At 61.2% G+C, this 56,329-nt stretch carries 51 protein-coding genes and 3 pseudogenes (1 of these 54 cut by a window edge); 27 read left to right on the top strand and 27 right to left on the bottom strand.

Translation table 11 applies throughout. The features are described from left to right. Nucleotides 1-621: the 5' portion of a nucleoside-specific channel-forming protein Tsx gene (locus tag FBY02_RS03870; RefSeq protein ID WP_144923624.1), read on the bottom strand. The gene continues 327 nt to the left of window position 1, outside the view; the window shows 621 of its 948 coding nt (coding positions 1-621); the start codon lies at nucleotides 619-621; its stop codon lies beyond the left edge, outside the window. A gap of 192 nt (nucleotides 622-813) precedes the next feature. On the opposite strand from FBY02_RS03870, the gene selD reads away from it, so the two are divergent. Next, nucleotides 814-1,848, top strand: coding sequence for a selenide, water dikinase SelD (gene selD, locus FBY02_RS03865; RefSeq protein WP_047703702.1), 1,035 nt, complete (start codon nucleotides 814-816; stop codon nucleotides 1,846-1,848). Continuing rightward, the gene (gene mnmH, locus FBY02_RS03860; RefSeq protein ID WP_144923621.1) at nucleotides 1,848-2,951 is read left to right on the top strand and encodes a tRNA 2-selenouridine(34) synthase MnmH; all 1,104 of its coding nucleotides are present in this window, start codon (nucleotides 1,848-1,850) and stop codon (nucleotides 2,949-2,951) included. The genes selD and mnmH overlap by 1 nt, the downstream gene beginning before the upstream one ends. Nucleotides 2,952-3,028: 77 nt before the next feature. Here mnmH and FBY02_RS03855 read toward each other — a convergent pair whose 3' ends face one another. Beyond that, nucleotides 3,029-4,081 (bottom strand): permease, encoded by a 1,053-nt coding sequence (locus FBY02_RS03855; protein ID WP_144923618.1) that lies wholly within the window; start codon nucleotides 4,079-4,081, stop codon nucleotides 3,029-3,031. A 101-nt stretch (nucleotides 4,082-4,182) separates the two neighbouring features. Beyond that, a complete protein-coding gene (locus FBY02_RS03850) occupies nucleotides 4,183-4,857 on the bottom strand; it encodes a histidine phosphatase family protein (RefSeq protein WP_144923615.1) in 675 nt (224 codons plus the stop codon). 393 nt (nucleotides 4,858-5,250) lie between these two features. Between FBY02_RS03850 and FBY02_RS03845 the strand changes: the two genes are divergently transcribed. From FBY02_RS03845 to FBY02_RS03835, 3 genes are all read left to right on the top strand, one after another. After that, entirely contained in the window at nucleotides 5,251-5,949 is a 699-nt protein-coding gene (locus FBY02_RS03845; RefSeq protein ID WP_144923612.1) for a glutathione binding-like protein, read from the top strand. A gap of 173 nt (nucleotides 5,950-6,122) precedes the next feature. Next, nucleotides 6,123-7,097 (top strand): porphobilinogen synthase, encoded by a 975-nt coding sequence (gene hemB, locus FBY02_RS03840; protein WP_144923609.1) that lies wholly within the window; start codon nucleotides 6,123-6,125, stop codon nucleotides 7,095-7,097. A gap of 175 nt (nucleotides 7,098-7,272) precedes the next feature. Beyond that, a complete protein-coding gene (locus tag FBY02_RS03835; RefSeq protein WP_144923606.1) occupies nucleotides 7,273-8,367 on the top strand; it encodes a DUF1615 domain-containing protein in 1,095 nt (364 codons plus the stop codon). Between the two features lie 75 nt (nucleotides 8,368-8,442). Here FBY02_RS03835 and FBY02_RS03830 read toward each other — a convergent pair. After that, nucleotides 8,443-8,715, bottom strand: a pseudogene (locus FBY02_RS03830) (phage infection protein); the annotation flags it as partial. A gap of 193 nt (nucleotides 8,716-8,908) precedes the next feature. On the opposite strand from FBY02_RS03830, the gene FBY02_RS03820 reads away from it, so the two are divergent. Further along, the gene (locus tag FBY02_RS03820) at nucleotides 8,909-9,538 is read left to right on the top strand and encodes a glutathione S-transferase family protein (protein WP_144923597.1); all 630 of its coding nucleotides are present in this window, start codon (nucleotides 8,909-8,911) and stop codon (nucleotides 9,536-9,538) included. 14 nt (nucleotides 9,539-9,552) lie between these two features. Here the strand turns inward: FBY02_RS03820 and FBY02_RS03815 are convergent, their stop codons facing one another. The 5 genes from FBY02_RS03815 to FBY02_RS03795 form a co-directional block, all read right to left on the bottom strand. After that, a complete protein-coding gene (locus FBY02_RS03815; RefSeq protein WP_144923594.1) occupies nucleotides 9,553-10,089 on the bottom strand; it encodes a membrane integrity-associated transporter subunit PqiC in 537 nt (178 codons plus the stop codon). Between the two features lie 17 nt (nucleotides 10,090-10,106). Then, on the bottom strand, nucleotides 10,107-11,756 hold the full coding sequence (locus FBY02_RS03810; protein WP_144923591.1) for an intermembrane transport protein PqiB: 1,650 nt from the start codon (nucleotides 11,754-11,756) through the stop codon (nucleotides 10,107-10,109). Next, nucleotides 11,737-12,381: a paraquat-inducible protein A gene (locus FBY02_RS03805; RefSeq protein ID WP_178115351.1), complete on the bottom strand. Its 645-nt coding sequence runs from the start codon at nucleotides 12,379-12,381 to the stop codon at nucleotides 11,737-11,739. Before FBY02_RS03805 ends, FBY02_RS03810 begins: the two co-directional genes overlap by 20 nt. Nucleotides 12,382-12,392: 11 nt before the next feature. Then, on the bottom strand, nucleotides 12,393-12,989 hold the full coding sequence (locus FBY02_RS03800; protein ID WP_144923585.1) for a paraquat-inducible protein A: 597 nt from the start codon (nucleotides 12,987-12,989) through the stop codon (nucleotides 12,393-12,395). Between the two features lie 70 nt (nucleotides 12,990-13,059). Further along, nucleotides 13,060-13,500, bottom strand: a complete 441-nt coding sequence (locus FBY02_RS03795; protein ID WP_041020645.1) for a CBS domain-containing protein — start codon at nucleotides 13,498-13,500, stop codon at nucleotides 13,060-13,062. Nucleotides 13,501-13,720: 220 nt separating this feature from the next. On the opposite strand from FBY02_RS03795, the gene FBY02_RS03790 reads away from it, so the two are divergent. Further along, nucleotides 13,721-16,084, top strand: coding sequence for a DNA polymerase II (locus FBY02_RS03790; protein ID WP_178111860.1), 2,364 nt, complete (start codon nucleotides 13,721-13,723; stop codon nucleotides 16,082-16,084). Nucleotides 16,085-16,129: 45 nt separating this feature from the next. Here the strand turns inward: FBY02_RS03790 and FBY02_RS03785 are convergent, their stop codons facing one another. Together FBY02_RS03785 and FBY02_RS03780 are read right to left on the bottom strand one after the other, a co-directional pair. Beyond that, the gene (locus FBY02_RS03785) at nucleotides 16,130-16,951 is read right to left on the bottom strand and encodes an aldo/keto reductase (RefSeq protein WP_144923579.1); all 822 of its coding nucleotides are present in this window, start codon (nucleotides 16,949-16,951) and stop codon (nucleotides 16,130-16,132) included. A 151-nt stretch (nucleotides 16,952-17,102) separates the two neighbouring features. Next, on the bottom strand, nucleotides 17,103-18,254 hold the full coding sequence (locus FBY02_RS03780) for an aldose epimerase family protein (RefSeq protein WP_144923576.1): 1,152 nt from the start codon (nucleotides 18,252-18,254) through the stop codon (nucleotides 17,103-17,105). 322 nt (nucleotides 18,255-18,576) lie between these two features. Between FBY02_RS03780 and FBY02_RS03775 the strand changes: the two genes are divergently transcribed. The 3 genes from FBY02_RS03775 (at nucleotide 18,577) to FBY02_RS03765 (ending at nucleotide 21,028) form a co-directional block, all read left to right on the top strand. Then, nucleotides 18,577-19,302, top strand: coding sequence for a hypothetical protein (locus FBY02_RS03775; protein WP_256662474.1), 726 nt, complete (start codon nucleotides 18,577-18,579; stop codon nucleotides 19,300-19,302). Between the two features lie 109 nt (nucleotides 19,303-19,411). After that, on the top strand, nucleotides 19,412-20,197 hold the full coding sequence (locus FBY02_RS03770; protein WP_144923570.1) for a sulfite exporter TauE/SafE family protein: 786 nt from the start codon (nucleotides 19,412-19,414) through the stop codon (nucleotides 20,195-20,197). A 285-nt stretch (nucleotides 20,198-20,482) separates the two neighbouring features. Then, nucleotides 20,483-21,028 (top strand): DUF4174 domain-containing protein, encoded by a 546-nt coding sequence (locus FBY02_RS03765; RefSeq protein ID WP_144923567.1) that lies wholly within the window; start codon nucleotides 20,483-20,485, stop codon nucleotides 21,026-21,028. Between the two features lie 60 nt (nucleotides 21,029-21,088). On the opposite strand, the gene ampC is transcribed toward FBY02_RS03765, so the two are convergent. Beyond that, on the bottom strand, nucleotides 21,089-22,237 hold the full coding sequence (ampC, locus tag FBY02_RS03760) for a class C beta-lactamase (RefSeq protein ID WP_144923564.1): 1,149 nt from the start codon (nucleotides 22,235-22,237) through the stop codon (nucleotides 21,089-21,091). A gap of 285 nt (nucleotides 22,238-22,522) precedes the next feature. On the opposite strand from ampC, the gene FBY02_RS03755 reads away from it, so the two are divergent. Both FBY02_RS03755 and FBY02_RS03750 read left to right on the top strand, forming a co-directional pair. Further along, nucleotides 22,523-23,416, top strand: a complete 894-nt coding sequence (locus FBY02_RS03755) for a Dyp-type peroxidase (RefSeq protein ID WP_144923561.1) — start codon at nucleotides 22,523-22,525, stop codon at nucleotides 23,414-23,416. A 52-nt stretch (nucleotides 23,417-23,468) separates the two neighbouring features. Next, nucleotides 23,469-24,215: an SDR family oxidoreductase gene (locus FBY02_RS03750; RefSeq protein ID WP_144923558.1), complete on the top strand. Its 747-nt coding sequence runs from the start codon at nucleotides 23,469-23,471 to the stop codon at nucleotides 24,213-24,215. A 129-nt stretch (nucleotides 24,216-24,344) separates the two neighbouring features. Here the strand turns inward: FBY02_RS03750 and FBY02_RS03745 are convergent, their stop codons facing one another. The 4 genes from FBY02_RS03745 to FBY02_RS03730 form a co-directional block, all read right to left on the bottom strand. Next, entirely contained in the window at nucleotides 24,345-24,767 is a 423-nt protein-coding gene (locus tag FBY02_RS03745) for a hypothetical protein (RefSeq protein WP_144923555.1), read from the bottom strand. A gap of 93 nt (nucleotides 24,768-24,860) precedes the next feature. After that, a complete protein-coding gene (mapR, locus tag FBY02_RS03740) occupies nucleotides 24,861-26,297 on the bottom strand; it encodes a GntR family transcriptional regulator MpaR (RefSeq protein ID WP_144923552.1) in 1,437 nt (478 codons plus the stop codon). A gap of 154 nt (nucleotides 26,298-26,451) precedes the next feature. Next, the gene (gene ccoG, locus FBY02_RS03735; RefSeq protein WP_144923548.1) at nucleotides 26,452-27,864 is read right to left on the bottom strand and encodes a cytochrome c oxidase accessory protein CcoG; all 1,413 of its coding nucleotides are present in this window, start codon (nucleotides 27,862-27,864) and stop codon (nucleotides 26,452-26,454) included. 230 nt (nucleotides 27,865-28,094) lie between these two features. Continuing rightward, on the bottom strand, nucleotides 28,095-28,331 hold the full coding sequence (locus FBY02_RS03730; RefSeq protein ID WP_144923545.1) for a DUF3203 family protein: 237 nt from the start codon (nucleotides 28,329-28,331) through the stop codon (nucleotides 28,095-28,097). A gap of 133 nt (nucleotides 28,332-28,464) precedes the next feature. Here FBY02_RS03730 and FBY02_RS03725 point away from each other — a divergent pair, with 133 nt between their 5' ends. Next, a complete protein-coding gene (locus FBY02_RS03725) occupies nucleotides 28,465-28,965 on the top strand; it encodes an MgtC/SapB family protein (protein ID WP_144923542.1) in 501 nt (166 codons plus the stop codon). A gap of 133 nt (nucleotides 28,966-29,098) precedes the next feature. Here the strand turns inward: FBY02_RS03725 and FBY02_RS28040 are convergent, their stop codons facing one another. After that, on the bottom strand, nucleotides 29,099-29,263 hold the full coding sequence (locus FBY02_RS28040) for a hypothetical protein (RefSeq protein WP_175361304.1): 165 nt from the start codon (nucleotides 29,261-29,263) through the stop codon (nucleotides 29,099-29,101). Nucleotides 29,264-29,481: 218 nt separating this feature from the next. On the opposite strand from FBY02_RS28040, the gene FBY02_RS03720 reads away from it, so the two are divergent. The 3 genes from FBY02_RS03720 to glgB all read left to right on the top strand — a co-directional run bounded on the left by FBY02_RS03720 (nucleotide 29,482) and on the right by glgB (nucleotide 37,161). Next, a complete protein-coding gene (locus FBY02_RS03720; protein ID WP_144923540.1) occupies nucleotides 29,482-31,479 on the top strand; it encodes an alpha-1,4-glucan--maltose-1-phosphate maltosyltransferase in 1,998 nt (665 codons plus the stop codon). Nucleotides 31,480-31,582: 103 nt separating this feature from the next. Continuing rightward, entirely contained in the window at nucleotides 31,583-34,915 is a 3,333-nt protein-coding gene (gene treS, locus FBY02_RS03715) for a maltose alpha-D-glucosyltransferase (protein ID WP_144923536.1), read from the top strand. 11 nt (nucleotides 34,916-34,926) lie between these two features. Then, on the top strand, nucleotides 34,927-37,161 hold the full coding sequence (glgB, locus tag FBY02_RS03710; RefSeq protein ID WP_144923533.1) for a 1,4-alpha-glucan branching protein GlgB: 2,235 nt from the start codon (nucleotides 34,927-34,929) through the stop codon (nucleotides 37,159-37,161). Nucleotides 37,162-37,332: 171 nt separating this feature from the next. Here the strand turns inward: glgB and gudD are convergent, their stop codons facing one another. Both gudD and FBY02_RS03700 read right to left on the bottom strand, forming a co-directional pair. Further along, entirely contained in the window at nucleotides 37,333-38,676 is a 1,344-nt protein-coding gene (gene gudD / locus FBY02_RS03705; protein WP_144923530.1) for a glucarate dehydratase, read from the bottom strand. 28 nt (nucleotides 38,677-38,704) lie between these two features. Continuing rightward, nucleotides 38,705-40,051: an MFS transporter gene (locus FBY02_RS03700; protein WP_144923527.1), complete on the bottom strand. Its 1,347-nt coding sequence runs from the start codon at nucleotides 40,049-40,051 to the stop codon at nucleotides 38,705-38,707. A gap of 338 nt (nucleotides 40,052-40,389) precedes the next feature. On the opposite strand from FBY02_RS03700, the gene FBY02_RS03695 reads away from it, so the two are divergent. Beyond that, nucleotides 40,390-41,100 (top strand): FadR/GntR family transcriptional regulator, encoded by a 711-nt coding sequence (locus tag FBY02_RS03695; protein ID WP_144923524.1) that lies wholly within the window; start codon nucleotides 40,390-40,392, stop codon nucleotides 41,098-41,100. Between the two features lie 240 nt (nucleotides 41,101-41,340). Here FBY02_RS03695 and FBY02_RS03690 read toward each other — a convergent pair whose 3' ends face one another. Genes FBY02_RS03690 through FBY02_RS03680 form a run of 3 tightly spaced genes read right to left on the bottom strand, consistent with a single transcriptional unit; the run spans nucleotide 41,341 to nucleotide 43,934 of the window. Continuing rightward, complete coding sequence (locus FBY02_RS03690; protein ID WP_144923521.1) at nucleotides 41,341-42,522, bottom strand: acetyl-CoA C-acetyltransferase; 1,182 nt, start codon at nucleotides 42,520-42,522, stop codon at nucleotides 41,341-41,343. An 11-nt stretch (nucleotides 42,523-42,533) separates the two neighbouring features. Beyond that, nucleotides 42,534-43,199, bottom strand: coding sequence for a CoA transferase subunit B (locus FBY02_RS03685; RefSeq protein WP_144923519.1), 666 nt, complete (start codon nucleotides 43,197-43,199; stop codon nucleotides 42,534-42,536). Between the two features lie 36 nt (nucleotides 43,200-43,235). Then, nucleotides 43,236-43,934, bottom strand: coding sequence for a CoA transferase subunit A (locus FBY02_RS03680; protein ID WP_047703666.1), 699 nt, complete (start codon nucleotides 43,932-43,934; stop codon nucleotides 43,236-43,238). 168 nt (nucleotides 43,935-44,102) lie between these two features. Between FBY02_RS03680 and FBY02_RS03675 the strand changes: the two genes are divergently transcribed. The 8 genes from FBY02_RS03675 to FBY02_RS03640 all read left to right on the top strand — a co-directional run bounded on the left by FBY02_RS03675 (nucleotide 44,103) and on the right by FBY02_RS03640 (nucleotide 50,481). After that, on the top strand, nucleotides 44,103-45,005 hold the full coding sequence (locus tag FBY02_RS03675) for a LysR family transcriptional regulator (RefSeq protein ID WP_144923516.1): 903 nt from the start codon (nucleotides 44,103-44,105) through the stop codon (nucleotides 45,003-45,005). 255 nt (nucleotides 45,006-45,260) lie between these two features. Next, nucleotides 45,261-45,770 (top strand): ferritin-like domain-containing protein, encoded by a 510-nt coding sequence (locus FBY02_RS03670; RefSeq protein ID WP_041023644.1) that lies wholly within the window; start codon nucleotides 45,261-45,263, stop codon nucleotides 45,768-45,770. Between the two features lie 57 nt (nucleotides 45,771-45,827). Continuing rightward, a complete protein-coding gene (locus tag FBY02_RS03665; protein WP_144923513.1) occupies nucleotides 45,828-46,097 on the top strand; it encodes a hypothetical protein in 270 nt (89 codons plus the stop codon). A gap of 10 nt (nucleotides 46,098-46,107) precedes the next feature. Next, the gene (locus FBY02_RS03660) at nucleotides 46,108-46,362 is read left to right on the top strand and encodes a metallothionein (protein WP_256662467.1); all 255 of its coding nucleotides are present in this window, start codon (nucleotides 46,108-46,110) and stop codon (nucleotides 46,360-46,362) included. 430 nt (nucleotides 46,363-46,792) lie between these two features. Beyond that, the gene (locus FBY02_RS03655; protein WP_144924323.1) at nucleotides 46,793-47,170 is read left to right on the top strand and encodes a general stress protein; all 378 of its coding nucleotides are present in this window, start codon (nucleotides 46,793-46,795) and stop codon (nucleotides 47,168-47,170) included. 240 nt (nucleotides 47,171-47,410) lie between these two features. Continuing rightward, nucleotides 47,411-48,292 (top strand): manganese catalase family protein, encoded by an 882-nt coding sequence (locus FBY02_RS03650; RefSeq protein WP_047703662.1) that lies wholly within the window; start codon nucleotides 47,411-47,413, stop codon nucleotides 48,290-48,292. Nucleotides 48,293-48,373: 81 nt separating this feature from the next. Next, on the top strand, nucleotides 48,374-49,303 hold the full coding sequence (locus tag FBY02_RS03645) for a ZIP family metal transporter (RefSeq protein ID WP_047703661.1): 930 nt from the start codon (nucleotides 48,374-48,376) through the stop codon (nucleotides 49,301-49,303). 158 nt (nucleotides 49,304-49,461) lie between these two features. After that, nucleotides 49,462-50,481 carry a hypothetical protein gene (locus FBY02_RS03640; RefSeq protein ID WP_144923510.1) on the top strand — a complete coding sequence of 340 codons (1,020 nt, stop codon included), beginning with the start codon at nucleotides 49,462-49,464 and terminating at the stop codon, nucleotides 50,479-50,481. A 9-nt stretch (nucleotides 50,482-50,490) separates the two neighbouring features. On the opposite strand, the gene FBY02_RS03635 is transcribed toward FBY02_RS03640, so the two are convergent. After that, nucleotides 50,491-50,685, bottom strand: a complete 195-nt coding sequence (locus FBY02_RS03635) for a hypothetical protein (protein ID WP_144923507.1) — start codon at nucleotides 50,683-50,685, stop codon at nucleotides 50,491-50,493. A 191-nt stretch (nucleotides 50,686-50,876) separates the two neighbouring features. Between FBY02_RS03635 and glsB the strand changes: the two genes are divergently transcribed. After that, a complete protein-coding gene (gene glsB / locus FBY02_RS03630) occupies nucleotides 50,877-51,785 on the top strand; it encodes a glutaminase B (RefSeq protein ID WP_144923504.1) in 909 nt (302 codons plus the stop codon). Between the two features lie 54 nt (nucleotides 51,786-51,839). On the opposite strand, the gene FBY02_RS03625 is transcribed toward glsB, so the two are convergent. Both FBY02_RS03625 and FBY02_RS03620 read right to left on the bottom strand, forming a co-directional pair. Continuing rightward, entirely contained in the window at nucleotides 51,840-52,169 is a 330-nt protein-coding gene (locus FBY02_RS03625) for a hypothetical protein (RefSeq protein ID WP_144923501.1), read from the bottom strand. Nucleotides 52,170-52,722: 553 nt separating this feature from the next. Further along, nucleotides 52,723-54,669 (bottom strand): DNA topoisomerase III, encoded by a 1,947-nt coding sequence (locus FBY02_RS03620; protein ID WP_144923498.1) that lies wholly within the window; start codon nucleotides 54,667-54,669, stop codon nucleotides 52,723-52,725. Nucleotides 54,670-54,908: 239 nt separating this feature from the next. On the opposite strand from FBY02_RS03620, the gene FBY02_RS03615 reads away from it, so the two are divergent. Beyond that, nucleotides 54,909-55,316 (top strand): response regulator, encoded by a 408-nt coding sequence (locus tag FBY02_RS03615; protein ID WP_144923496.1) that lies wholly within the window; start codon nucleotides 54,909-54,911, stop codon nucleotides 55,314-55,316. A gap of 137 nt (nucleotides 55,317-55,453) precedes the next feature. On the opposite strand, the pseudogene FBY02_RS03610 reads toward FBY02_RS03615, so the two are convergent. Then, nucleotides 55,454-56,113 (bottom strand): annotated as a pseudogene (locus tag FBY02_RS03610) (MFS transporter); the annotation flags it as partial. After that, nucleotides 56,004-56,329, bottom strand: a pseudogene (locus FBY02_RS28650) (hypothetical protein); the annotation flags it as partial. The pseudogenes FBY02_RS03610 and FBY02_RS28650, both read right to left, overlap by 110 nt.

Below are 56,329 nucleotides of genomic sequence, written 5' to 3'. Positions count from 1 at the left end.
ATATTCATTGCTGGCGCCGTAGTTTTCCCATTGATACCGGCCGTAGAAGTTGGCCGACAGGTTGACCCGGGAATGAGTGTCGATGTCGGTGCCCAGTCCGCTGTATAAAGTGTTGCCACGATTGGCGCTGTTGCTGCCGTGGTCATAGATCCAGTCGAACGCCACATACCATTCCTTGAATGGCCCGATGGCCAGGCTGCGACCCACCAGGGAGTCGATGGAGATGCGCGGTTCGTGTTCCATGAACAGCGGCGAGCCGTGGTCCCATGCCCCTTTGTCGTGGCTGTTGCCGATGTCGAAAATCTTCGGAATGTCGACGTAGCCGTACAGTTCGAACGGCCCCTTGCGACCGAAATACTCATACTCCAGGTACACATCGTCGACCGGTTGCGGGCCGAAGCTGATGTCCTTGCTGCCGATGATGGTCAGGTTCTGGTTGTACCAGTCTGACAAGTAGGCGCCTTTTTCTGGCGGGGTGGCTTCGGGACTCAAGGCTTCGCCCTGGGCAGAGTCGTTCGGTGCTGCTTGGGCGGATGGGCTGGGTAGTCCGGTAACGGCGCTCAGGAGCAGGGAGGCTGCGAATACACCGGGCACGGCGCAACGCCGGGAAATGAAATGCATGGAAAGTCCTTGTTCGTGCGGGCCGAAGCCCGTGATCCTGGATGAAAGAAAACAACCCGATCAGAAGGCCCTGATGGGGCTCGCAAACGTTTGCACATCCCGTACCAGTTTCTCCTGGCCATGGCGGCATCAGCACTGAAGCGTCGACGTTGCTGCTAGAATCGCTCACCTTGACTGATGAGAGGTATGCCCATGAGCGAGCCCATTCGCCTGACCCAGTACAGCCACGGCGCCGGTTGCGGCTGCAAGATATCGCCGCAGGTGCTGGAAGTGATCCTGGCCGGCAGCGGTGCGCAGAACCTTGATCCCAAACTGTGGGTTGGCAACGCCTCCCGGGACGATGCCGCGGTGTATGCCATCGACGAGGAGCGCGGGGTGGTATCGACCACTGACTTCTTCATGCCGATTGTCGATGATCCCTTCGATTTCGGCCGCATCGCCGCCACCAATGCCATCAGCGACATCTACGCCATGGGCGGTGATCCGTTGATGGCCATTGCGATTCTCGGTTGGCCCGTCAATGTGCTGGCCCCGGAAATCGCACGGGAAGTGATTCGCGGCGGTCGTTCGGTGTGCGACGAGGCGGGTATCCCATTGGCTGGCGGGCATTCGATCGATGCGCCGGAGCCGATTTTCGGCCTGGCCGTCACCGGCCTGGTGCAAAAGCGCCACATGAAGCGCAACGACACCGCCACTGCCGGTTGCCGCCTGTACCTGACCAAGCCCCTGGGCATTGGCATCCTCACCACGGCGGAAAAGAAAGGCAAATTGCGCGCCGCCGACGTTGGCCTGGCCCGCGACTGGATGTGCACCCTCAACAAACCCGGCAGCCGCTTCGGCAAGCTCGATGGCGTGACGGCCATGACCGACGTCACCGGTTTCGGTCTGCTCGGGCATCTGGTGGAAATGGCAGACGGCAGCCAGTTGACCGCACGCATCCGCTACGACGCGGTGCCGCGCCTGCCGGGCGTCGAGTATTACCTCGACCTGGGCTGCGTGCCGGGCGGAACACTGCGCAACTATGACAGCTACGCCAGTAAGGTCGGTCGCGTCCAGGAACTGCACAAGCGCGTGCTATGCGACCCGCAGACCAGCGGCGGCCTGTTGATCGCCGTGACGGCGCAGGGCGAAGGCGAGTTTCTTGAAGTGGCCGCTGAATTGGGCCTCGCGCTGGAGCCGATTGGCGAATTGGTCGAGCGACAGACCAGCGCGGTCGAGGTGTCTTGATGAGCAATGACATTACCGATTACCGCGATATTTTCCTCAACGATCGGCCGATGATGGACACCCGCGCGCCCGTCGAATTTCTCAAGGGTGCGTTTCCCGGCGTGGTCAATCTGCCGCTGATGACCGACATCGAGCGGCAGCGGGTCGGCACGTGCTACAAGCAGCAAGGCCAGCAAGCGGCCATCGTCCTGGGGCATCAGTTGGTGTCCGGCGACACCAAGGCGCAACGCATCCAGGCCTGGGCCGACTTCGCCCGGGCCCATCCTGACGGTGTTCTGTATTGCTTTCGAGGCGGGCTGCGCTCGCAGATCGTCCAGCAGTGGCTCAAGGACGAAGCCGGCATCGAATACCCCAGGGTGGGCGGCGGCTACAAGGCGATGCGCACGTTCCTGCTCGATACCGTGGAGCAGGCGGTCGCCCAGTGCGATTTCGTCTTGCTGGGTGGCATGACCGGTACCGGCAAGACCGAAGTCCTGAACCAGCTGGGCAACGGCCTGGACCTTGAAGGTTACGCCAACCACCGGGGTTCGAGCTTCGGCAAGCGTGCCACGGGACAACCTTCCAACATCGATTTCGAGAACCGCCTGGCCGTGGATGTGCTGAAAAAGCGCGCCGCCGGTATCGGGCAATTCGTGGTGGAAGATGAAAGCCGCATGGTCGGCAGTTGTGCCTTGCCATTGCCGCTGTACCAGCGCATGCAACAGGTCCCGATGGTCTGGCTTGAAGACAGCCTGGAGCGGCGGGTCGAGCGGATTCTGCGGGATTACGTCATCAACCTGAGCGCCGAGTTTATCGCTGTACATGGCGAGGAGGGGTTCTCGCTGTTCTCCGAGCGGTTGCTGGCGAGTCTGGACAATATCCACAAGCGCCTGGGAGGCGACCGCCATCGGCGCCTGATGGCAATCATGGAAGCCGCCTTGGCCGAGCAGGCCGATAGCGGCGCCGTGGATTTGCATCGTGGCTGGATCGAAGGGTTGCTGCGCGAGTATTACGACCCGATGTACGTGTTCCAGCGGGAAAAGAAGGGAGGGCGGATCGAGTTCGCGGGAGAGCAGGCGGCTGTGCTCGAATATCTGCGTGAGCGCGCCCCCCGGACAGGTTGACCTCGGGGCCTCGTGGGAACGGGCTGCCGCTATCGCGAGCCTGCTCGCGATAGCGGTGGATCAGTAAATCTTGAAGCCTAAAGCAACACCGCCCCGATCAACCCGCAGACGATGCCGACCAACATGGTCAGCAGCGCCACGGTCACCAGCACCCGGGCATCGAAATCCTTGCGCAGCATCAACAGCGACGGCAGGCTGATGCTCGGCAGTGTCATCAGCAACGCCACGGCCGGTCCGGTGCCCATGCCCAGGGTCATCATCGTTTGGACGATGGGGATTTCCGCAGCGGTGGGAATCACGAACAACGTGCCGACAATGGCCAGCGGTACCAGCCACACCAGGCTGTTGGCCATGGCGCCATCGACATGGGGAAACAGCCAGACCCGTGCGGCGCCCAGGACCAGCACGGCCAACACATAGACGGGGATGGTGCTCCAGAACAACTGCCACAAGGTCCGTCCCCAACGCGCCAGGAAAGGCTGTGTATCGACCTCGCTGGCCTCGGTCACCGCCTCTACGGCCGCCTCGGGCAGAACTTCGGGCCGGGCGATGCACTGGGCGACCATCGACACGCCGAAGACCAGCACGATACCTGCTACCAACCGCAAGGCGGTGAAGCCCCAGCCCAGCACGAAGCCCATGAAGACCAGGGTCGCGGGGTTGAGTACCGGGTTGCCGATCCAGAAGGCCAGCGCCGCGCCTACCGAGACATTCTGCCGGCGCATACCGGCCGCCACCGGCGCCGCGCAGCACGAGCACATCATGCCGGGCAGGGCGAACAGCCCGCCGCGCAAGGTCGAGGCAAAACCGGCCTGGCCGAACAGGCGCAACAGCCAGTCACGGGGAATCAGTACCTGCAACAGGGAGCCCAGGATCACCGCCAGCACCGCCGCTTTCCAGATCGCCAGGAAATACACCTTGGCGTAGGCCAGCGCGGCCATCAGCGGCGCGGTCTGTGCGTCGTTGAGGATCGAGCCGCCGATGCTGTGGTTGTCGGCGGCGACGAACGCCTTGAGGTAATAGGGCGACCATTTGACGTAGTAGAGACCGACACAGGCCACCAGCAGGAACAGGGCGGGTTTCCACCAGAACGACCAGCCCCGAATGGGAGCGGCAGAAGATAAAGACATGGAGAAGGTCCGGGCAACAGGGATGTAGGCGCATCATACCCTGTGGCGAGGAAGGTTGCTGTGGCGAGGGCGCTTGCTCCCGCTCCACCCCTGCCCGCCGCTTACGTCGGACAGGTTTGCTGGCCGTTATCCAGGCCCTGCTTGTAGCTCTGGCTGGAGAGACTGGCCTTGCCGTTGTGCCAGGTCAGGGTCAGGACATACAACGAATCGAAATCCCCGGATTCCCAGTCTTCGGTAATGGTCTGCTCCTTGCCCACGGCCTCGCCGGCCACTTTGTTGATCAGTTCCGGCAGATAGCCGTGGGACCAGGCCGTGTAGATGGTGGCGTTGTGGTACTTGTCGTGCAGCAATTCGTCGGCCAGGGCGCTGGTGTCGTTGGCCGAGTATTCGATATTGACCGGCAACCCGAGCTTGATCGCACTGGGGCTGATGGTCATCAGTGGGCGAATATAACTATAGGAATTATCCCGCTCGCCTTCTTCCACGTTGCGGGTCGGGTTGGCTGCGAATACGTAGTCGGCCTTGCCGAACTTTTGCGGCAGCAGGGTGGCCAGGTCGATGGCGCGGTTGAGGCCCTGGCAATTGAGTTGCCCCAGGCCGCCGGCGGGCTTTTCGGCGTGGCGCAGGAACACCAGGGTCTGGATGCCATCGACCGGCTGGGCGCGACTGACGCTGGATTCCAGTGACAGCACCAGGCCGCAGACCACGAGCGATGTCGGCAATACCAGCCATGAACGGCGTTTGAGGTATCTGGTGAACTGCAGGGGATTGATCATCGGATTATGTTCTTCGGCTGTCTCGAGTCAGGCATCGAGTCAGGCTGACAAACCCTGGCACCACGAAGCCCTGGCTTCGGATGTTTTCCTTGTCATTACGCCGCTTCGATTCCTCGGGGCATTGCTCTGAGTCTCCCGAAGCCCTTTTGGTTCGATCCTGCCGCGGCTCTCTTCCGTGAGATGGGGGAAGATTAACGACAGGATGTTGCGAAATTAATAAAGGCCGGCGTGATTGGTATGACGTATGGAGGTTTAGCGAATGACCTTATTTCCAACCCTGGCGTGTTTCTCCGGCCCGTCTGGCAAACGTGAGCATCAGCAGGGGCATTTCCTGATGCCATCCATCCGGTCCTGAATTATGCTCCAGCATTTCCTCCTGCCATGGAGCTCCCCATGCCCGATCTGACCCAATTCCCGATCACCCGGAAATGGCCCGCCCAATACCCCGAGTGGCTCCAGCTCTACTCCCTGCCCACCCCCAACGGCGTGAAAGTCTCGATCATGCTGGAGGAGATCGGCCTGCCCTATGAACCTCACAAGGTGGATTTCGGCAGCAACGATCAGCTTTCCCCTGAATTCCTTTCCCTCAACCCGAATAACAAGATCCCGGCGATCCTCGATCCCCATGGACCGGGCGACCAGCCGTTGGCGTTGTTCGAGTCCGGGGCGATTCTGATTTACCTGGCGGACAAGAGCGGCCAACTGCTGGCCCAGGAATCGGCGGCGCGCTACGAGACGATTCAGTGGCTGATGTTCCAGATGGGGAGTATCGGGCCGATGTTCGGGCAGTTGGGTTTCTTCAATAAGTTCGCCGGCAAGGACTATGAGGATAAGCGACCTCGTGACCGTTATGTCGAGGAGAGCAAGCGTTTGCTCAAGGTACTCGATGGTCGCCTGGAAGGACGCGACTGGATCATGGGCGAGCGCTACACCATTGCCGACATCGCCACGTTCCCCTGGGTGCGCAACCTGATCGGGTTCTATGAGGCCGGCGATCTGGTGGGCATCCAGAACTTCCCCAACGTCACGCGGGTGCTGGAACGCTTCCTGGCGCGGCCGGCAGTGGTTCGCGGCTTGAAGATTCCCGAATGAGCGGAGCGATGCGCCGTTCAAGGGCAATGACTTGCATCAACGGTTCGCTGAGCGTGTAAGCGGATTATTGCCCTGCCGGTAACACACTGTTTTCCAGGCGCCGTTTGTACCCGGGTCGGCCAAGGCATAAGCTTTGGCCCCCTGTGATTGACACGCATTTGCCCAGGAGTCCCATGTCCAGCCAGTTCCCCGAAGCACGTCCACGCCGCTTGCGTCGTAATGCCAACCTGCGCAGTCTTTTCCAGGAAACCGAGTTCACGCTGAACGACCTGGTCCTGCCGATTTTCGTCGAGGAAGAAGTCGATGACTTCGTGCCGATCAAGAGCATGCCTGGCGTGGTGCGCATTCCTGAGTCGAAACTGGCCGGCGAGATCGAGCGATATGCCCGTGCGGGCATCAAGTCGGTGATGACCTTTGGCGTGTCCCATCATCTGGATAGCGACGGCAGCGACACCTGGAACGAGCGTGGGCTGGTGTCACGCATGGCCGCGATCTGCAAGGACGCGGTACCGGAAATGATCGTGATGTCCGACACGTGTTTCTGTGAATACACCGATCACGGTCATTGCGGCGTGCTTCATGGGCATGAAGTGGACAACGATCGGACCCTGTTCAACCTGGGCCGGCAAGCCGTGGCAGCGGCCCGCGCCGGTGCCGATGTCATTGCTCCGTCCGCGGCGATGGATGGGCAGGTCCAGGCAATTCGCAAGGCTCTGGATGAAGCCGGCTTCAGCCAGACGGCAATCATGGCCTATTCCACCAAATTCGCCTCGGCGCTCTACGGCCCGTTCCGTGAGGCTGGCGGCAGCGCGTTGAAGGGCGACCGCAAGAGCTATCAGATGAATCCGATGAACCGTCGCGAAGCATTGCGCGAATCCCTACTCGATGAACAGGAAGGCGCCGATGCGCTGATGGTCAAGCCGGCCGGCGCCTACCTCGATATCATCCGTGATATCCGCCAGGCGTCGAACCTTCCGTTGTCGGCGTATCAGGTCAGTGGCGAATACGCGATGATCAAATTCGCCGCCCAGGCCGGCGCCATCGACGAAGCCCGAGTGGTGCGTGAAAGCCTTGGCGCGATCAAGCGGGCAGGGGCGGATCTGATCTTTACCTACTTTGCGATGGACCTGGCATCGAGCGGCATCTGATCCACACCATTCCCTTGTGGGAGCGAGCTGTCCGCAAGATTCGCGTTCGCCATCGCTCCCACATGGGTTTTGCGGTGTTATCGAGCCGGTTTTATCCATGTGTCGAACGACGGAGCATAGCCTGTCGCCGTTTTTGATCGTATGGTGCTCTGGAGTACAAACCTGACGGAGCCCTATGCCTTTCAATCGATGGTTGTTCATTCTCCCGGCGCTGTTGATTCTGGCCGGTTGCGGCAGTCGTCAGGTCCAGGAGCCTGAACGCCAGCCCGCCGAGGTCAAGGCGCAGATCGTGCGGTTGTTGCCGGCCAAGACCGCGGATCGCGAAGGCTGGGCCACGGACATCTATGTCGCGTTTGCCGCGCAGCAGATCCCGCCTACGACGCAGAATATCTGTTCGGTACTGGCTGTCGCTGAGCAGGAGTCGACGTTCCAGGCCGACCCCTCGGTGCCGGGACTGGGCAAGATTGCCCGGCAGGAAATCGACCGCCGTGCGGCGAAGCTGCACATTCCAGGGCTGTTGGTCAGCGGTGCGCTCCAGGTGCGTTCATCCAATGGCAAGAGCTACAGCGACCGGCTCGCCGCGGTGCGTAGCGAGAAGGAGCTAAGCGGCATTTTCGATGACTTCATTGGCATGGTCCCACTGGGCAAAACACTGTTCGACGGTTTCAACCCGGTGCACACCGGCGGGCCGATGCAGGTCAGTATTGCCTTCGCCCAGGCCAATGCGCGAAATTATCCTTATCCGGTGGACGGGTCGATTCGCCAGGAAGTGTTCAGTCGACGCGGTGGGATGTACTTCGGCATTGCGCATTTATTGGGATATCCAGTCAGCTACACCGAGCCGTTGTATCGCTTCGCCGATTTCAATGCCGGTTGGTACGCCAGCCGCAACGCGGCCTTCCAGCATGCAGTGAGTCGCGCCTCAGGTATTTCCCTGGCACTCGACGGTGACCTGATCCTGCATGACTCCATCATGCCCGGCAGCACCGAGCTGGCGGTGCGCACCCTTGGGAAATCGTTGGGAATGCGTAACCCGACCATTCGCGATCAGTTGGAGCAGGGTGACAGCCTGGCATTCGAGGACAGCAAACTCTACAAGGGCGTCTTCGAACTGGCTGAAAAGGCCGAGGGTAAGCCGTTACCCCGTGCGGTGTTGCCGGGGATCGTCCTCAAGAGCCCGAAAATCACCCGCAAGCTGACCACCGCATGGTTTGCCAAGCGGGTAGACGAGCGCTATCAGCGATGCATGGCGCGGTCGGCGGGACGGTAGCGAACGGTGACCATGAAAAAAGCCCGGTGGATAAGACCGGGCTTTTGTCGGGCAGAGCAGGGCGGCAGGTCATGCGCGGTTCTGGGCCAGATGATCCGAACCACCTTCAGCGACACGGTTTTCGCTCAAGCGATCGGAACCACCTTCAGCGACGCGGTTTTCGCTCAAGCGATCGGAACCACCTTCAGCGACACGGTTTTCGTTCAAGCGATCGGAACCACCTTCAGCGACACGGTTTTCAATCAGTCGATCGGAACCACCTTCGGCAACGACCGGGTGGGAAGAAGCGGCGAATGCGTTGGCTGCCAGAACCGAGAAAGCGAGGCTGAGGATGATTTGGCGTTTCATGATGGTGTGCTCCGGGGATGCAGTGGGTTTGTGTGGGGCCATTGTTGCGTCGGGCAGTGATCATGAGAACTTCATTGACGTGATGGTGACCATCGATGGCGGTGATAGCTGGTCGATGTACAGGTCGTCCACGGCGTGGAACATTGGGCGTGCGCAGGGTTCTATCGACTGAACCTTCCCAGGAGGCAGGCTTATGTATCAGTTATTCGGCTACAGGCAATCCGGTTCTTCGGCCGTGGAGATTGCTCTGTGCCTATGTGGTGTGCCCTATCGCCGGGTCGATGCCTATTCGACTGAAAACAATGACGCGGCCACAGCACTCGAGGCGTTGAATCCGCAGAAACAGGTCCCGACCTTGCAGTTGCCGGACGGTTCGGTGCTGACCGAAGCCGCAGCCATTCTGATCCACCTCGGGCTGGCCTATCCGGAATCGAAGTTGCTGCCTGAAGACCCGCTCCAGCGTGCACAAGCCATACGGGGTCTGGTTTACATCGTCGCCAATTGCTACACGCCCATCGGTATCATCGATTTTCCGGAGCGTTGGCTGGTCGAGGCGGATGAGGCGACCCGGCAGCAATTGGTATCGGGCACGAAGCAACGCTTGTATCGCAACTGGGCGCTGTTTGCCGATCAGTTTCCGGCGCAACCGTTTTTCAGCGGCGCCGAGCCGGGAGCGCTGGATATTCTCGCTGCGGTGATTACCAAGTGGGCCGGAACGCGAGAGGCGATGCTCAGTGCACGACCGGAATTTCACGCGGTGCTGGAGCGTATCGACCAGCATCCGCGTGTGGCCCCGGTGTTGTCACTGCATTGGCCTTCGTAGGCATGCCCGAAAGGTCATGGGCATGTCTTTCGAGTGGCCGCCTGGGCGACGAGGTCGACGAACTGCCGGACGTTGTTCTGATGGGCCAGCACCAGCTCGTCGAGGGTGCTTCCGGCAGGCGTCTGCAGGTGGTTGCGGCAGGTGAAAGCGTAGGCGTCGTCGCTGAGGTTGCGCAGGCGCCATTGCATGTCCATGCGAGCGTACTGGCCGGGGATCGAATCGAAGCGTTGTACGTCTACCCGCAGTAGCACCTTCGGTGCGCCAGGGTTGCTCAGTTGTTCCTCCAGGCTGCTGCGCAGCTCATCCGCCAGACTGGCACCCCACCATTCAGTCTCCAGGATCGCCAGCCCGCTGGTGCCCTGACGAATGACCACCTGGGGGCGATCTACCTGAGGTGGGACGTTGACCTGCTCGACCCGGATATCGACGCTGGAGGGCGGTTTGCCTGTCGGCTGGACCGGGCTCAGGGTGTGGTAATGAATCGGATCGCTGCGACAGGCGCCGAGCAGCAGCGCCACGGCGAGCAGGGCGGGTTTCAGCATCGGCGGCATGGCAGGCGCTCCTGTAGTCATTCTTTCACCGGGAACGTGAGGGGGGCGTCCTTGGGACGACCGCGCAGCAGCGATTCGGGATGACGGCTCAAGTAGTCGGACAGTTCACGCAGCGAGCGCGACATGCGCCCGAGATCGTCGAGGGTCTGGCTCAACTGTTCGCGCTGTGGCGAGTCTTCGGCCAGCGTGTCGTTGGCCGATTGCAGGGTCTTGCTGACGTCTTGCAAGGTGTTCTGCACGCCTGGCAGGGTCTTGCCGTTGAATTGCTTCAAGCCTTTGCGCAATTCCACGAGGTTGCCATCCAGGTTGCTGGCGATGCTTTCCAGCGGCAGCTTGTTGATCCGCTCGACCACCGACTGCAGTTGCTCCTGCAATTGCTGGAGGCTGCCGGGGATGGTCGGGATACGGACGGGGCGGGCGTTGGGATCGAAAGCGACCTTTTCAGCCTTGGGATAGAAATCCAGGGAAATGTACAGCTGCCCGGTCAGCAGACTGCCGCTGCGGGCCTGTGCGCGCAAGCCTCGCTCGACGAAACTGCCGATCAGGCGGGCCGAGGCGGCTTCATCTTCCGGGTCGTGATTAAGCGCCTTGAGCAGTTTCTCGTGGGCTTTGCCCAGGCGCTGGGGATAGATCACCACGCCGACATTGACTGGAAAGCTGCGTTGCTTTTCGTCGAAATCCAGGTTGATGGCGACGACCCTGCCCACTTCCACACCGAGGAATTCCACCGGGGCATTGACCTTCAAGCCGCGCAGCGCCTGATCGAAACGGAGCGCCAGGTATTGCGCCTTGCCACTGGGTGGTGCCAGGGCGCTTTGCTGGTCGGCGAACAGTTCGTAGTGCTTGTCTTCGGCCGCCGGCGTGTCGTTTGGGCTGTATTCCGGTGCCCTGAACGCGATGCCGCCGACCAGCAATGCCGAGAGCGATTCGGTCCTGACCGCGAAACCATTGGCGCCGACATTCAGGTCCACGCCGCTGACGTTCCAGAATCGGGTGTTTTCGGTGACATAGGCATCGTTCGGTGCGTTGATGAACACTTCGATATTGACGCCCTTGCCGTCGGCGTCCAGCCCGTAGGACACCACCTGGCCCACCGGAATCTTGCGCAGGTACACCGGCGAGCCGATGTCCAGCGAGCCGAGGTCCTGAGAGTGCAGGGTAAAGCGCTTGCCCGGTTCGCCGTAGGTGATCGGCGGCGGTGCCTCAAGGCCGGTGAACGACTTGGCGCGTACTTTCGAATGCCCCGCATCGGCCCCGATGAAGTCCCCGGACAGCAGTGTGTCGATCCCGGAAATGCCGCCGGCGCCGATGCGCGGCCGGACCACCCAGAACACCGAGTCCTCATGGGTGAACGTATCGGCATTCTTGGCCAGCTTGACCGTGGCGGTGACGTTCTTCTGGTCGTCGCTCAGCTGTACGTCCGTGACCTGGCCGATCACCACGTTGCGATATTTCACCGCGGTCTTGTTGGCGGTCAGGCCTTCGCCAGTCTTGAAGGTAATGGTGATGGTCGGACCTTCCTGCAACCAGTTGTGAATCACCAGGGACAGGCCCACCAGCACCGCAATGATCGGCACGATCCACACCAGCGACACCGACCAGCGGCGGCTGGTGACGTGGGCGCGACCCGGTGCGGGTTGCTGTCTGTCAGTGGCTTGCGATTTCATCCATGGCCTCCTCCGAGGGTGGGGTGTCCCAGATCAGCCGTGGGTCGAAACTCATAGCCGACAGCATGGTGAGCAGCACGACGAGTCCGAAGAACAGGATCCCCGGCCGCGGTTCGATATCGCTCAGTGCCTGGAACTTCACCAGCGCTGCCACCAGGGCCACTACCAGCACATCGAGCATCGACCAGTAGCCGATGACCTCTACCAGCCGGTACAGCTTGGCCCGCTGGAGCTGGGCCCAATTGCTGCGGCGTTGCACGGTGACCAGCAGCAGCGTCAGTACCACGAACTTGGTGCCGGGCACGGCGATGCTGGCGATGAAGATGATCAGGGCGATGTCCCAGGCGCCGCTGCGCCAGAACTCGATCACGCCGCTGATGATCGTACTGTCGGCGCCATCCCCGAGCATCCGGGTATTCATCACCGGCAGCAGGTTGGCCGGGACATAGAACACCAGCGCGGCCAGCATGTAGGCCCAGGTGCGGGTGAGGGCATCGGGTTTGCGCCGGTGCAGGGCGGCGTCGCAGCGCGGGCAGGTCTGGGGCTCGTCGGTCATGTCGCAGGCCAGGCCGCAGCCGTGGCACAGGCACAGGTCCAGATCACTGGCCTGGGGCGGGGTATCCAGCGGTTCACCGTTCACAGGCTGCTCCACAGGTCGCGCACATCGCGCCCGGCAATCCGGATCATCAGCAGGCTCAAGGCCGCCAGGGCGAACAGACCGATGCCCGGCAATACGTCGAGCATTCCGGCAAGTTTGATGACCGCCACCAAAGCACCGAGCAGGCAGACCTCCAGCATGCTCCATGGTCGAAGGGTTTCCAGGCTGCGCATGCACAGGTTGAACCCCGGCGCACGGCGGTTGACGTAGGCATGACCGAGCACCCAGAGCAGGAGCGTCAATTGCAGGACCGGTGCGACGATGATCGCCACCGCTGCCACCAGGGCGATGAAGGTGATGGGCCCCTGACTCAGGGCTACGATGGAGTCCCACAGGGTGGCGCTGTTGCTCAGGCCCTGGAAATGGATACTCATCACCGGGTAGACGTTGGCGAAGGCCCACAACACCGCCGCCGTCACGCTCAAGGCCAGGCGTTTTTCGATGGTCAGGCCGTTATAGCGCTGAATCACCGCGCCACATCGCACGCACGAGGCTTTTTGATGCGGGACGAGCTCCACCGGCTCGTACACCGCATCGCAATGTTCGCAAATGATCAGTCGCTCGGTGTCGGCCATCAGGGTGCTCGGGCAGGGACAACCCCTTCAATATAGAAGTGGGTTGGGAATGAGCAACCTGGCGAGCCGATCATTCGCCGCGAATGTACTGCTCCAGTTGTTGGATCAGGTTCGCCTGTTCGGCAATGGCTTCCTTGACCAGGTCACCGATGGACAGCAGGCCGACGAGTTTACCGTCATCCACCACCGGCAAATGCCGCAGGTGCTTTTCGGTCATGATGCTCAGGCAGGTCTCGACGGTCTGGTGCGGATCGATGGTGATCACGGGGGATACCATGATGTCGCTGACCTTCGTGCCCACCGAGGAGCGGCCGTGCAAGACCATCTTGCGCGCATAGTCGCGCTCGCTGATGATCCCCAGTACTTCATCGTTCTTCACCACCAACAAGGCGCCGACGTTTTTCTCGGCCATGCGCATCAGGGCCTGCAACACCATGTCGTCCGGTGAGATGGTGTGCACATGCTGGTTCTTCTCGTCCTTCATCCGGAGCAACTGCGCGACGGTTTTCATTGGGAGGGGCCTCGGGGGTGTTTTTGCAGGTGTTGTTAAAGAATCGTAGACCCAGCGGCGCAGGGCAAGCGGTAAAACGGCGGCCAGTCGTCCAAAAACGCCATCGGCAGTGAATTTATCATTGTGGCGAAGGGATAAATCCCCTCGCCACACAGGTTCACTGCTTGCCTGAGAGATGGCGGTAGAATCACCCCCTTACCCAAGATTCGAGGTCACCGCGGTGGATTTACAGCAGGGCTTCGTCCTGACCCGGCATTGGCGCGACACCCCGGCGGGCACCGAAGTCGAGTTCTGGCTGGCGACAGACGCCGGGCCCCGGCGTGTGCGGCTGGCGGTGCAGCCGTCGGTGGCGTTCGTGCCGCAGCTCCAGCGTGGCCAGGTCGAAGCCCTGCTGCAAGGGGAGAAGGACATCGAACTGCGCCCCCTTGACCTGCTGGATTTCGAGCATCGACCGGTACTGGGCCTGTATTGCCGCCAGCACGCCCAACTGATGCGCCTGGACACGACCCTGCGGCGCGCCGGCGTGGAGGTGTTCGAGGCCGATATCCGGCCGCCGGAGCGCTACCTGATGGAGCGATTCATCACCGCGCCGGTCTGGTTCAGCGGTACGCCGGGCGCCAACGGTCTGTTGCTGGACGCCCAGATGAAACCGGCGCCTGATTACCGCCCGGCGTTGCGCCTGGTGTCCCTGGATATCGAGACCACGGCCCAGGGTGAACTGTATTCCATTGCCTTGGAGGGTTGCGGCGAGCGTCAGGTGTACATGCTTGGCCCGCCTAACGGCGACGACAGCGATGTGGATTTTCAGCTTGAATACTGTGATTCCCGCACGGTGCTGCTGAAGAAACTCAACGACTGGTTCGCCCGGTTCGACCCCGACGCGATCATCGGCTGGAACCTGGTGCAGTTCGATCTGCGCGTGCTGCACGAGCATGCCCGGCGGCTGGCCGTGCCGTTGCGCCTGGGGCGAGGTGGGGAGGAGATGCAGTGGCGCGAACATGGTGCGCGCAACAACCACTTTTTTGCTTCGGCGGCCGGTCGATTGATCATCGACGGCATCGAGTCCCTGCGCTCGGCCACCTGGAGCTTCCCTTCGTTCAGCCTGGAAAATGTCGCCCAGACGCTGTTGGGGGAGGGCAAGGCCATCGGCACCCCTTACCAGCGCATGGATGAGATCAACCGCATGTTCGCCGAGGACAAGCCGGCCCTGGCTCGCTACAACCTCAAAGACTGCGAGTTGGTGACGCGGATCTTCGCCAAGACCGAGCTGCTCAAGTTCCTGCTGGAACGGGCCAGTGTGACCGGCCTGCCGGCGGACCGCAGCGGCGGTTCGGTGGCGGCCTTCACGCACCTGTACATGCCGCTGATGCACCGCCAGGGGTTCGTCGCACCGAATCTTGGCCAGCGCCCGCCCCAGGCCAGCCCGGGCGGTTTCGTCATGGACTCCCAGCCCGGACTCTACGAATCGGTCCTGGTGCTGGACTACAAGAGCCTGTATCCGTCGATCATTCGCACGTTCCTCATCGACCCGGTGGGCTTGATCGAAGGCCTGCGCCACCCCGACGACCGCGAGTCGGTGCCGGGCTTTCGTGGCGCACGGTTCTCGCGTACCCGGCATTGCCTGCCGTCCATCGTCGCGCGCGTGGCCGGAGGCCGGGAGACCGCCAAGCGCGAACACAACGCGCCGCTGTCCCAGGCCTTGAAGATCATCATGAACGCCTTCTACGGTGTCCTCGGCTCCAGCGGCTGCCGTTTCTTCGACCCACGGTTGGCGTCATCCATTACCTTGCGCGGCCACCAGATCATGCAGCAGACCCGGCAGTTGATCGAAGCCCGGGGGCATGTGGTGATCTACGGTGACACCGACTCCACCTTCGTCTGGCTGCGCCGGGCCCACGGCCAGGACGAGGCCGCCAGCATCGGTCGTGAGCTGGTGGCGTACGTCAACCAGTGGTGGCGCGAATACGTGCATGAGACGTTCGGGTTGCAGAGTGCGTTGGAGCTGCAGTTCGAAACCCACTTCAAGCGTTTCCTGATGCCGACGATCCGTGGCGCCGAGGAGGGCAGCAAGAAACGCTACGCCGGGCTGGTCACCCGTGCCGACGGCAGCGACGAAATCGTCTACAAGGGGCTGGAGGCTGTACGCACCGACTGGTCGCCGCTGGCCCGGCAATTCCAGCAGGAACTGTACGAGCGGATCTTCCATCGCAAGCCTTACCAGGATTACGTGCGCGATTACGTTCACCAGACTCTCGCCGGAGCGTTCGATGAGCGATTGGTCTACCGCAAGCGCCTGCGTCGACCGCTGGATGACTACGAACGCAATGTCCCGCCCCACGTGCGAGCGGCGCGGATTGCCGACGAGTTCAACCACCGCCAGGGCCGCCCGCGGCAATACCAGAACGGTGGCTGGATCAGCTACGTCATCACCGTCGCCGGCCCCGAGCCCTTGGAAACCCGCAGCGCCGCCATCGACTATGACCACTACGTGAGCAAACAGCTGCAACCGGTGGCGGATGCGATCCTGCCGTTCGTGGGGGATGATTTCCTGACCTTGGTGGGCGGGCAGATGGGGTTGTTCTGAGGATGGCCCCGCCAGGCATGATTCCTCGACCCGGCGGGTAGTTCGTCACACCATTGCCAAGCGCTGCTTGCCCTGGGGTTGCGGAAAGATCAGATCCAGGGTGGCCAGATCCTGGGGCGCCAATTGCAGGTTCGCTGCTTCGGCGTTCAAGCGCACATGTTCCGGTTGCACGGCCTTGGGAATGGCGATGACATTGTCCTGGCGCAACAACCAGGCCAGTGCAATCTGTGCCGGCGTCGCACCGTGGCGCTCGGCGATCTCCCGCAGGGTGTGGTCCTTGAGCAGATGCCCACCCTGGCCGACCGGGCAGTAGGCCATGATTGGCATGGAGCGCTGCCGACACCAAGGCAGCAGGTCGAATTCGATACCCCGCTCCTGCAGGTTGTACAGCACCTGGTTGGTAGCGCAGGTCGGTGAAGCCAGTTCTTCAAGATCCTCCACATCAAAGTTCGATACACCCCAGCGGCCAATCTTGCCTTCTTCGCGCAGGCGTTCGAAGGCTTCGACGGTTTCTTCAAGCGGGTATTGGCCGCGCCAGTGCAGCAGGTACAAGTCGATGTAGTCGGTGTCGAGTCGCCGCAGACTGCGTTCGCAGGCCAGTGGAATGCCTTTGCGGCTGGCGTTATGGGGGTAGACCTTGCTGACCAGGAACACCTGGTCCCGCAGGCCGGTGATCGCCTCGCCCACGACGGTTTCGGCACCGCCTTCAGCGTACATTTCCGCCGTGTCGATCAGGGTCATGCCCAGTTCGATGCCCTGGCGCAGGGCGGCAACTTCTTTCTTGTGGTCGGACGGTTCCTCACCCATGTGCCAGGTGCCCTGGCCGATCAGGGGGACGGATACGCCGGCCAACTCCAGAGTCCTCATGCCTGTCTCCTATGTGCTTGAACGTCAGACGTGTGGCAGCAGGATAGACCAAGTGTTCAGCTCGATCGACGAGAAGCCTGCGCCGTTCCCTGTGGGAGCGAGCAGGCTCGCTCCCACACTCCTGGCGGCTAATGTGGGAGCGATCAGAGGGTTATTTCGCAGAGAACTTCAGCACCATGGTCTGGGTGTAGGTCTGGCCCGGATCAAGCCGCGTGGATGGGAATTTCGGCTGGTTTGGAGAGTCGGGGAAATGCTGGGTCTCCAGGGTAAATGCACCCCAGTGCGGATAGACCTTGCCCTGTTTGCCCTTGACGGTGCCATCGAGGAAGTTGCTGGTGTAGAGCTGCACACCGGGCTCGGTGGTGTAGAGCTGCAAGCGGCGCCCCGACTGCGGGTCGTAGACATCGGCGGCCGGTTTGCTCACGTCACCCTGAGTATCCAGTACCCAGTTGAAATCGAAGCCACCCTGTTTCGGTTCGGCGAACTTGAGTTGTGGGTGGTCAGCCTTGATGTGGGTACCGAAGGCGGTGGGCTTGGTGAAGTCCATGGGCGTGCCGGCCACGGGCGCCAGTTCGCCGGTGGGGATGAGTTTGGCGGTCACAGGGGTGTAGTGGGAGGCGTACAGGGTGGCGACCTGTTTCAGGATGTCGCCGTTACCGGCACCGGCGAGGTTGAAATAGCTGTGGTTGGTCAGGTTCAGCACCGTGGGTTTGTCGGTGGTGGCCTTGTAGTCGATGCGCAGCTCGTTCTGTTCGGTGAGACTGTAGGTGACATCGGTCGTCAGGGCACCTGGGAAGCCCATCTCGCCATCCGCCGACAGGTAGGTCAGAGTCACGCCCACCGAGTCCTTGCCGTTATGCGGCACGGCTTTCCAGACGCGTTTGTCGAACCCTTGCGGTCCACCGTGCAGGGAGTTGCCATGGTCATTCTGGGGGACCTGATAGCGCTTGCCGTCCAGTTCGAATGCGCCGTCGGCCAGACGGTTGCCGAAGCGGCCGATGGTCGCGCCGAAATACACGTTGCCGTTCTTCTGGTAGCCCTGGACATCATCGAAACCGAGCACCACGTCAGCAGCCTTGCCGTGTTTGTCCGGCACGATCAACGACTGGAGGATCCCGCCGTAAGTAATGACGGTGGCCTCCATGCCATGGCTGTTGCGCAGTACATATTTTTCCACCGCGGTGCCATCGTCGGTCTTGCCGAACGCGGCGCGTTCGTTGGTCAGGCCGGCGGCCTGGGAGGCAGAAGTGGCGATCATCAGAGACACTCCGAGGGCCGTGAGCAGATGTCTGGATTCAAGCATGGTAGACCTTCCTTCTTGTGGTTTTGTTGTTGTTTTGAACGCGGGTCGAGTCGGTTACTTGGTCGGACAGCGGTGAGGGTTTTTCTGTTCAGTAGTCTATCTATTTAAGGGTTGATAAGGGATTTATAGCCAAAAATCGAAATTTATCAATTAAAAAGTAATACTAATTAAGCGAGGCGAGTCTTGCCCAAACGTCAGGCCCGGCAGGCAGGACTGCACTTTTAGGTTTTTTGCCGCTCTATCCATGGCCAGGAAGCGGCGACTCCCCACCGCTTCCCCATGCCCAGATCGAGATTCAATGGCCGGTGTTTCCTACTGTCTGATGATGTTGCGACGTCGCTGTCCCGTGCTGCTGGGTGGGGCGTTGATATTGCTCAGTGGTGGTTGCAGCCACCAGCAGGGCCAGGACATGGTCACTCAGTTCAGTAACGCCCGGCCCCAGGAGTTCTTGCAGACCAGCGTCGACCGCATGGCCACGTTGTCGATGCACGACAATCTGCAAAGCCTCTACCTGTTGATGAACAAGCTTTACCTGCGCAATCCCCAAGAGTTGCGCAAATCCGGTTTCCTCGACGCCCGCACCGCGGAAAAACAAGTGCGCATGGCCATCGAGCAGCAGCAACCCTTGCCGACCTTGGGCGGCAAGAAGGACCTGGCGGCCCTGAGCTACGCCATGAGCCCTGAGTTCCTCGGCGATCGGGTCGGGGCCTTCATCTATGCCATCGGCAGCATGCTGGTGACGGCCCATGGCAACCGGCTCGAGTTCTACATGACCGACACCATCGACCCGCGCTTTGTCAGCAACGCGGCACGCAATATCGAAAAAGCCACCTGGATACTGAGCCAGCGACAGGACAAGGACGGCAATCTACTGCTGTTTTCCAACGAGATCTCGGAGGAGGGCAGCAACCTGAGTTTCGCCGTGGAGTTCGGCAAAATCGTCGCGCGACTGGACTTGCTCACGCAGATGCTGGATGAGCGTTACCGGCGGATCGGGCTGAACTACGCCCAGAGCCTGCTGTTCCTCAACTTCTTGCCGGTTCAGTAGGTTTTTAGGAAAAGGCATAAAGATAGATCACAACGTTATAGGGCGGTTATAAGAAAAATCGCTATGCTCGCGGCGAGATTTTCCACGCGGTTATGCTGAGACGGGTTTGATGGATTTCGGTAATGTCGGTTTAGTCGTAGCGGGCCTGGTGGTCGGCTTCATCGTCGGAATGACCGGTGTCGGCGGCGGTTCGCTGATGACTCCCATTCTGTTGTGGTTCGGTATCAACCCTGCGACTGCCGTGGGTACGGATTTGCTGTACGCGGCCATTACCAAATCCGGCGGCGTGCTGGTGCATGCCAGAAATCGCAATATCGATTGGGCGATCACCGGTTGGCTGACCTTGGGCAGTGTGCCGGCGGTCGGGCTGACGCTGTGGTTTCTCAGTACCCTGCACAGTTCGCCGGACGCCATGAACGCTGTCATCAAGCAGGCCCTGGGCTTCGTGCTGTTCGCGACTGCCCTGGCGATCCTGTTCAAGAAGCGCCTGCTGCAATTCGCCCATGATCGTGCGGGCGGTCACTACAACCCCTCCGGTGCGCGGCTCAATGTGCTCACGGTCATCACCGGCCTGGTGCTGGGTACGATGGTCGCGTTGACCTCCATTGGTGCCGGCGCCCTGGGTACCGTCGCGTTGTTCATTCTCTACCCGTTCCTGGTCACCAAGCGCCTGGTGGGCACCGAAATCGCCCACGCCGTGCCACTGACCCTGGTGGCCGGTCTGGGCCATGCGAGCATGGGCAACATGGACTGGCACATCCTCGGTTATTTGCTGGTTGGCTCCTTACCGGGTATCTACCTGGGCAGTCATCTGTCGGGACGCATCTCTGACGAACTGCTGCGCCCGTGCCTGGCGGTGATGCTGGCGATGATCGGGTTCAAGTTGGCGTTCTGATAAGTCTGCAAGGTTTCGATGATCAATGTGGGAGCGGGCTTGCTCGCGAAAGCGGTGTATCAGTGGATATTTTATTGACTGACACGCCGCCTTCGCGAGCAAGCCCGCTCCCACCAGAGTTCGTGTCAGGCCCTTGCATCGCAATTGCCCTCCCGCACCACGGTTGCGCAATGACCCCGCTGACCTAAGCTTCATGGCAGGCCGGCGCAATATTGGGCGACTCTCTCGCGGAACAATTGCCGCCCTGTGCAATCAGTACAGCGTAAATATCAAAAGGAGAGGCGCATGCTCATTCGGTCGTTGACCTTGGCAACCTTGCTGGCCATCGCCGGCCCTCTGTTCGCCGCTGATGGTGACTCACCCCTGGTGGCGGAGGTGGGCAGGTCCCGGTCCCTGATTGTCATCGCGCCCAGCACCGTGGACCCTGCGTGGGTCAGCCTGAAAAAAGCCCTGGACGAACCAGCGGGCAAGAAGGGTTTTTCCGAGCGCAACATGGTGCTCTATACCGTGCTCAATACCATTGGGCAGCGCGACGGTAAGGATCTGGACCCCCAAAGCACCATGGCGTTGATCCGATCACTCAAGCTGGGGGCCGGAGCCCAGACCAAGATCATCCTGGTGGGCAAGGATGGAGAAAAGAAGCTTGAACATTCCGGGGCGATCGAACTGAAGGAGCTGTTCGACACCGTCGACAAGTTGCCCGCAGCAGAAAAAGAAGCAACGCCTCCAGCACCACCTCCAGCCCCCGAAGCTGCACCGGCCAAGGACACGAAGGGCGCGAAACCCGGCAAGACAACCAAGCCTACGGCTGTAAAGCCGTTGGATGATTGACTCTCAAGGAGATGATGGCAGCTGTTGGAGCAAAGCTTGCTCCGGCAGTTACCTCTTGCCTTATCGCTCCTCCAACGCCGTCAGGATCCGGTGCGCCGCCTTCACCCGTTCCTCGTTGGGATAGTTCCTGTTCGCCAACAGTACGATGCCCATGTTCTTGCCAGGCACGAAAGCCGCATAGGCGCCGAAACCGCCAGTTGATCCGGTCTTGTTGATCCATGCGTTGTCCGGGGCAGGGCGGGGCGGGTCGAGAGGTTCGACCTTGTTCGGCTGCATGGCCATTTCCACCGAATTACCCGCCAACAGCTGGCTGACCGTCACCGGATAAGGGTAGAACTCCCAGCCCAACCCCTGGGTCATGCCGCCGACCTGGTAGAACCCGGTGTGGGTGGTGGCGATGGCTTGTTGCAGGTCAGGGGCCAGTGTTTCCGGTCGCAGGTTGGCTTCAAGGAAACGGATCAGGTCCGAGGTGCTGGTCTTCACGCCATAGGCCTCGGAGTCCATTGCCCCGGGACCGACCCGGACTGGCTTGCCGTCTTTCGCGTAGCCTTGGGCGTATCGGCTCGACTCTGACGCCGGCACCCGCAGATAGCTGTGCTTGAGGCCCAGGCCCGGCATCAACGTCTGTTCCATTGCATCATCGAAAGGGCGATCCAGGCTGCGAGCGGCCAGATAGCCGAACAGGCCGATGCTCGGGTTCGAATAGAGCCGTTGGGTACCGGCCGGGTAAAGCGGTTTCCAGGTCTTGTAGTAGCCGAACATCCGGTCCGGGTGGTCCGCGCTGTCGGGAAACTGCAACGGCAATCCACCGGCGGTGTAGGTGGCGAGGTTGAGCAGACTGAAGTTCTCCAGGACGCTACCCTGTAACTCGGGGGCGTAGCGGCCGGCCGGGTCCGACAGGGACAGTTTGTCCTGGGCCTGGGCATAGGCGCCGAGGGTCGCGGTAAAGGTCTTGCTGACCGAGCCTATTTCGAACAGGGTCTGTTCGGTGACCGGCTGTTTCGTTTCCCTGGAGGCCACGCCGTAGTTGAAATAGTGAGGTTGGCCGTCCAGCGTGATCGCCACGGCCATGCCGGCTATGTCCTGCCGTTTCATCAAGGGTTCGATCACTGCATTGACGGTGTCTTCGAGGCGATCCTGGGCAAAGCCCGGCATCATTCCACAGCCCAGCAGAAAGGTGCCCGCGAGTATCGATCGGGTCATGCGCATGTTGACCGGTCTCCATGAATGGCGAGAGTTCAAGCCGCTCTGCATCCGGCAGCCTTGAGCGGCTCAATGCACCGTTGGGGTGCAAGCTTTGGAGCGCACTCTAGGAAGTTTTCGGCGGTCAGGCAACCCGAGGTCTTTCGCTTCGGGACAGGTTCCGAGCCATCCGACGGAGGCGAAAGAGAAATCCTACAAAAAGCCTGGGTTGCATAGGCAGGTTCCCCGTTGGCAAATCACCACAAATCCACGGCCGCCGGGTAGACTTGCGCTCTTTCTAGAGGAGTTCACATGAGTTACTACCAGCCCGGCATTCTCGCCACCCCTGTTCCGCCTCAGGCTCGTCATTTGTTTTTCGCCCTGGAATCGGTCGAGGCGTTGCCGGCTGCGATCGACAGGTTGGTGCTGCAACTGGACGGTCGTGGCGTGATCGGTTTCGGCGAGTCGCTGGTCCAGGCGCTGGGCGCGCAGATCGAAGGCCTGCGGGCATTTCCTGCGCTGGCGGGTGTGGGCGTGGACAATCCTTCGACCCAGCACGCGCTGTGGTGTTGGCTGCACGGCGAAGACCGTGGCGAACTGCTGCACCGCAGCCGCGCCATCGAGGCGGCGCTGGCACCGGCGTTGCGCCTGGTGCAAATGAACGAAACCTTCCGTCACATGACCGGCCATGACCTGACAGGTTACGAAGACGGCACCGAGAACCCCCACGATGAAGCCGCCATCGCCGCAGCCCTGGCCCAAGGCACCGACGGTCTGCGCGGTGGCAGTTTCGCGGCGATCCAGCAGTGGCAACACGACCTGGACGGTTTCGCCGCCCTGCAACCCCACGAGCGTGACAACATCATGGGCCGGCGGCTGAGCGACAACGAAGAGCTCGACGATGCGCCGGAGTCGGCCCACGTCAAACGCACCGCCCAGGAAAGCTTCGCGCCGCAAGCCTTCCTCGTGCGCCGCTCCATGCCGTGGATCGAAGGCGATCGCGCCGGCCTGATGTTCCTCGCGTTCGGTTTCTCCCTGGACGCTTTCGAGGCGCAACTGCGACGCATGAGTGGCCTTGAAGATGGCATTACCGATGGCTTGTACCGCATGAGCCGGCCGATCACCGGCGGCTACTACTGGTGCCCACCGTTGCTGGACGGGCGCCTGGACCTGCGGATCCTGGCCGGGGGTTGTGCAAAAGCGTGACGTGAACGCTATTCTTGGCCCCTGGCGTCTACCGTGAAACAGGGGAAGCAGCGTGGATAAAGTCATCGTGATCACTGGTGGTGGCCGTGGTATCGGCGCGGCCACGGCGTTATTGGCTGCCGAGCTGGGGTATCGGATCTGCATCAACTACCATTCCGATGAAAACGCCGCGCAGGACGTGCTGGCGCAGATCCGCGCCAAGGGCGCACAGGCCATTGCCGTGCGCGCTGATGTGAGCATCGAGGATGAGGTGATCGGCCTGTTCGACCGGGTGGACGCGGAGCTGGGGCGCGTTACGGCGCTGGTGAACAATGCCGGTACCGTCGCTCACAAGTCCCGGCTCGATGAGATGTCCGAGTTCCGCATCCTCAAAGTCATGAAGACCAACGTGCTGGGGCCGATTCTCTGCGCCAAGCACGCCGTGCTGCGCATGTCTCCCCGGCATGGCGGGCAGGGCGGCAGTATCGTCAACGTGTCATCGGTGGCCGCCCGCCTGGGCTCGCCGAACGAATACGTCGACTATGCCGCTTCCAAGGGCGCGCTGGACACCTTCACCATCGGCCTGTCCAAGGAAGTGGCTGGTGAGGGCATCCGCGTCAATGCGGTTCGCCCGGGTTACATCTACACCGATTTCCATGCCCTCAGCGGCGATCCCGAGCGGGTCAGCAAGCTGGAATCGGCAATCCCTATGGCCCGGGGCGGTCGTCCGGATGAAGTGGCCGAAGCGATTATCTGGCTGCTGTCGGACAAGGCTTCGTATGCGACCGGGACGTTCGTGGACCTGGGGGGCGGGCGCTGAGTTTCGCCGGTACTGGCCCCATCGCGAGCAGGCTCGCTCCCACATTTGAATACAGTCCGCCTATGGGAGCGGGTTTGCCTTTGATGCTATCGGTGTGCAGAACGCCTGCATTGAAATGGCCGGATGGGGTTATTCCTGGATGACGTAAATGTTATCGAACCCTACGCCGTATGGAGGCTTTTCAACTTCTTGGAATGCTGTAATACGAACGGTAGGTAATCCGGACGATTGAGGTGGAGGAGGGGGAAATGTCACTTTGCAGGAATGCCATTGGTCATCGCCTGCAGGGACGTCCAGTAGCTGAACATTATCATTGACTCTGCAAGCCAACTCTTTCAGCGTCACCCCATCGGGGACTTTAATGTCGAACTTTACGATGACTGGAAGATTGTCCGCGAATGGCAATTTGAATATCTTGGCCAAGCTGTAATCAGTCACATACTCGTCACCGGTGATGTAATGATTGCCACGTGGCTCCCTCACTATTTCTCCTTCACTTTGGGTAAATCTCCAGCCGTCTGGACCGTTCTCGAAATCGTGAAAATATTTCATGATCTTCTCCTTAGGATAGATTGTTGCCAACGCGGGGTGCTCATTTCGGTTGGCGATCTCTACGCTAAGTCGTTCTCCACAGGCCTGCTACTGTCAGAGCTGACAGGTATCTTGGTTGGTCATCAGTGAGCGAATAATCCTCCCCAACGTCTCCATGGCCTTTTCCGACGCCTCGGTCCAAGGGCTGCCGTAGTTCAAGCGAATGCAGTTCCTGAACCGCCGGGTCGCTGAAAAGATCGGACCCGGGGCGATGCTGATGCCTTGGGCCAGGGCCATCTGGAACAGTTTCAGCGAGTCCATCTGTTCTGGCAGCTCCAGCCACAGGAAATACCCGCCGGCCGGGTGGCTGACGCGGGTCTGGGCCGGGAAATGACGAGCGATGGCGGCAAGCATGGCGCTTTGCTGTTCTTCCAGGGCGTAGCGCAGTTTGCGCAGGTGACGGTCGTAGCCGCCGTGTTGCAGATAGTCGGCGATGGCGGCCTGGGCTGGCATCGAGGCACACAATGAGGTCATGAGTTTAAGGCGCTCGATTTTCTGCGCGTAGCGGCCGGCGGCAACCCAGCCGATGCGGTAACCCGGTGCCAGGCTCTTGGCGAATGATCCGCAGTGCATCACCCACCCTTCGGTGTCGAACGCCTTGGCCGGTTTCGGAGCTTGTTGGCCGTAATAGAGTTCGGCGTAGACGTCATCCTCGATCAATGGCACCTGATGGCGGCGCAACAACGCCACCAGTGCCTGTTTCCGTTCCTCGGGCATGGTTGCGCCGATGGGGTTCTGGAAACTGGTCATGCACCAGCATGCCTTGATCGGATGGCGTTCCAGGGTTTGTTCCAGTACATCCAGGTCAATGCCGTCGCGCGGATGCACGGGGATTTCCACGGCCTTGAGCTTGAGCCGTTCCAGCACCTGCAGGCTGGCATAGAAGGCCGGTGCCTCGATGGCCACCAGGTCGCCGGGCTCGGTCACGGCCTGCAAGCACAGGTTCAAGGCTTCCAGGGCGCCGTTGGTGACCAGCAGTTCCTCCATAGGCAGCATCAGCCCGCCGACCATGTAGCGCAGGGCGATCTGGCGGCGCAACTGCGGATTGCCCGGCGACATGTCGGTGACCACCACCCGTGGGTCCATATCCCGCGTGGCGCTGGACAGTGAGCGGGATAGCCGTTGCAGCGGGAACAGCGTCGGGCTGGGGAATGCCGAGCCGAAGGGTACGGTGCCTGGATCCTTGATGGAATTGAGCACCGAGAACACCAGTTCGCTGACGTCGACTTCGGTGGATTCGTGCACCTGGCTACTGATGACCGGCTCGGAAAAGGGCTTTGGCGCATGGTTGTTGACGAAGTAGCCGGAACGCGGCCGGGCCCGGATCAAACCGCGGCGTTCCAGCAGGTAATACGCCTGGAAAACCGTGGACGGGCTGACGCCGTAGGTCTGGCTGGCATAGCGCACCGACGGCACGCGCTGTCCCGGCCCCAGCATGCCGGAGCGGATCAGCTCTGCGATGTCGTCGGCGAATTTCTCGTAGCGTTTCATGTACGGTCCAGTCATCCACGGTTCAGGTTGCGCATCAACTGTGGGAGCGAGCCTGCTCGCGATAGCGGAGTGTCAGGCACATCAAGGTTGACTGTGCTGACCTCATCGCGAGCAGGCTCGCTCCCACAGGAAAACAGCTCTGCATCTTAAGGCTTCAGCGATTCATCGGCGCGACAAAACGGCTTTTGGCCTCGCTATGAATGTTGGGCTCGTCACTGTCGGCTACCTTGAATGTCAGTGCCTGTGAGCCGCTGCGGGAGCGTTCGCTGAGCATCGCCACCGACACCGGTACGTCGACTATTTCTCCCGGGGCCAGGCTCAGTCGGGTCTTGCCTTGCAGGACGAAGTCGTTGCCGTCCACCAGGGAGAGCTGATAGTCCTGGCGTTGCTGGGTCTTGTTGATGATCTTCAGGCTGTAGATATTCTCGATCAGTCCCTGGCTGTTTTCGCGGAACAGGCCGCGGTCCTTGCTCACGTCCAGGGAAACCATCGGCCGCTCCACCAATGCCACCACCAGTGCGCCGATCATCACCAGCAGCACGGCGGTATAACCGATCAGCCGCGGTCGTAGCAGGTGGGTCTTGCCGCCCTGCAACTGACGCTCGGAGGTGTATTTGACCAGCCCGCGGGCGTAACCCATCTTGTCCATGATCGAATCGCAGGCGTCGATGCAGGCCGCGCAGCCGATGCATTCCATTTGCAGGCCGTCGCGGATATCGATGCCGGTCGGGCAGACCTGCACGCACATCTGGCAGTCGATGCAATCCCCCAGGCCGAGATTGGCCGGGTTCGCGTCGCGCTTGCGTGGGCCGCGGATTTCGCCACGGGCCGCGTCGTAGGAAATGGTCAGGGTGTCTTTGTCGAACATCACGCTCTGGAACCGTGCGTAGGGGCACATGTGCATGCACACCGCTTCACGTAGCCAGCCGGCATTGAGGTAGGTGGCGCCGGTGAAGAACAGCACCCAGAACAGGCTTACGCCGGCCATCTGCAGGGTCAGCAGCTCTTCGGCCAGTGGGCGGATCGGCGTGAAGTAGCCGACGAAGGTCAGGCCGGTGAGCAGGCTGATGGCCAGCCACAACGTGTGCTTGGCCGAGCGGCGCAGGAGCTTGTCCAGGCTCCAGGGCGCGCTTTGCAGCTTGATCCGTTGGTTGCGATCGCCTTCGGTGATCTTCTCGCACCACATGAAGATCCAGGTCCAGGAACTCTGTGGGCATGTGTAGCCGCACCACACCCGGCCGGCGAACACGGTGATCGCAAACAGGCCGAAGGCGGCGATGATCAGCAGCGCCGACAGCAGGATGAAATCCTGGGGCCAGAAGGTGGCGCCGAAAATGTGGAATTTGCTTTCGGCGAGGTCCCAGAGCACCGCCTGGCGGCCGCCCCAGTCCAGCCACACCGTGCCGAAGAACAGCAGGAACAGCAGGCCCGCGCCGCTCATGCGCAAGGTGCGGAACAGGCCGCTGAAGCTGCGGGTGTGGATCAGGTTGTCAGTGGTCCTGGCCCTGATCTTCGCGGGCGCGGGTTCAAAGGTCTGTATCAACTGGACGGGGATTCTATCGCTCATGGTCGGTCGCTCATCAGCCTTATCTGGCCCGCGCACTATGACCATCGCGCTGTTTGCATAACAGACTCAGGTGTTTCGATAAAAACCGGATCAGATGGGCTGGAGGCCAGGGCCTGCGACAGGTTGAAGCACCCAGGGATAGACAAACACCCCCATGTAGCAAGGGAGCTTGTGTGGCGAGGGAGCTTGCTCCCTCGCCACAGATTGCCCACTTGCCGACAAGGTGGTGCTCAGATCGCCGAGCCGCTGTCGCTGGCCTTGAGATGTCTGCGTCCATCGGTTGCGCCGGCCTGGATCAAGGCGTCGGCTTCGGCCTCGGTGAAGTGGACGAGGTCGCCGTTGAGCTTCACGGCCGACATGGCTTTATCCGCGTCGGTGATAATCGTCAACTCGCTGGCGGGGCGCTGTTGCGGACCGTTTCTGGTGTCGAAATAGCAGATCCGGTGGTCATCGATACGCAGGGTCATGGTGTGCTCCTTCTTGATGTCCTGAGCGTTAGGCTCCCCATGACCACCAGGGTTCGTCGCGCCGGATCAGCGGTCGGAGCACCTCTGGCATCCGTTGCGGTCCATCGTTTATCGACGGCATGAGGAGGATTGTATGGAAGCGTGGTGGCATCAGGTCTGGATCACTCTGCAATCGGAATTCGCCGACATCGGCGATACCCAGCAAATGACGCGGGTCACGGTGCGCCTGCTAATGGCCGCGCTGCTCGGCGGCATCCTGGGGTTCGAGCGTGAGCACAAGGGCAAGGCGGCGGGGGTGCGCACGCATATGCTCGTGGCGCTGGGCGCGGCGTTGTTCGTGCTGGTGCCGCAGATGTCCGGTTCCCAGGCCGACGCCATGAGCCGAGTGGTGCAGGGCGTGATCGCCGGCATCGGTTTCCTGGGGGCGGGCACGATCCTGAAGAACAATCATGGGGACGAAAGCCACGTAAAAGGCCTGACCACTGCCGCCGGCCTGTGGATGACGGCGGCCATCGGCGTCGCGGCCGGGTTGGGCCGGGAAGCGACGGCGGTGTTGAGCACGTTGTTGGCGTTGGCGGTTTTCAGTGTGATGCCGGTGATCGTCCGGGCGCTGGATAAGGATGACAAACCGTGATCTAACACACCGGTGCAATACCTGTGGGAGCGGGCTTGCTCGCGAAGACGGTGTGTCAGTCACTTATAAGCTGGATGATCCAACGCCTTCGCGAGCAAGCCCGCTCCCACAGGTTCTCCACTACGCTTGTTTTTCACACCCGCTCCGGCGGCGCCTCGTTCGGTGGATCGCCCACGGGCTGCTGCGGGGCGAGGGGAGGATCTTTCTCCGGTACAGGTTCCGGGTCAGGTCCTGGAGGCGGCAGGGTGGGGTCATCGATATTGGGATCGGGGGTTTCGGCCGGGATGGGAATATTCATCGGGACGGGTCTCCGTGACGCACATGGCTTGAGTCGTGCTTACTGCTGTTGACCACCCTGGGCCGGGTTTGATCCCGCTCGCCACCGGGCAAATCCCGCTGAACTTTTCCCTGCCGGTCCGGTTCGGAGTTTAAGTGAGTTCTTTCAGGGACCCGTTTTCCAAGACCAGTGGGCCTTACCGCCATAACGTCCATGGGGCGTAAAAGGAGCGATGCTCGATGATTGCCGAACACCCGACCGACTTGGCGTACAACCCGAATCTACCGCTGTCCCACGCCTTGTTGCTGCCACGTATTGCCATTGAAAACACCATGCCGGTGATCGATGGCGGCCAGTTCGCCGCCAAGGCCGTGGCGGGACAAGATGTCACGGTGACCAGCAAGGTCTTCACCGATGGTCATGACAAGCTGGCCGTGCGAATCCGCTGGCGGGCACTGGACGATGAGGTGTGGAACAGCGAGGTGATGACCGACCTGGGCAATAATGGCTGGCGGGGCCAGTTCAATGTGCCGGCCCAGGGGCGCTATGTATTTTGCATCGAGGCCTGGTTCGACCAGTACGCCAGCTTCTGCTACGAACTGGAAAAGAAATACGCTGCCGGCGTGCCCATCAGCCTGGAGTTGCAGGAAGGCCGCAATCATGTGCTACAAGCCTCCGAGCGCAGCGATGGCGAGTTGAGCGAACAACTGGCCGCCTTGCACCACGAGCTTTCGGGGTTGTTGCCGGCTGAACAGGTCGCTTTGTTCCTGGCGCCGCACAGTGCCGACTTGATGTCCCTGGCCGATCACCGGCCATACCTGAGCATCAGTCCCGAATATCCACTGGATGTCGAGCGCGAACGGGCCGAGTTCGCCAGCTGGTATGAACTGTTTCCGCGCTCGATTACCGATGATCCCACCCGTCACGGCACGTTCAACGACGTCCATTCGCGCCTGGCGATGATCCAGGACATGGGCTTCGACGTCCTGTATTTTCCGCCGATTCATCCCATCGGCCGCAGCTTCCGAAAAGGCCCGAACAATTCCCTCACCGCCGGTCCCGACGATCCGGGCAGCCCGTATGCCATTGGCAGCGAAGACGGAGGGCATGAGGCGATCCATCCGCAACTGGGCACCCGGGAAGACTTCCGTCGCCTGGTGGCGGCTGCCGAGGCCCATGGCCTGGAGATCGCCCTCGATTTCGCCATCCAGTGTTCCCAGGACCACCCCTGGCTGAAGCAGCATCCGGGCTGGTTCAGTTGGCGGCCGGACGGCACGATCAAATACGCGGAAAACCCGCCGAAGAAGTACCAGGACATCGTCAATGTCGATTTCTACGCGGCGGAGGCGATTCCCAGTCTATGGACGGAGCTGCGGGACATTGTGCTGGGCTGGGTCAACGAGGGCGTGAAGATGTTCCGCGTCGACAACCCTCATACCAAGCCGCTGCCGTTCTGGCAGTGGTTGATCGCCGATGTGCGGGCCCAACATCCCGAGGTGATCTTCCTCGCCGAAGCCTTCACCACACCGGCGATGATGGCCCGGTTGGGCAAGGTCGGCTATTCCCAGAGCTACACCTATTTCACCTGGCGCAACACCAAGGCCGAGCTGGCGACCTACTTCAGCGAACTCAATCAGTCACCGTGGCGCGAGTGTTATCGACCGAATTTCTTCGTCAATACCCCTGACATCAACCCGGCCTTCCTCCATGAGTCGGGACGCGCCGGTTTTCTCATTCGCGCAGCGCTGGCGACCATGGGCTCGGGCCTGTGGGGGATGTATTCGGGCTTCGAACTCTGCGAGTCGGCACCGGTGCCGGGCAAGGAGGAATACCTCGATTCGGAGAAATACGAAATCCGGCCGAGGGACTTCACCGCACCAGGCAACATCATTGCCGAAATCGCCCAGCTCAACCGCATCCGCCGCCAGAACCCGGCGCTGCAGACGCACCTGGGGCTGAAAATCTACAACGCCTGGAACGACAACATTCTGTTTTTCGGCAAGCGCACACCTGACGGCAGTAACTTCGTCCTGGTCGCGGTCAGCCTCGATCCGCACAACCCCCAGGAAGCCAATTTCGAGTTGCCGTTATGGGAAATGGGCTTGCCCGACGATGCCCAGACCCAGGGCGAGGACTTGATGAACGGCCACCGCTGGACCTGGTATGGCAAGTATCAGTTCATGCGCATCGACCCGGGGTACCAGCCGTTCGGGATCTGGCGGATCAGCGCGTCTTGAAGACTGGGGGGAAGGGATTTCTGTGGCGAGGGGATAAATCCCCTCGCCACAAATAGATCTCATCAGTCTCCAGAGGCTTTATTGAATTCATCAGGAGTTGCAAATGGCGAAGAAACCGCGGTCAGCCACCTTCATCAAGGACCCGCTCTGGTACAAGGATGCGGTGATCTATCAGGTACACGTCAAATCCTATTTCGACTCCAACAACGACGGTATCGGCGACTTTCCCGGCCTGATCGCCAAGCTCGACTACATTGCCGACCTGGGCGTCAACACTATCTGGCTGCTGCCGTTCTATCCGTCGCCCCGGCGCGACGACGGTTATGACATCGCCGAATACCGGGGCGTCAGTCCCGACTACGGCACCATGGCCGACGCGCGGCGCTTCATCGCCGAAGCCCACAAGCGCAACCTGCGGGTCATCACCGAACTGGTCATCAACCACACCTCCGACCAGCACCCGTGGTTCCAGCGGGCACGCAAGGCCAAGCGCGGTTCGAGTGCGCGGGATTTCTACGTCTGGTCCGACGACGACCACAAGTACGACGGCACCCGGATCATTTTCCTCGACACCGAAAAGTCCAACTGGACCTGGGACCCGGTGGCCGGCCAGTACTTCTGGCACCGGTTCTATTCCCACCAGCCCGACCTCAACTTCGACAACCCGCAAGTCATCAAGGCCGTGCTGTCGGTGATGCGCTACTGGCTGGACATGGGCATCGACGGCCTGCGCCTGGACGCGATTCCTTACCTCATCGAGCGCGATGGCACCAATAACGAAAACTTGCCTGAGACCCACGATGTCCTCAAGCTGATCCGTGTCGAGATCGACGCCAACTACCCCGACCGAATGCTGCTGGCCGAAGCCAACCAATGGCCGGAAGACACTCAACTGTATTTCGGCGATGTCGATGCCCAAGGTCTGAACGGTGACGAATGCCACATGGCGTTCCACTTCCCGCTGATGCCGCGCATGTACATGGCGCTGGCCCAGGAAGACCGCTTTCCCATCACCGACATCCTGCGTCAGACGCCCGAGATCCCGGCCAACTGCCAATGGGCGATTTTCCTGCGCAACCATGATGAGCTGACCCTGGAGATGGTCACCGACAAGGAGCGCGACTACCTGTGGAATTACTACGCGGCCGACCGTCGGGCGCGCATCAACTTAGGGATTCGTCGACGCCTGGCGCCGCTGGTGGAGCGTGACCGTCGTCGGGTGGAACTGCTCAACAGTCTGCTGCTGTCGATGCCCGGTACGCCGACGTTGTACTACGGTGACGAAATCGGCATGGGCGACAACATTTACCTGGGGGACCGCGATGGGGTGCGCACGCCGATGCAGTGGTCCATCGACCGCAACGGCGGTTTTTCCCGGGCCGACCCGGCCAGCCTGGTGCTGCCACCGATCATGGACCCGCAGTACGGCTACCAGTCGGTCAACGTCGAGACCCAGGCTGGCGACCCCCATTCGCTGCTCAACTGGACGCGGCGGATGCTGGCGGTGCGCAAGCAGTCCAAGGCCTTCGGCCGCGGTACCCTGAAAATGCTGTCGCCGAGCAACCGGCGGATCCTGGCCTATACCCGTGAATACACCGGGCCGGATGGCAAGCATGAAATCATTCTCTGTGTGGCCAACGTGTCCCGCAGTGCCCAGGCCGCCGAGCTGGACCTGTCGACTTACGCGGGCATGGTGCCGGTGGAGATGCTGGGGGGCAATGCCTTCCCGCCCATCGGCCAATTGAATTTCCTCCTGACCCTGGCGCCTTATGGCTTCTATTGGTTCGCCCTGGCGGCGGAAAACCAGATGCCGAGCTGGCACGTGGAGCCGGCCCAGAGCCTGCCGGACTTCACCACCCTGGTCTTGAAAAAACGCCTGGAAGAATTGCTCGAAGCGCCATCGCGCACCACCCTGGAGCAAACCATCCTGCCGAGCTGGCTGCAGAACCGGCGCTGGTTCGCTGGCAAGGACAGCGCCATCGAGAAGGTCGATATCGTTTATGGCGTGCGCTTCGGCGATCCGCAGCATCCGGTGCTGCTCAGCGAAATCGACGTCACCAGTGGTGGCCAGACGCTGCGTTATCAACTGCCCTTCGGTCTGCTGGCCGAGGATCAGGTCGGCGCGGCGCTACCGCAACAACTGGCGCTGTCCCGGGTCCGCCGGGTGCGCCAGGTGGGGTTGATCACCGATGCGTTCAGCCTGGAAAGCTTCATCCGGGCCGTGCTGAACAGTATGCAGGCGGCCACCGTGCTGCCGTACGCCGATGGCGAGTTGCGGTTCGAACCCACCGAGGGGCTGGCGGCGTTGAACCTGGGTGCCGAGCCGGAGGTGCGTTACCTGTCCGCTGAGCAGTCCAACAGTTCGGTGGTGGTGGGCGGCAGCCTGGTGCTCAAGCTGATCCGCAAGGTCGCTTCCGGCGTGCACCCGGAACTGGAAATGAGCGCCTACCTGACTGCCGCGGGCTTCAGCAATATCTCGCCGCTGCTGGGTTCGGTGATCCGCCGCGATGCCGAGGGCGAGGATGCGCTGCTGATGATCGCCCAAGGCTACCTGAGCAACCAGGGCGACGCCTGGGAATGGACTCAGAACAACCTTGAGCGAGCTTTGCGTGATGAGCTGGCCGATGCAGTGTCCGAGCAGGAACAGCACTACAACGCCTTGGGCGAACTGAAGGATTTCGCCGGCATGCTCGGTCAGCGCCTGGGCGAAATGCATCAGGTGCTGGCCCAGGCCACCGACGACCCGGACTTCACGCCGCAGAAAACCACCGCCAAGGACGCCCAGGCCATCGGCCGGGACGTGGCTGCCCAGGTGGAAAATGCTTTGCGTCTGCTTAAGCAACACCAGAGCCAATTGAACCCGGCGGACCAAGCCATGGTCGCACGCTTGCTGGAGCAGAAAAAAACCATCCTGGCACACGTCCAGGAATTGGCCGGCAAGGCCGTCGGTGGCTTGCGCATCCGGGTTCATGGCGATTTGCATCTGGGGCAAGTGCTGGTGATCAAGGGCGACGCCTATCTGATCGACTTCGAGGGCGAACCGGCGCGGCCGTTGCATGAACGTCGGGGCAAGCACAGCCCGTACAAGGATGTCAGCGGTGTGCTGCGCTCCTTCGATTACGCGGCGGCCATGGCGATTCACTTGCACACCGTCGACAGCACGGCCGACGCCGATGCGGCGCGGCAACGGGTCGCAGATCGTTATTTGGCCGAGGCACGCCAGGCATTTGTCCAGGCATATCGACTGGCGGCAGCTAATCTTGCCCATGAGTGGAAGGATGCTGAAGGCGAAGACGCCGCGCTGGCGTTGTTCGGCCTGGAGAAGGCGGCCTATGAAGTGGCCTATGAAGCCGAGAATCGCCCTGCCTGGCTGCCCGTGCCGTTGCACGGGCTGTACGGGTTATTGAGTGGGCTTGAACCCTTTTCCGATTTTTAGTGGAGAGCATCATGAGCGTCTCGAACAAGGAACCACAGGGACAGGCCAAAGAGTCTTTGCTGCCGTCCCCTCGTGATATCGACGCGCTGGTGCGTGCCGAGCATCACGATCCGTTTTCCATTCTGGGCCCCCACGGCGACGGCGCCGGCGGGCAGTTCATCCGGGCGTACCTGCCCGGTGCGCTGAGCGTCCACGTGCTCGCCCGTGACAGCGGCGAGGAGTTGGGTGAGCTGCATCTGGGCGACACGCCGGGTCTGTTTGTCGGCCATTTCGAGCATGCCCAGCCTTATCTGCTGCGCACCCGTTGGGCCGGTGGCGAGCAGGTGGCCGAAGACCCCTACAGTTTCGGGCCGTTGCTGGGGGAAATGGATCTTTACCTGTTTGCCGAAGGTAATCATCGCGATCTCAGTTCCTGCCTGGGGGCGCAGCTGACCACCGTCGATGGTGTCGATGGCGTGCGGTTCGCCGTCTGGGCGCCGAATGCCCGACGGGTGTCGGTGGTCGGTGACTTCAACGTCTGGGACGGACGCCGGCACCCGATGCGCATCCGTTATCCATCGGGCGTATGGGAGCTGTTTATTCCGCGTTTGGGGGCGGGAGAAGCCTACAAGTATGAAATCCTCGGCGCCCACGGCATCCTGCCGCTCAAGGCCGACCCGGTGGCGCTGGCCAGCCAGATGCCCCCGGACACCGCGTCGAAAGTCGCCTCACCGCTGAACATCGAATGGCAGGACGGTGAATGGATGCAGCACCGTCGCGAACGCCAGGTCCCCAGTGCACCGTTGTCGATCTACGAACTGCACGCCGGTTCCTGGCAATGCGAAATCGACGAGGCTGGGGAAGTGGCCCGGCAATACAACTGGCATGAACTGGCCGAGCGGCTGATTCCCTACGTCAAGGAGTTGGGCTTTACCCACATCGAACTGATGCCGATCATGGAGCACCCGTTCGGCGGCTCGTGGGGTTACCAGCCATTGTCTCAGTTCGCGCCGACGGCGCGCTTCGGCTCGCCGGACGATTTTGCCGCCTTCGTCAACGCCTGTCACCAGGCCGACCTCGGCGTGATCCTCGACTGGGTACCGGCGCATTTTCCCACCGACACCCATGGCCTGGCCCAGTTTGACGGCACGGCGCTGTATGAGTACGGCAACCCGCTGGAAGGCTTCCACCAGGACTGGGACACCCTGATCTATAACCTGGGACGCACCGAGGTCCACGGCTTCATGCTGGCTTCGGCCTTGCATTGGTTGAAGCATTTCCATGTCGACGGCCTGCGTGTGGATGCCGTGGCGTCGATGTTGTATCGCGACTATTCGCGCAAGGCCGGGGAGTGGGTGCCCAACCGTCACGGTGGACGCGAGAACCTGGAGGCCATCGATTTCCTCCGGCACCTCAACGATGTGGTCGCCCTGGAAGCCCCAGGGGCACTGGTCATCGCCGAGGAGTCCACCGCCTGGCCTGGCGTCAGCCAGAGCACGCAACAGGGCGGCCTGGGCTTCGCCTACAAGTGGAACATGGGCTGGATGCACGATTCGCTGCATTACATCCAGCAGGATCCGGTGTATCGCGCCCATCATCACAACGAACTGAGCTTTGGCCTGGTGTATGCCTGGTCCGAGCGGTTCGTCCTGCCGATTTCCCATGACGAAGTGGTCCATGGCAAACGCTCGCTGATCGACAAGATGCCCGGCGACCGCTGGCAGAAATTCGCCAACCTGCGCGCCTACCTCAGTTTCATGTGGGGTCATCCGGGCAAGAAGCTGTTGTTCATGGGCTGCGAGTTCGGCCAATGGCGCGAGTGGAACCATGACCAGCAATTGGATTGGTACCTGACGCAATACGCCGAGCACCGTGGGGTGCAGAAGCTGGTGAGCGATTTGAACCGGCTCTATCGCGAGGAGCCCGCGCTGCACGATCAGGATGACGCGCCCCAAGGGTTCCAGTGGTTGATCGGCGACGATGCACTGAACAGCGTCTACGCCTGGTTGCGCTGGAGCAAGGAGGGGCGGCCGGTACTGGTGGTGGCCAACTTCACACCGGTGCCACGCGAGGCCTATCGGGTCGGCGTGCCTTTCGCCGGGCGTTGGGTGGAGTTGCTCAACAGCGATGCCGACACCTATGCCGGCTCCAACTACGGCAACGGCGGCGGCGCCTCCACCGAGGCCGTGCCCAGCCATGGGCAGGCCCTGTCCCTTGAACTCAACCTGCCGCCGTTGGCAGTGTTGATCTTGCGGCCGGAGGGGTAGCCTCCGGCGTGATCCGTTAAGTTTGCCCTAGCCAAATGTGGGAGCGGGCTTGCTCGCGAAGGGGGCTGACAGTCAGCAAAGATGTCGACTGTCAGACCGCTTTCGCGAGCAAGCCCGCTCCCACACTGTATAAGGCTTGGTAAACAGGTCTTCCTGGGGATCACAGGAAGATCAACGCACCAGACACGGCTGCTTGTTATTGAACGTCCAGCCTGGAATCAGATACTGCATCGCCACCGCATCGTCCCGCGCGCCCAGCCCCATGCCTTTGTAAAGCTCATGGGCTTTGGCAAGTTGATCCATGTCCAGCTCGATCCCCAGCCCCGGCTTCTTCGGCACCTGCACGCAGCCGCCCTGGATCTGCAAGGGCGCCTTGGTCAGTCGTTGACCGTCCTGCCAGATCCAGTGAGTGTCGATGGCCGTGATGTCACCCGGTGCGGCCGCTGCCACGTGGGTGAACATCGCCAGGGAAATATCGAAGTGATTGTTGGAGTGCGAGCCCCAGGTCAAGCCCCACTCATTGCACATCTGCGCCACCCGCACCGAACCCTGCATGGTCCAGAAGTGCGGATCGGCCAAGGGAATGTCCACTGACTGCAAGGTGATCGCGTGGCCCATCTCGCGCCAGTCGGTGGCAATCATGTTGGTGGCGGTTTTCAGGCCGGTGGCACGGCGAAACTCCGCCATGACCTCGCGGCCCGAATAACCGTTCTCGGCGCCGCAAGGGTCTTCGGCATAGGCCAGTACCCGGTGCTGGTCACGGCACAGGCGGATGGCTTCCTTGAGCGACCAGGCGCCGTTCGGGTCCAGGGTGATGCGCGCCTGGGGAAAGCGTTCGGCCAAAGCGGTGACCGCTTCGATCTCTTCGTCGCCCTTGAGTACGCCACCCTTGAGCTTGAAGTCCTGGAAGCCGTAGCGCGCATGTGCGGCTTCGGCCAGGCGCACCACGGCGGCGGCGTCCAGGGCTTTGTCGTGGCGTACGCGGAACCAGTCATTGTCGGCATCCGGCTCGCTGCGATAGGGCAGGTCGGTCTGCTGGCGATCACCAACATAAAAGAGATACCCCAGCATCTTCACTTCATCGCGCTGCTGGCCTTCGCCGAGCAGGGCGGCGACCGGTACGTCCAGGTGCTGGCCGAGCAGGTCCAGCAAGGCCGCTTCCAGGCCGGTGACCGCATGGATGGTGATGCGCAGGTCGAAGGTCTGCAGGCCACGGCCACCGGCATCGCGGTCGGCGAACGCCTGGCGCACGCTGTTGAGGATCTTCTGATAGGTGCCGATGGGGTAGCCGACCACCAGCGCCCGGGCGTCCTCGAGAGTCTGGCGAATGCGCTCGCCACCGGGCACTTCGCCGACACCGGTGCGGCCGGCGTTGTCCTTGAGAATGACCACGTTGCGGGTGAAGAATGGGCCATGGGCGCCGCTGAGGTTCAGCAGCATGCCGTCATGGCCGGCCACGGGCACGATCTGCATGCTGGTGATGATCGGGGCTTTACTGGCTTCTTGTGAATTCATTGTACTTATCCTTGAACGAGTCGAATGATCAGACGTGGCTGGCCGTCGGATTGGCTGGTGTCGCTGCGGCTTTGGGCTTGGGCACATTGCGCGCGGCAAAGACGATGATCGCAGCAATGATGGACGTGCCCGCCAAGCCGTAGAGGCCGCCCTGGATCGAGCCGGTGTGCTGCTCCAGCAGGCCGAACGTCGTCGGGGCGACGAACCCGCCGAGGTTGCCCACCGAGTTGATCAGCGCGATGACGCCGGCCGCCACCCGAGCATCCAGGTACGCCTGGGGGATCGGCCAGAACAGCGACGATGCCGACTTGAAACCCAGGGCCGCGAAGCAGATGGCGACGAAAGCGAAAATCGGCCCGCCGACGGTGGACATGAACATCCCTGCCGCCGCAATCAGCAGCGCAGCCGCCACCCAGGCTTGCTGGAACTTCCATTTGGCCGACATCGAGGCGAAGGCGTACATGCCGACGATCGACAACAGCCAGGGAATCGAGTTGAACATCCCGACCTGGAAGTCACTGAGGTCGCCCATCTTCTTGATGATGCTCGGCAGCCAGAACGTGGCGGCGTAGATCGTCAGCTGAATGAAGAAGTAGATCAGGCAGAACAGGATGATCTGGCGATCCTTGAGCAACTGGCCGATGGACAACTTGACGGGGGTGGCCGCTTCGCGGGCCCGTTGTTCGTCATCGATGGTTTTTACCAGTGCATCCTGTTCTTCACGGTTAAGCCACTTGGCGTCGTGGGGCTTGGAGTCCAGCCAGAACCAGACGAAGACGCACAGACCGACAGAGAACATCCCTTCGATGAAGTACATCCATTGCCAGCCGTGCATGCCCAGGCCGTTGATCTGCAGCAGCAACCCGGACAATGGGCCGGAGATCAGCGAAGCAATGGCCGAGCCGCTAAGGAAGATGGCGATGGCTTTGCCACGCTCGACGGCTGGGAGCCAGCGGGTGAAGTAATAGATCACGCCGGGAAAGAAACCGGCCTCGGCCACACCCAGCAGAAAGCGCAGGATGTAGAAGTGGGTTTCGTTCTGGATGAAGGCCATGCCAGCGGCCACCAGGCCCCAGGTGAGCATGATGCGGGTCAGCCAGATACGTGCGCCGATTCTTTGCAGCAGGATGTTGGAAGGGACTTCGAACAGCGCGTAACCGATGAAGAACAGGCCGGCACCGAAGCCATAGGCCGCCGCACCGATGCCCAGGTCGTGCTCCATATGGGCACGCACGAAGCCGATGTTCACACGGTCGATGTAGTTGACGATAAACATGATGACGAACAGCGGCAGAATGTGGCGCTTGACCTTGGATATGGCCGACAACAGCACCGGATCCGCGTCGGCATTCGCCTTGAGGCTGGATGTGTTCACTGGTTTTTCTCCCACTCATTGTTTTTATGCGGGGCATCGAGCAGGCGTCGATGTTGATAGACATCATACAACTTGATTTTTTTCGATGACAAGCTGTTTTTGATGAGATTTGGAAAGTGTGGTGAGGCTGCTTATGCCGTATTTATTGGTTTGTGTGGCTGTTTGGAGTCATTTCGCCGTGTGGTTGGTTGCCATAAAGGAAGTCTGTCAACTGAATGGATAGTCGGGGAGAGGTTGATATTTGGTGTGTTGTCATACAAGTTAAGCCTCGTCATGGTGAACACGCTCAAGCCCGTGGGTGGTAGGATCAGTCAGCCTGTATTCGAGGAACCCCGGCGATGCAAGACACCGACGCGCCCCAGCGCAAACGTACTCACAACCTGGCCCATGATCTGGTGGCGAAGCTCAGCCAGAGCATCCTGTTGGGACAGTTGAAACCGGGGCAGAAGCTGCCTTCCGAAGGCGCCATCGTGCTCGAGCATGGCGTCAGCCGCACGGTGGTACGCGAGGCCATTTCCAAGTTGCAGGCTTCGGGGCTGGTGGAGACGCGCCATGGCATCGGCACCTTCGTGTTGGAGCAAACCGGCGAGCCGGGGTTACGCCTCAATGTCGATACCGCGGCAGGGGTGCGCGGCATCCTGGAGCTGCGCCTGGGCCTGGAAACCCAGGCGGCTGCCCTGGCGGCCCAACGTCGCAGCGAACAGCACTTGCAGCAGATGCGCCAGGCGCTGGATGACTACCAGCGGTTGCTCAGCAACAACGACAGTTGCGTCGAGGCCGACCGGCGTTTCCACCTGCTTATCGCCGAGGCCACGGCCAACACCTGTTTTGTCGAAGTCATGCAGCACCTGGGCAGCGCGATGATCCCCAGGACCCGGGTGAACGTGGCCGAAAGGGGTCAGGTTGATCTGGGGAAGCTGGCACAGTTGGCCAACCTCGAACACGAGGCCATCTTCAATGCCATCAAACGCCAGGACTCCGACGCCGCCCGCGCCGCCATGTGGCTGCATTTGACCAACAGCCGTGACCGGTTTGGCGCGGGGGCCTGATCGGCCGCTATCGCGAGCAGGCTCGCTCCCACAAGGGATTTGCACCGGTCACAGAATGCGTGCTCACTGAAGACTCATTGTGGGAGCGAGCCTGCTCGCGATAGCGTCATCACAGCCAACATCACCCCGACAGTCAGCAGGCAAAAAAAAACCGGCGCAACCGAGGTTGTGCCGGTGGTGTTGCCGGTGGCTGTGCGGATATTCGTGGGTCCGCTCAGCCGCCGTTGAGCCCGTTGCCGATTACGGCCGTTCCAGGGCCAGGGCCACGCCCTGGCCGCCGCCGATGCACAATGTTGCAAGGCCTTTCCTGGCATCGCGCTTGATCATCTCATGCAACAACGACACCAGTACCCGGCAACCCGACGCGCCGATCGGGTGGCCCAGGGCAATGGCGCCGCCATTGACGTTGACCTTGTCCATGTCCCACTTCAGCTCCCTGGCCACCGCCAGCGACTGGGCGGCAAAGGCTTCGTTGGCTTCGATCAGGTCCAGTTGCTCCAGGGACCAGCCGGCTTTGTCCAGGCAGCGGCGGGTGGCCGAGACCGGGCCGATGCCCATGATGGCCGGGTCGACGCCGGCGTTGGCGTAGGCACTGATTTTCGCCAGTACCGGCAAGCCCAGGGCCTTGGCCTTTTCAGCGCTCATCAGCAGCACCGCCGCCGCACCGTCGTTGAGCGACGAAGCGTTGCCCGCGGTGACACTGCCGTCCTTCTTGAAGGCGGGCTTGAGTTTGCCCAGGGATTCGGCGGTGGTGCCGGCCCGTGGTTGCTCGTCGGTGGCAAAAGTCAGCGGATCGCCCTTGCGCTGGGGAATCTGGATCGGCGTGATCTCATCGGCGAAACGGCCACCTTCAATCGCGGCCACGGCCTTCTGCTGGGACGCGGCGGCGAAGGCATCCTGTTCTTCGCGACTGATGCCGTACTTGTCCACCAGGTTCTCGGCAGTGATGCCCATGTGGTAATCGTTGAAAGCATCCCACAAGCCATCGGTGATCATGCTGTCGATCATCTGCGCGTGGCCCATGCGCAGGCCCGTGCGGGCGGCGGGCAGCACGTAGGGGGCCAGGCTCATGTTCTCCATGCCGCCGGCGATGATGACGTCGGCATCCCCACAGCGGATGGCCTGGGCACCGAGATGCAGCGCCTTGAGGCCGGAGCCGCAGACCTTGTTCAGGGTCATCGCCGGCACGGCGTGGGGCAGCCCGGCCAGGATCGACGCCTGGCGCGCCGGGTTCTGCCCGGAGCCTGCGGTCAGTACCTGGCCAAGAATCACTTCATCGACCTGCTCGCCGGAAATCCCGGTCTGCTCCAGCAGGCGGCGGATCACCGCTGCGCCGAGTTCCGGTGCAGCAATGGAAGCCAGCGAACCCTGGAAGCTGCCGATGGCGGTACGGGTGGCGGCGACAATCACGACTTCTTGCATCGAATCTCTCCTCACTGGGCAGCGAACTGCATTTCAGGCACATGGTCCGGCACGATCAATTTGCCGGCGGTCTTGGCGACGATTTCCTCGACGCTGACACCCGGGGCCCGTTCTTTCAGGATGAAGGCGCCGTCCTGGATTTCCAGGTAGGCCAGGTCGGTCAGAACGCGCTTGATGCAACCGGCACCGGTCAGCGGCAGGCTGCAACGGGGCAGCAGTTTCGATTCGCCATCCTTGGACGCGTGGGTCATGGTCACAATGATGTTCTCGGCGCCGGCCACCAGGTCCATCGCACCGCCCATGCCCTTGACCAGCTTGCCGGGGATCATCCACGAGGCAATGTTGCCTTCGACATCCACCTCGAACGCGCCGAGCACGGTCAGGTCGATGTGACCGCCGCGGATCATGGCGAACGATTCGGCTGAAGAAAAGATCGATGCGCCGATGCGCGCGGTGACGGTCTGCTTGCCGGCATTGATCATGTCGGCGTCGACTTCGTCCTCGGTGGGGAACGCGCCCATACCGAGCAAGCCGTTTTCCGATTGCAGCATGACTTCCATGCCTTCGGGAATGTAGTTGGCAACCAGGGTGGGGATGCCGATACCCAGGTTCACGTAATAGCCGTCCTGCATTTCGCGGGCGACGCGTTGAGCCATTTGTTCGCGGGAAAGTGCCATGTTGTTATTCCTTCATTCGGGCCGAGGGGCAGGGGATCACTTGCGCACGGTGCGCTGTTCGATGCGCTTCTCGAACGTGCCACAGATGATCCGGTCGACGTAGATGCCTGGGGTATGGATCTGCGTCGGGTCCAGTTCGCCGGGTTCGACGATCTCTTCGACTTCGACCACGGTGATCTTGCCTGCCGTGGCGGCCAGCGGATTGAAGTTCTGCGCGGTGTGGCGATAGACCACGTTGCCGAAATGGTCGGCTTTCCAGCCTTTGACAATGGCGAAGTCGCCGGTGATGGATTCTTCCATCAGGTACTGGCGGCCGTGGAATTCACGCACTTCCTTGCCTTCGGCCACCGGGGTACCGACGCCGGTGGCCGTGAAGAATGCGGGGATACCAGCACCGCCGGCACGCATTTTTTCCGCGAGGGTGCCCTGGGGGGTGAGTTGGACTTCGATTTCGCCGCTCAACAATTGCTGCTCGAAGAGGGCGTTCTCGCCCACATAGGAGGCAATCACCTTGCGGATCTGCCGGTCTTCCAGGAGCACACCGAGGCCGAAGCCGTCGACGCCGCAGTTGTTGGACACGACGGTGAGGTCGCGGATGCCCTTGCGCTTGATCTCGGCGATCAGGTTTTCCGGAATGCCGCACAGGCCGAAGCCACCGGCGATGACGGTCATGCCATCCTTCAAGCCCGCCAGCGCTTCTTCATAGGAACTCACGCGTTTGTCGAAACCTGCCATAGACACCTCTTTTATTCTTGATGGGGTCGCAATGGAATGCAGTGTTGCGCCAAGTCATATATTTGTTAAGTTGATTTTTAGATTGGATTAATTGATAAAGCTCAATAATCGCCGCCGGTTACTTGCGGCTCGAAACTTACGGCTTGCCGCTGGAGCGAAGCGACCCCCATGACCCTCAAGCAGATCCGTGCCTTTCTTGCCGTGGCCCAGAGCCTGAGTTTCGCCGTGGCCTGCGAGCGACTGCATCTGTCGCAGTCGGCCCTGAGCCTGACCATCAAGGCCCTGGAAGAGGGTCTGGGTGGGCGCCTGTTCAGCCGCAACACCCGCAACGTGGCACTGACGCCCGAGGGTGAATCCCTGTTGCCCCTGGCCCGGCGGCTGATTGCCGACTGGGACAACGCCGAGGATGAGATGCGCCAGCGCTTCACCTTGCAACGCGGACGGGTGACCCTGGCGGCGATGCCGTCGTTTGCCGGCAACCTGCTGCCACCGATCCTCAAGACCTTCCGCGCCCGCTATCCGAATGTCAACGTTACAGTCAACGATGTGATCAACGAACAGGTGCTGGAGATGGTGCGTGACCGTCACGTCGAACTGGGCGTTGCGTTCGAGCCGCTGCAGGGTTCGTCCCTGGCGTTCACGCCGTTGTACCTGGATCGCTTCGTCGCGGTGGTGCCGCTGGATTCGCCGTTGGCCCAACGCAATGAAATCCAGTGGCAGACATTGTTGGAACAGCCATTCATCACCCTGCAAAGGCCCTCTACCGTGCGGGTGATGCTGGAGGAGCATCTCCAGGTCCGGGGCATGAAGCTGCCAGTGGAGTTCGAAAGCCATCAGTTGGCGACGGTCGGACGCATGGTCGCCAGCGGCCTGGGGGTGAGCGCGGTGCCGGCGCTGTGCATCGGGCAGATGCATGAGCTGGGGGCCCGTTGCATCACCTTGCGCGATCCGGTGGTGGAGCGCGCCATCGGCGTGCTGACCAAACCGGGACACGAACTCTCGGCGGCGGCGCAGGCGCTGTTCGATACCCTCAAGGATCAGGGCTTGGGTGCTCGATTGGGCATGCACTGAGCCCAAGACCTGTGGGAGCGGGCTTGCTCGCGAATGCTATTTGTCAGTGATATCAATGTCGACGGATAACCGCTTTCGCGAGCAAGCCGCTCCCACAGGAAGTGGTGGTGGACTCACGCCTGTCGTAACACCTTTCGTCGTCCCGCATCGCGGTTCCTTCAAACTTTCCCACTGCCTGGAACATCCACTTTTATGTGCGGTATTTCAGAATCGTCGCGCTGCGGTGCAGTCTCGACCACGGAAAAGGAGAAGGAAATGGCAACGCCTAAAGAGAACCTGCTGGATTGGCTCAACGACGCCCATGCCATGGAGCAGCAAGCGGAAAAAATGCTCAAGGCCCAGGCCGAGCGGCTGAAGCATTACCCGGTGCTCAAGGCCCGCATCGAAGAGCATCTGCAGGAAACCCTCGGGCAACAGAAGCTGGTGGAGGAATGCATCCAGCGCCTGGGCGGGAGCACGTCGATGATCAAGGACATGGCCGGCAAGCTCATGGCTTTCGGCCAGGCGGTGGGTGGCATGACCATGAGCGATGAAGTGGTCAAGGGCGCGATGAGTGGCTACGTATTCGAGAACCTGGAAATCGCTTCCTACACCGTGCTGATCGCGGCGGCGAAAGCGGCCGGCGACGTCGATACCCAGCGGGCCTGCGAACAGATCCTGCCACAGGAGATCGCCATGGCCGACTGGCTGCGCGACCACTTGCCGGAGATCACCCAGGCGTTCCTGGAACGCTCCGACAATCCCCATACCGAAGCCAAGCGCTGAACGTGAAGGGCGGCCGACCCCAGGGCCGGCCGTTCGCCCGGCGCATAGAGGAGGTGTATGAATCAGACCAGTGGTGAGGTACGCGCCATCAACCGACAGAGCGCAATGGTGGGTGTGTATGTGGCGCAGGATGACGGCCATACCGTGCTCGAACTGCGTTCTGCCAACGATATCGACGTCGGTGACGTCATGGAATGGAGCAGCGGCACGGCCCTTGGCATCCAGTCCTACCGCAACCTGACCAAAGGCTGGGACGCCGAGGTGTATGTGGTCAAGCACGGTATCGCGGCAGCCAATCTGGAGGTCCAGTTGCTGGTGGGCTCCTAGGAGAAGAAGCATGAGCGAGTCGAAGATGAAATGCGGTTGCCCCGATTGCCAATGCGAGGTGGATCCGCAGCGGATGTTCAACCACGACGGCGAGGCGTATTGCAGCCAGGCCTGCGCGGAGCAGCATCCCAACGGCGAACCCTGTCCGGCCCCCGATTGCCATTGCGAGCGCAGCGGCAAGGTCGGGGAGCGGGACGTGACCAATAAACAACTGGACGACGCGCTGGAGGAAACCTTTCCGGCCAGTGACCCGATTTCCCCTTGATTAACGGCACGTCTTTATCCGGACAGCGGCGACAGGGTGTCCGGACGCCGCAAGCCGGACAGTGCGGTGGTGCAGGATAACGCCGGCAGCCCGCGAGTTTTGGCTTCCTGGAACGGCGCGAGGCATGGGTGACGAGACCGGTGCAGTGGGGTGCCGGCGTCATCCGGCCTTTGGCGGACGGCGTGGAAAGACACGCACTGTTATTAAATGCCGGGGCTATATATGAGGTCCGTCGACAGCTTTGCGCTTATTTGAATAAATTTATCGGCTGGCGCTTGTTCGATAGGGTTTGATTGTACTTTCCAATGAACTTTGAAGTGCTGACCGTTCGTCGCTGACTGCCGAACTTTGTTCAAACCTTATCGCCCCCGGGTTCTCCGAATACTACGAGCCGAGAGGTTCGCTAACAGTAACTGACGAGGTGAATGAAATGGCTAATACAGGCAATAACAACCCTGGCAATTTCGCTAACGATCGTGAGAAGGCATCGGAAGCCGGGAAAAAAGGCGGGCAAGCGTCCGGGGGCAATTTTGCCAACAATCCTGAACGCGCTTCGGAAGCCGGCCGCAAAGGTGGCCAGGCGTCCGGCGGCAATTTCGCCAATGACCCTCAACGCGCAGCAGAGGCTGGGCGCAAGGGCGGGCAAGCGTCTGGTGGCAATTTTGCCAACGACCCCGAACGTGCTTCGGAAGCCGGCCGCAAAGGTGGCCAGGCATCGGGTGGCAATTTCGCCAACGACCGGGAAAAAGCTTCGGAAGCCGGCAAGAAGGGTGGCGAAAGCAGCCACGGCGGCGGCCGTAAGTCGTAATACGCCATGACAGGCAGGCCCTTGGCGCCAAGCCGGGGCCTGCACTGTTGAAATATAAAAAACAGCTCGTGGGCCATTGCCCGCTTATTCAATGATTGAAGGTTGGAAGGTTGCGTATTTACCGCCTGTCTTCATTATTGGATAAAAAGTAAATTTAATTCCCTTTATATATTCAGACTCTTGTCAGTCTGCCGTTTATCGGTAGGCCCATAAGTTGTGCCTGATCGAGGAGTTCAAACCATGTTTCTACATAACAAGCGACTGCAGTACACCGTGCGTGTGGCAGAGCCGAATCCAGGTCTTGCCAACCTGCTGCTGGAACAGTTCGGTGGGGCCCAGGGGGAGCTGGCGGCGGCATCCCGTTATTTCACCCAGGCGCTGGCCGAGGATGATCCGGGCCGCAAGGATCTGCTCATGGATATCGCTACTGAAGAGCTCAGCCACCTGGAGATCATCGGTTCGATCATCGTGATGCTGAACAAGGGCGCAAAAGGCCAGATGGCCGAAGGGGTGGAAAAGGAAGGGCAGTTGTACCGGGACATCAACGGTGCCGGCAACGATTCCCATATCACCAGCCTTCTGTATGGTGCCGGTTCACCGCTGACCAACTCCGCGGGTGTACCTTGGACCGCTGCCTATATCGACACCATTGGCGAGCCGACCGCAGACATGCGCTCCAACATCGCCGCCGAGGCCCGGGCGAAAATCGTCTATGAACGGCTGATGAACGTCACTGACGATCCGGGCGTAAAAGAGGCGCTGGGTTTCCTGATGACCCGGGAAATCGCTCACCAGATGTCTTTTGAAAAAGCCTTGCATTCCATCCAGCCCAATTTCCCTCAGGGTAAATTGCCGGGCATGCCGGAGTTCACCAATGTGTATTTCAACATGTCCCAGGGCGAGCCGGCTGTACGCGGCCCATGGAACCAGGGCGACGATTGGGAGTTCGTCGAAGACCCCACACCGGCGGTGGATGGCGGCGATGGCTTGGCCAGCGTACAACTGAGTAAAAAAGACGAAGCCCTGCTGATGGACATGAAGGCGCGGACGATGTCCAACCCCGAGAGCGATCCCACCACAGGTGCCGACTTGGGTTCGGGGATGCAAGGTGACAAACTGTAGGAAAGTGGCGAGGGAGCCGGGCTCCCTCGCTTCCTCGCTGAACCTTCCATTGGCCCTGACTAAAGCCTGTAAGGATATTTGATGGACCAGCCGACTTCCCGGATCCGATCGCCCTGGCGTACCTGGCTGGATCCCCTGCAAGGCAACCTGCTGCTGGGTGCGAGCTTCTGGCTCGGGCTGGCGGCGGTCGCCGTGCTGTTGCTCTACAGCGGCTATAACGCATTGGTGGGCGCCGACCCTCGCCATCTGGGCTATGCGGTGCTGGGCGGGACCTCCGGGTTTGCCGCCACAGCCTTGGGGGCAATCATGGCCGTGGTGTTGCGGGACATCTCCTCGCGCACCCAGGACATCATGTTGGGCTTCGCCGCCGGCATGATGTTGGCGGCCAGTTCTTTTTCGCTGATATTGCCGGGTATCGAAGCCGCCCAGGTGATTTGCGGCAATCAGTTGCTCGCCGCGTTTGTCGTGGTGCTCGGCCTGGGGTTGGGCGTTGCGCTGATGATCGGTCTCGACCGGTTTATTCCCCATGAACATGAATTGAGCGGACGGCGCGGACCCCAAGCCGAGCGTATCAATCGCGTCTGGTTGTTCGTGCTCGCGATTACCTTGCACAACCTGCCGGAAGGCATGGCCATCGGCGTCAGTTTTGCCGACGGAGATTTCAAGGTCGGCCTGCCTCTCACCACGGCGATCGCCATTCAGGACATTCCCGAAGGACTCGCCATTGCCATGGCATTGCGAGTCACCGGCATCAGCACCCTGCGTGCCGCATTGATCGCAGTCGGTTCAGGGTTGATGGAGCCGCTGGGTGCGGTGATCGGCCTGGGCATGTCGTCGGGCGTGGCCGTGGCCTACCCCATCAGCCTGGGCCTGGCGGCCGGAGCGATGATTTTCGTGGTGTCCCACGAGGTGATTCCCGAAACCCACCGCAACGGCCATGAAACCCCGGCCACCCTGGGCTTGATGATGGGGTTCGCGGTGATGATGTTTCTCGATACAGCGCTGGGCTGAGGTTAGCTTGCTGACTGCACCGCCGCCATCGCGAGCAGGCTCGCTCCCACAGGTTTTTGTGAGAGCGACCCTGCTCGCGAGAGCGGTGGGTCAGCTTGGTTGTTTCCTGCCACCTATACTCAATGCCATGGATGAGATGAATCCGGAGTGGCGCGATCGTGCTGCGTTCGCTGATGCTGGCCGTGTTGATCGCTCTGGCGGGGTGCGCCACGACAGAGCGCGGCCGGTCGGCGAATGCGGTGACGGTCTCTCAGGACACCTGGCGGCAGGTCGACCAGCAGATCATCGCTGCGTCCAAAAGCGCTGTCGGGCAAGCCGAAGTCTATGCCCGAGGGTCGATGGAGCATTGGCGGGGGCTGGTGTACGAACGGACCGAGGCTGAATTCATCCCGTGGTTCAGCAGCTATTGGACCCAGGAATGGATGGCGGTGAGGGTCAGTTGGTATGCCGCCAGTGCCAAGGGCGAAGCGGATTCTGCTTCCAACCGCCTGGCGCTCTATCTTCAAGAGCAATACCGCGAGCAGGTGCTGGAACCGGTGGCCGTGGAGATCGATCCCGAAGCCATCAGGGCCGCCGCGACCAGCTATTACGTGCGCCTGCTCGATCAGCAGGTGCGGGTGATCGCACAGCGGCAGCAAATTCCGAATGAACTGATGAACCGGCGTCTGCACGGCATTCCCGCGATCAATCTGGGCCCGCCGGCGGCGCGCAATGCTTCGTTGTATGAGATGGTCCACACTGAGCCGCTGAATACCCTGCCGGCCTACGCCGCGTTGATTGACCACATCAACAAAGCCGCCACCACGGGGGCGGGCCCGTCGGATGCGGTGATCGCCACGGTGGCGCAACGCACCAGCGAGAAAATCGAAGCCCAATTCGCCACTCGAGGCGCGGCCGGAGCGGCTGCAGCCGTGGCCGGAAAGGCCGCGGGGGCATTGATTTCGGTGGGTGTGGCAGGCGTTCGGGCGATCATCCACGAAGGCGAGCGGCCGGAAATGGAAGCGCAGATTCGCAAAAGCCTGAGTGCCGCCTTCGATGAGGCGTGGTTCAAGTCGCTCAAGCATCCCCTGAGCGGAGTGCTGGCACCGGTGTATTACCTGGACGAAGAAATCGAAGGCAACCTGGTGGAGGCGCAGCTGGCGAATCGGGCAGTGGCGTTGCCGGATATCAAGCCGTGACGGGCGGGCTCATCCCGCACCGAGCGTGACGCGACAACCCTTGCGGTGGCGGATCTGTTCGTCCGAAGGGCGTTCCCTGACGAACTCGAAGCGTGGCTCGCCTTCGCTGTAGATCACCAGCCAGCCCCATTCCAGCTCGCTCTCGTGCTGCCCCGGCTTGGGCGGCGATGCCCGCCAGGGTTCTTTTTGCATGATCTGACGCATCGTGTCCTCCTGCGGGCTCATCCTTTGAACTATAGACCGTTGGATTTTCGCGCAAGCATCGCACAACGCTCACGAAGCGCTCGGGCCTCGCCACAGGAGCTTGTTTGAGGCTCAGTGTGCTCTGATCCCGCCTACCAGCGTCTAGGGTCTGTATCCCCGCACTCGAACGGGGAATGACTGGACCCCCGCACATGCAAGCACTGTTGAACGAGATCCTCGATGCGGTTCGCCCCCTGATCGGTCAGGGCAAGGTGGCCAACTACATTCCGGCCCTGGGCAGCGTGCCTGGCAATCAGTTGGGCATTGCCGTGTATGGCAACGATGGCGAGCTGTATTGCGCAGGTGACGCCGAAACGCCGTTTTCAGTACAGAGTATTTCCAAAGTATTCAGCCTGGTGCAGGCCATCGAGCATTCCGGCGAAGCCATCTGGGAGCGCCTGGGCCATGAGCCGTCCGGCCAGCCCTTCAACTCCCTGGTGCAACTGGAGTTCGAGCGCGGTCGCCCACGCAACCCGTTCATCAATGCCGGTGCCTTGGTGATCTGCGATATCAACCAGTCGCGTTTCGCCGCCCCGGCGTTGTCGATGCGTGATTTCGTGCGACGCCTGTCGGGCAATCCCCAAGTGATGGTGGATGGCAAGGTCGCTGAGTCGGAGTACCAGCACCGCGCCCGGAACGCGGCGATGGCTTACCTGATGCAATCGTTCGGTAATTTCCATAACGACGTGGAAGCGGTGTTGCGCAGTTATTTCAGTCACTGTGCGCTGCGAATGAGCTGCATCGACCTGGCCCGGGCATTCTGCTTCCTGGCCAACGACGGCTTCTGCAAGCACAGCGGCGAACAGATCCTGAGCGCCCGCCAGACCCAGCAGGTCAACTCCATCATGGCGACCAGCGGGCTTTACGACGAGGCCGGCAATTTTGCCTATCGCGTTGGCCTGCCAGGCAAGAGCGGTGTGGGCGGCGGAATTGTCGCTGTGGTGCCGGGGCGCTTCACGGTGTGTGTCTGGTCGCCGGAGCTCAACGCCGCCGGCAACTCCCTGGCCGGCATGGCGGCGCTGGAGTTGCTCAGCCAGCGGATTGGCTGGTCGGTGTTCTGATAAAAGCAAAGGGCCCGTCCTTGTTCAGGAACGGGCCCTTTGTCTTGAGTGCACTCAGCAGAAGCGGTCGATGACCCGGACTTCAGAGGTGGTTTGCATCGACTGCCAGGCGTGGGTCAGCGTCTGCAGCACACTACCGATGAAGTCTTTGTCGGCCGCAGCCTTTTTGCCCACGTAGCCTTGGCCGCGACGGTACATCTTCAGTCGGGCGCACAGGTCTTGCTGGTTCCGTTCGAACTCGTCTTCGTGGGTGTAGGGCGACAGGCAGTCCATATGGACCTGGCCTGTCTTGCTGATCCACAGGATATGGCTGTCGAGTGTGTCCTTGTGTGCTGCGAACATGCGAGCCAGTTCATCAATAGATGGTTGATTGTTCAGATTCATGTGTAAGCCCCTTGACCATTTGGTTGATCTGTCTGGTGGTTCGCAAAGATTTCGCTTCTCGGTAAGTGCCTGCCTGCTACCGAAACCAGGCCGTCAGCGTTCGTCCGTCAGACTTCGACGGGGTCGTGCATCGGTTGTGTAGTGCTATCGAAGGGCTGCTACGCAAATGCGCTACAACGAAGAGAAACAGCGAAGAACCTTAAGGCAGTGTCAACTTTCGAGGGTCGACCACGCGCGTCATGAGGACCTTCGCCGACGTTTCTCGTCCTTGTTACCGGACGGTCATGCCAGGTCAGCACCTTCAATCTGCCTTGTGGGCAGTCCCTTATCCAAAAAACAGCTCGGCGGTCAGACGAGCTTGCTCAAACGGTTACCTGTACTCCCGATCGGGGAGACGTCTGCATCATGCAAGGGCAAATCGACGTCGTCAACGGTTTTGTAGTGATTATTTTTGGTCACTACATATTGTCGGACAAAATGTTTTGGGTATGAGAAATCTCGGCGCGAGTGACTCGGTCTGTCAGAACAGGAGGCCCATGGGTATTGGCTTTGCTCAGGTTGTCTTGGCTTTTGTCGCTTTGCGCGGCGCGCCGGCAGCCTTGCGCTTGGCCGGCTTGCGTTTGTTTTTCCACGGGGTTGCGCCACGTCCGGCGGGGCCGGCCGTGCCGTTGATGGTCAGGCTCATGCCCTGGCAGCGGGCGATGTGCTTACTCATCCAGGCGGCTTGTCGAGTGACGAATTCCTCCAGGCTCATCTCACCGCTTTGCACCATGTCCAGCGCCTGCTCCCAGATCGCGGTGGTGCCCGGGTCGGCGATGGCGCGGGGAACGGCGTCGATCAGGCTGAAGGCCGCCGGGGTGGCGGACAAGGCCTTGCCGTTTTTCACCAGGTAGCCGCGATCGAGCAAGCCCTGGATGATCGACGCCCGGGTCGCTTCGGTGCCGATGCCGGTGGTGTCCTTGAGCTTCTGCTTGAGCAGTGGATCTTCCACCAGTCTGGCGACGTTCTTCATTGCCTTGATCAGGTCGCCTTCGGTGAACGGCTTGGGAGGCTGGGTCCACAGGTCCTTGAGTGTCACGTCGTCCACGCCACACTCGTGACCTTCGGCCAGTGCCGGCAAGGTTTGCGGTTGCACGGCTTCCCGGCCCTTGGCCGGAGCCAAGGCTTCGGGCAAGGCGCGTTTCCAGCCGGGCTCGACAATCTGTTTGCCCACGGCCCGCAGCGCCTGGCCGGCGCAGTCGAAGTCGGCCTGGGTCCGGTCGTATTCATGGTTGGGCAGGAACTGCGCCAGGTAGCGTGCGCGAATCAGTGTGTAGACCGCCCGTTGTTTGCCGGCGAGCTTGTCGAGGTTCTTCGCCGCGGCGGTGGGGATGATGCCGTGGTGGGCGCTGACCTTGGCGTCGTTCCAGGCCCGGGACTTGCGTTGCGGTTGCAGGTGTTCACGTAGCGGTGCGAGGCCCGGATCGGCCTGGGCAAGGGCAGCCAGGATGGCGGGGGCTTCGCTGTGCTGGCTCAAGGGCAGGTAGCCGCAATCGCTGCGGGGATAGGTGATGACTTTGTAGGTTTCGTAGAGCGACTGGGCGATGTCCAGGGTTTCCTGGGCGCCGAGGCCGAGCTTCTTCGAGCAGATTTCCTGCAGGGTGCCGAGGTCGAAGGGCAACGGCGCTGCTTCGCGCAGGCGCTCGGTGCGCACTTTGGTCACCAAGGCGGTATCGGTGTTGCCCATGGCCTGGGCGGCATCGCGCGCCAGGGCCTGGTTCAGGCAGCGCTCCTGGTCGTCGCAGGCGTCCGGATCGGCGCGCCACTGGGCGGTGAAGACGGTGCCGTCGTGGCGCAGTTGCACATCGATGGCCCAGTAGGCGACCGGCACGAAGTCGGTGATGCTGCGGTCACGGTCCACCACCAGCCGCAGGGTGGGTGTCTGCACCCGGCCTACCGGCAGCACGCCCTGGTAACCGGACTGACGCCCCAGCAAGGTGAACAGGCGACTCATGTTCATGCCGATCAACCAGTCGGCCCGGGAGCGACCCAGGGCCGAGTGATACAGGTTGAAGGTTTCGGCGCCCGGCTTGAGGGCGGCCAGGGCCTTGCGGATCGAGGCTTCGTCGAGGGCCGACAGCCATAGCCGCTGGATCGGCCCGCGATAGCGGCAGTGCTCCACCAGTTCCCGGGCGATCATTTCGCCTTCCCGGTCGGCGTCGGTGGCGATCACCAGTTCCTTCGCTTCCCCCAGCAGGCGCTTGACCGCCTTGTACTGGCCGGCGGTTTTTGGCTTGACGGTCATTTTCCATTGCGCCGGCACGATGGGCAGGTCGGCCAGTACCCAGCGCTTGTAGCGGGCATCGTAGGCATCGGGCGGGGCGGTCTCCAGCAGATGGCCGATGCACCAGGTCACCGTGACGTTCGCGCCCAGCCAGCAGCCGTCGCCGCGCCGCGTGGCGCCGAGCACGGCGGCGATGTCCTTGGCCTGGGACGGTTTCTCACACAGGTACAACCGCATAACGCCCTTTCCCTGACAGGTTTCATGGGGCGATAGCATGGTCAGGGATTGGCTTGGGGGCAAGCTTTATCTGTATGGATATACAGATAAAGCGTTGCGCTGCGTTGCAACGGAGTGTCTGGAATGACGTTCGGCGGCCGGTTTGTACTCGGAATGAATTTCTCGCAAGGGCGTCGCTCATAACTTGCAGAGCGGCTGAAACCGCGAAACCAATTGCCGGGATCAAGGAGAGTCACTTTATGAGTTCGATGCCGAAGGGCGACGGACAGGCCACCACGCGTCTGATTCTCGTTGTTGAGGATGACCCGACGATTCTGGAATTCCTGTGTGAAATCCTGGAAGACGAAGGGTTTGTCGTGGAGCCTCGGGAAAGCGCCGATTCGGCGCTGACATTCCTCGAGCAGAATGCGGATTTTGTCGATCTGTTGCTGACCGATATCACCATGCCGGGTAACCTGGATGGTGCGGATCTGGCGAACCTGACCGGGGATCGCTGGCCGCAGATACCGCTGCTGATCATGTCCGGCTACGAAACGCCGGAAAGCGCCGGGATCAAGCACCACGCGTCGTTCATCGCCAAGCCCTGGGCGTTGGGGCAAATGTTGGATCTGGTGGAAAGTACGGTCAAAAGCCATCAGGTGCACTGATGGCTTGGTCTGGAACCAGACCTTGTGGCGAGGGAGCTTGCTCCCGCTCGGTTGCGTAGCAACCGTCAAAACGGGACTGCTTCGCAGTCCAGCGGGGATAAATCCCTCGCCACAGATGTTGCTGAAGCAGCCGTTTCTCAGTTCTTGTCCAGGTCCACGTTCCTGGTTTCCCGCAGGCAGAGCATGCCCACCACCAGGCTCACACCGGTGATCACCACCGGGTACCACAGCCCATAGAAAATATCCCCGGTATAGACCACCAGGGCGAACGACACGGTGGGCAGGAAGCCGCCGAACCAGCCGTTGCCGATGTGATAGGGCAGGGACATGGAGGTGTAGCGGATGCGGGTCGGGAACAGTTCGACCATCAGTGCCGCCAGCGGGCCGTAGCACATCGCCGAGATGATGATCAGCGCCACGATCAAGGCGACGATCATCGGTCGGTTGATCTGCTGGGTATCGGCCTTTTGCGGGTAGCCCGCCAGGGTCGTTGCGCCGCGCAGGGCGGCTTCGTCATACCCCTCGATCTTCACATCACCGACGTTGACCTGCACCGGGCTGCCCGCCGGTGCCGCGACGCTGCTGTAGGGCAGCCCTTGCTTGACCAGGAACGTCTTGACCTTGTCGCATGGGCTGTCGAAGCGCGCCTTGCCCACCGGGTCGAACTGGAAGGTGCAGGTGGCCGGATCAGCGATCACGCTGATCGGTGCCTGGCGACTTGCCTGGTCGATGGCCGGGTTGGCGTAGTGGGCCAGGGTCTTGAAGATCGGGAAATACAACGCCGTCGCCAGCAGCAGGACAACCCTGCAACATAGGCTTCGGCTGGTATTCGTCCTGATTTTTCATCAGGGCAAATGCCACTCGGCAAAGCTTGCGGGCGAGCACCACCAACGCTTGGGTTTTTGAAAATCCTCTGGTCAGGTACGACTCGTAAAAGGGTTTCCAGTGAGGCGAGCGAGACGCGGTCATGGCGGCAATGTGTGCTAATCGCCGTATCTCTGGATCGCCTTTTT

Source organism: Pseudomonas sp. SJZ078, assembly GCF_007828255.1.
GTDB lineage: Bacteria > Pseudomonadota > Gammaproteobacteria > Pseudomonadales > Pseudomonadaceae > Aquipseudomonas.
The sequence above is the reverse complement of the archived record's forward strand: the minus strand, read 5'-3'. Positions and strand labels throughout refer to the sequence as shown.

Bases quoted from the DNA above. Each gene is read 5' to 3' on its own strand.
- selD (WP_047703702.1), top strand. From the start codon at position 814: ATGAGCGAGCCCATTCGCCTGACCCAGTACAGCCACGGCGCCGGTTGC.
- mnmH (WP_144923621.1), top strand. From the start codon at position 1,848: ATGAGCAATGACATTACCGATTACCGCGATATTTTCCTCAACGATCGG.
- FBY02_RS03855 (WP_144923618.1), bottom strand. From the start codon at position 4,081: ATGTCTTTATCTTCTGCCGCTCCCATTCGGGGCTGGTCGTTCTGGTGG.
- FBY02_RS03850 (WP_144923615.1), bottom strand. From the start codon at position 4,857: ATGATCAATCCCCTGCAGTTCACCAGATACCTCAAACGCCGTTCATGG.
- FBY02_RS03845 (WP_144923612.1), top strand. From the start codon at position 5,251: ATGCCCGATCTGACCCAATTCCCGATCACCCGGAAATGGCCCGCCCAA.
- hemB (WP_144923609.1), top strand. From the start codon at position 6,123: ATGTCCAGCCAGTTCCCCGAAGCACGTCCACGCCGCTTGCGTCGTAAT.
- FBY02_RS03835 (WP_144923606.1), top strand. From the start codon at position 7,273: ATGCCTTTCAATCGATGGTTGTTCATTCTCCCGGCGCTGTTGATTCTG.
- FBY02_RS03820 (WP_144923597.1), top strand. From the start codon at position 8,909: ATGTATCAGTTATTCGGCTACAGGCAATCCGGTTCTTCGGCCGTGGAG.
- FBY02_RS03815 (WP_144923594.1), bottom strand. From the start codon at position 10,089: ATGCCGCCGATGCTGAAACCCGCCCTGCTCGCCGTGGCGCTGCTGCTC.
- FBY02_RS03810 (WP_144923591.1), bottom strand. From the start codon at position 11,756: ATGAAATCGCAAGCCACTGACAGACAGCAACCCGCACCGGGTCGCGCC.
- FBY02_RS03800 (WP_144923585.1), bottom strand. From the start codon at position 12,989: ATGGCCGACACCGAGCGACTGATCATTTGCGAACATTGCGATGCGGTG.
- FBY02_RS03795 (WP_041020645.1), bottom strand. From the start codon at position 13,500: ATGAAAACCGTCGCGCAGTTGCTCCGGATGAAGGACGAGAAGAACCAG.
- FBY02_RS03785 (WP_144923579.1), bottom strand. From the start codon at position 16,951: ATGAGGACTCTGGAGTTGGCCGGCGTATCCGTCCCCCTGATCGGCCAG.
- FBY02_RS03780 (WP_144923576.1), bottom strand. From the start codon at position 18,254: ATGCTTGAATCCAGACATCTGCTCACGGCCCTCGGAGTGTCTCTGATG.
- FBY02_RS03775 (WP_256662474.1), top strand. From the start codon at position 18,577: ATGATGTTGCGACGTCGCTGTCCCGTGCTGCTGGGTGGGGCGTTGATA.
- FBY02_RS03770 (WP_144923570.1), top strand. From the start codon at position 19,412: ATGGATTTCGGTAATGTCGGTTTAGTCGTAGCGGGCCTGGTGGTCGGC.
- FBY02_RS03765 (WP_144923567.1), top strand. From the start codon at position 20,483: ATGCTCATTCGGTCGTTGACCTTGGCAACCTTGCTGGCCATCGCCGGC.
- ampC (WP_144923564.1), bottom strand. From the start codon at position 22,237: ATGCGCATGACCCGATCGATACTCGCGGGCACCTTTCTGCTGGGCTGT.
- FBY02_RS03755 (WP_144923561.1), top strand. From the start codon at position 22,523: ATGAGTTACTACCAGCCCGGCATTCTCGCCACCCCTGTTCCGCCTCAG.
- FBY02_RS03745 (WP_144923555.1), bottom strand. From the start codon at position 24,767: ATGAAATATTTTCACGATTTCGAGAACGGTCCAGACGGCTGGAGATTT.
- mapR (WP_144923552.1), bottom strand. From the start codon at position 26,297: ATGAAACGCTACGAGAAATTCGCCGACGACATCGCAGAGCTGATCCGC.
- ccoG (WP_144923548.1), bottom strand. From the start codon at position 27,864: ATGAGCGATAGAATCCCCGTCCAGTTGATACAGACCTTTGAACCCGCG.
- FBY02_RS03730 (WP_144923545.1), bottom strand. From the start codon at position 28,331: ATGACCCTGCGTATCGATGACCACCGGATCTGCTATTTCGACACCAGA.
- FBY02_RS03725 (WP_144923542.1), top strand. From the start codon at position 28,465: ATGGAAGCGTGGTGGCATCAGGTCTGGATCACTCTGCAATCGGAATTC.
- FBY02_RS28040 (WP_175361304.1), bottom strand. From the start codon at position 29,263: ATGAATATTCCCATCCCGGCCGAAACCCCCGATCCCAATATCGATGAC.
- FBY02_RS03720 (WP_144923540.1), top strand. From the start codon at position 29,482: ATGATTGCCGAACACCCGACCGACTTGGCGTACAACCCGAATCTACCG.
- treS (WP_144923536.1), top strand. From the start codon at position 31,583: ATGGCGAAGAAACCGCGGTCAGCCACCTTCATCAAGGACCCGCTCTGG.
- glgB (WP_144923533.1), top strand. From the start codon at position 34,927: ATGAGCGTCTCGAACAAGGAACCACAGGGACAGGCCAAAGAGTCTTTG.
- gudD (WP_144923530.1), bottom strand. From the start codon at position 38,676: ATGAATTCACAAGAAGCCAGTAAAGCCCCGATCATCACCAGCATGCAG.
- FBY02_RS03695 (WP_144923524.1), top strand. From the start codon at position 40,390: ATGCAAGACACCGACGCGCCCCAGCGCAAACGTACTCACAACCTGGCC.
- FBY02_RS03690 (WP_144923521.1), bottom strand. From the start codon at position 42,522: ATGCAAGAAGTCGTGATTGTCGCCGCCACCCGTACCGCCATCGGCAGC.
- FBY02_RS03685 (WP_144923519.1), bottom strand. From the start codon at position 43,199: ATGGCACTTTCCCGCGAACAAATGGCTCAACGCGTCGCCCGCGAAATG.
- FBY02_RS03680 (WP_047703666.1), bottom strand. From the start codon at position 43,934: ATGGCAGGTTTCGACAAACGCGTGAGTTCCTATGAAGAAGCGCTGGCG.
- FBY02_RS03675 (WP_144923516.1), top strand. From the start codon at position 44,103: ATGACCCTCAAGCAGATCCGTGCCTTTCTTGCCGTGGCCCAGAGCCTG.
- FBY02_RS03670 (WP_041023644.1), top strand. From the start codon at position 45,261: ATGGCAACGCCTAAAGAGAACCTGCTGGATTGGCTCAACGACGCCCAT.
- FBY02_RS03665 (WP_144923513.1), top strand. From the start codon at position 45,828: ATGAATCAGACCAGTGGTGAGGTACGCGCCATCAACCGACAGAGCGCA.
- FBY02_RS03660 (WP_256662467.1), top strand. From the start codon at position 46,108: ATGAGCGAGTCGAAGATGAAATGCGGTTGCCCCGATTGCCAATGCGAG.
- FBY02_RS03655 (WP_144924323.1), top strand. From the start codon at position 46,793: ATGGCTAATACAGGCAATAACAACCCTGGCAATTTCGCTAACGATCGT.
- FBY02_RS03650 (WP_047703662.1), top strand. From the start codon at position 47,411: ATGTTTCTACATAACAAGCGACTGCAGTACACCGTGCGTGTGGCAGAG.
- FBY02_RS03645 (WP_047703661.1), top strand. From the start codon at position 48,374: ATGGACCAGCCGACTTCCCGGATCCGATCGCCCTGGCGTACCTGGCTG.
- FBY02_RS03635 (WP_144923507.1), bottom strand. From the start codon at position 50,685: ATGCGTCAGATCATGCAAAAAGAACCCTGGCGGGCATCGCCGCCCAAG.
- glsB (WP_144923504.1), top strand. From the start codon at position 50,877: ATGCAAGCACTGTTGAACGAGATCCTCGATGCGGTTCGCCCCCTGATC.
- FBY02_RS03625 (WP_144923501.1), bottom strand. From the start codon at position 52,169: ATGAATCTGAACAATCAACCATCTATTGATGAACTGGCTCGCATGTTC.
- FBY02_RS03620 (WP_144923498.1), bottom strand. From the start codon at position 54,669: ATGCGGTTGTACCTGTGTGAGAAACCGTCCCAGGCCAAGGACATCGCC.
- FBY02_RS03615 (WP_144923496.1), top strand. From the start codon at position 54,909: ATGAGTTCGATGCCGAAGGGCGACGGACAGGCCACCACGCGTCTGATT.